Source organism: Roseibium sp. SCP15, assembly GCF_040329435.1.
In the GTDB taxonomy this organism is placed as follows: Bacteria; Pseudomonadota; Alphaproteobacteria; order Rhizobiales; family Stappiaceae; genus Roseibium.
The window spans coordinates 113126-169937 of sequence record NZ_JBDZYI010000001.1; the positions used below are offsets into that span (position 1 = coordinate 113126).

55 protein-coding genes and 2 tRNA genes (1 of these 57 only partly in view) are annotated in these 56812 nt (G+C 56.3%); 37 read left to right on the forward strand and 20 right to left on the reverse strand.

Features of this window, described 5'->3' with window-relative positions; all coding sequences use genetic code 11:
* Positions 1–179 precede the first annotated feature (179 nt).
* Positions 180–713 carry a DUF2867 domain-containing protein gene (locus ABLO27_RS00535; protein ID WP_353029830.1) on the forward strand — a complete coding sequence of 178 codons (534 nt, stop codon included), beginning with the start codon at positions 180–182 and terminating at the stop codon, positions 711–713.
* Here ABLO27_RS00535 and ABLO27_RS00540 read toward each other — a convergent pair.
* A complete protein-coding gene (locus tag ABLO27_RS00540; protein ID WP_353029831.1) occupies positions 710–1366 on the reverse strand; it encodes a cupin domain-containing protein in 657 nt (218 codons plus the stop codon). The two genes, ABLO27_RS00535 and ABLO27_RS00540, sit on opposite strands and share 4 nt — an antisense overlap.
* Before the next feature lie 248 nt (positions 1367–1614).
* On the opposite strand from ABLO27_RS00540, the gene ABLO27_RS00545 reads away from it, so the two are divergent.
* Positions 1615–3090: an ATP-binding protein gene (locus tag ABLO27_RS00545; protein ID WP_353029832.1), complete on the forward strand. Its 1476-nt coding sequence runs from the start codon at positions 1615–1617 to the stop codon at positions 3088–3090.
* 269 nt (positions 3091–3359) lie between these two features.
* Here ABLO27_RS00545 and ABLO27_RS00550 read toward each other — a convergent pair whose 3' ends face one another.
* Entirely contained in the window at positions 3360–3677 is a 318-nt protein-coding gene (locus ABLO27_RS00550) for a hypothetical protein (protein WP_353029833.1), read from the reverse strand.
* A 171-nt stretch (positions 3678–3848) separates the two neighbouring features.
* A complete protein-coding gene (locus ABLO27_RS00555) occupies positions 3849–5882 on the reverse strand; it encodes a methyl-accepting chemotaxis protein (protein ID WP_353029834.1) in 2034 nt (677 codons plus the stop codon).
* A gap of 204 nt (positions 5883–6086) precedes the next feature.
* On the opposite strand from ABLO27_RS00555, the gene hmgA reads away from it, so the two are divergent.
* The 11 genes from hmgA (at position 6087) to ABLO27_RS00610 (ending at position 17999) form a co-directional block, all read left to right on the forward strand.
* On the forward strand, positions 6087–7457 hold the full coding sequence (gene hmgA, locus ABLO27_RS00560) for a homogentisate 1,2-dioxygenase (RefSeq protein ID WP_353029835.1): 1371 nt from the start codon (positions 6087–6089) through the stop codon (positions 7455–7457).
* The gene (locus ABLO27_RS00565) at positions 7457–8335 is read left to right on the forward strand and encodes an MBL fold metallo-hydrolase (protein ID WP_353029836.1); all 879 of its coding nucleotides are present in this window, start codon (positions 7457–7459) and stop codon (positions 8333–8335) included. Before hmgA ends, ABLO27_RS00565 begins: the two co-directional genes overlap by 1 nt.
* A 6-nt stretch (positions 8336–8341) precedes the next feature.
* A complete protein-coding gene (locus tag ABLO27_RS00570; RefSeq protein ID WP_353029837.1) occupies positions 8342–9349 on the forward strand; it encodes a fumarylacetoacetate hydrolase family protein in 1008 nt (335 codons plus the stop codon).
* Positions 9350–9546: 197 nt separating this feature from the next.
* The gene (locus ABLO27_RS00575) at positions 9547–10497 is read left to right on the forward strand and encodes an MBL fold metallo-hydrolase (RefSeq protein ID WP_353029838.1); all 951 of its coding nucleotides are present in this window, start codon (positions 9547–9549) and stop codon (positions 10495–10497) included.
* Positions 10498–10583: 86 nt separating this feature from the next.
* Complete coding sequence (locus tag ABLO27_RS00580; RefSeq protein ID WP_353029839.1) at positions 10584–11168, forward strand: hypothetical protein; 585 nt, start codon at positions 10584–10586, stop codon at positions 11166–11168.
* Positions 11169–11172: 4 nt separating this feature from the next.
* The gene (locus ABLO27_RS00585; protein ID WP_353029840.1) at positions 11173–11697 is read left to right on the forward strand and encodes a DinB family protein; all 525 of its coding nucleotides are present in this window, start codon (positions 11173–11175) and stop codon (positions 11695–11697) included.
* Positions 11698–11719: 22 nt separating this feature from the next.
* Positions 11720–13333 carry an FAD-dependent oxidoreductase gene (locus ABLO27_RS00590; RefSeq protein ID WP_353029841.1) on the forward strand — a complete coding sequence of 538 codons (1614 nt, stop codon included), beginning with the start codon at positions 11720–11722 and terminating at the stop codon, positions 13331–13333.
* Positions 13330–13539 carry a DUF2783 domain-containing protein gene (locus ABLO27_RS00595; protein ID WP_353029842.1) on the forward strand — a complete coding sequence of 70 codons (210 nt, stop codon included), beginning with the start codon at positions 13330–13332 and terminating at the stop codon, positions 13537–13539. Before ABLO27_RS00590 ends, ABLO27_RS00595 begins: the two co-directional genes overlap by 4 nt.
* A 286-nt stretch (positions 13540–13825) precedes the next feature.
* A complete protein-coding gene (locus tag ABLO27_RS00600; RefSeq protein WP_353029843.1) occupies positions 13826–16267 on the forward strand; it encodes a methyl-accepting chemotaxis protein in 2442 nt (813 codons plus the stop codon).
* Between the two features lie 218 nt (positions 16268–16485).
* Positions 16486–17190 carry a hypothetical protein gene (locus ABLO27_RS00605; protein ID WP_353029844.1) on the forward strand — a complete coding sequence of 235 codons (705 nt, stop codon included), beginning with the start codon at positions 16486–16488 and terminating at the stop codon, positions 17188–17190.
* A 257-nt stretch (positions 17191–17447) separates the two neighbouring features.
* Positions 17448–17999 carry a cytochrome b gene (locus ABLO27_RS00610; protein WP_353029845.1) on the forward strand — a complete coding sequence of 184 codons (552 nt, stop codon included), beginning with the start codon at positions 17448–17450 and terminating at the stop codon, positions 17997–17999.
* 114 nt (positions 18000–18113) lie between these two features.
* Here ABLO27_RS00610 and ABLO27_RS00615 read toward each other — a convergent pair whose 3' ends face one another.
* The 4 genes from ABLO27_RS00615 to ABLO27_RS00630 form a co-directional block, all read right to left on the reverse strand.
* Positions 18114–19376: a TRAP transporter large permease gene (locus tag ABLO27_RS00615; RefSeq protein WP_353031655.1), complete on the reverse strand. Its 1263-nt coding sequence runs from the start codon at positions 19374–19376 to the stop codon at positions 18114–18116.
* A 53-nt stretch (positions 19377–19429) separates the two neighbouring features.
* The gene (locus ABLO27_RS00620; protein WP_353029846.1) at positions 19430–19981 is read right to left on the reverse strand and encodes a TRAP transporter small permease subunit; all 552 of its coding nucleotides are present in this window, start codon (positions 19979–19981) and stop codon (positions 19430–19432) included.
* Between the two features lie 68 nt (positions 19982–20049).
* Positions 20050–21072: a TRAP transporter substrate-binding protein gene (locus ABLO27_RS00625; protein ID WP_353029847.1), complete on the reverse strand. Its 1023-nt coding sequence runs from the start codon at positions 21070–21072 to the stop codon at positions 20050–20052.
* A 34-nt stretch (positions 21073–21106) separates the two neighbouring features.
* Positions 21107–21664, reverse strand: a complete 558-nt coding sequence (locus tag ABLO27_RS00630) for a gluconokinase (RefSeq protein ID WP_353029848.1) — start codon at positions 21662–21664, stop codon at positions 21107–21109.
* A gap of 132 nt (positions 21665–21796) precedes the next feature.
* On the opposite strand from ABLO27_RS00630, the gene ABLO27_RS00635 reads away from it, so the two are divergent.
* On the forward strand, positions 21797–22807 hold the full coding sequence (locus ABLO27_RS00635; RefSeq protein WP_353029849.1) for a LacI family DNA-binding transcriptional regulator: 1011 nt from the start codon (positions 21797–21799) through the stop codon (positions 22805–22807).
* A 245-nt stretch (positions 22808–23052) separates the two neighbouring features.
* Positions 23053–23670 (forward strand): hypothetical protein, encoded by a 618-nt coding sequence (locus ABLO27_RS00640; protein WP_353029850.1) that lies wholly within the window; start codon positions 23053–23055, stop codon positions 23668–23670.
* A 133-nt stretch (positions 23671–23803) separates the two neighbouring features.
* Here the strand turns inward: ABLO27_RS00640 and ABLO27_RS00645 are convergent, their stop codons facing one another.
* On the reverse strand, positions 23804–23947 hold the full coding sequence (locus ABLO27_RS00645) for a hypothetical protein (protein WP_353029851.1): 144 nt from the start codon (positions 23945–23947) through the stop codon (positions 23804–23806).
* Between ABLO27_RS00645 and ABLO27_RS00650 the strand changes: the two genes are divergently transcribed.
* Complete coding sequence (locus tag ABLO27_RS00650; RefSeq protein ID WP_353029852.1) at positions 23946–24434, forward strand: twin-arginine translocation pathway signal; 489 nt, start codon at positions 23946–23948, stop codon at positions 24432–24434. The genes ABLO27_RS00645 and ABLO27_RS00650 overlap by 2 nt on opposite strands.
* A 21-nt stretch (positions 24435–24455) precedes the next feature.
* Positions 24456–25073 carry a ferric reductase-like transmembrane domain-containing protein gene (locus tag ABLO27_RS00655; protein ID WP_353029853.1) on the forward strand — a complete coding sequence of 206 codons (618 nt, stop codon included), beginning with the start codon at positions 24456–24458 and terminating at the stop codon, positions 25071–25073.
* Between the two features lie 178 nt (positions 25074–25251).
* Here the strand turns inward: ABLO27_RS00655 and ABLO27_RS00660 are convergent.
* Positions 25252–25328 (reverse strand) — tRNA-Pro (locus tag ABLO27_RS00660).
* Positions 25329–25678: 350 nt separating this feature from the next.
* Here ABLO27_RS00660 and ABLO27_RS00665 point away from each other — a divergent pair.
* Positions 25679–25753: transfer RNA gene (locus ABLO27_RS00665), tRNA-Gln, on the forward strand.
* 438 nt (positions 25754–26191) lie between these two features.
* On the opposite strand, the gene ABLO27_RS00670 is transcribed toward ABLO27_RS00665, so the two are convergent.
* The 3 genes from ABLO27_RS00670 to ABLO27_RS00680 form a co-directional block, all read right to left on the reverse strand.
* Positions 26192–27139, reverse strand: a complete 948-nt coding sequence (locus ABLO27_RS00670) for an ornithine cyclodeaminase family protein (RefSeq protein ID WP_353029854.1) — start codon at positions 27137–27139, stop codon at positions 26192–26194.
* A gap of 483 nt (positions 27140–27622) precedes the next feature.
* Positions 27623–28063: a hypothetical protein gene (locus ABLO27_RS00675; protein ID WP_353029855.1), complete on the reverse strand. Its 441-nt coding sequence runs from the start codon at positions 28061–28063 to the stop codon at positions 27623–27625.
* A 406-nt stretch (positions 28064–28469) separates the two neighbouring features.
* Positions 28470–29156, reverse strand: a complete 687-nt coding sequence (locus ABLO27_RS00680; protein WP_353029856.1) for a helix-turn-helix transcriptional regulator — start codon at positions 29154–29156, stop codon at positions 28470–28472.
* A gap of 139 nt (positions 29157–29295) precedes the next feature.
* Here ABLO27_RS00680 and ABLO27_RS00685 point away from each other — a divergent pair, with 139 nt between their 5' ends.
* Both ABLO27_RS00685 and ABLO27_RS00690 read left to right on the forward strand, forming a co-directional pair.
* The gene (locus ABLO27_RS00685) at positions 29296–29784 is read left to right on the forward strand and encodes a RidA family protein (RefSeq protein WP_353029857.1); all 489 of its coding nucleotides are present in this window, start codon (positions 29296–29298) and stop codon (positions 29782–29784) included.
* Positions 29785–30064: 280 nt separating this feature from the next.
* A complete protein-coding gene (locus ABLO27_RS00690; protein WP_353029858.1) occupies positions 30065–30694 on the forward strand; it encodes a class I SAM-dependent methyltransferase in 630 nt (209 codons plus the stop codon).
* Between the two features lie 65 nt (positions 30695–30759).
* Here the strand turns inward: ABLO27_RS00690 and ABLO27_RS00695 are convergent, their stop codons facing one another.
* Complete coding sequence (locus ABLO27_RS00695) at positions 30760–31530, reverse strand: carbonic anhydrase (RefSeq protein ID WP_353029859.1); 771 nt, start codon at positions 31528–31530, stop codon at positions 30760–30762.
* A gap of 1082 nt (positions 31531–32612) precedes the next feature.
* On the opposite strand from ABLO27_RS00695, the gene ABLO27_RS00700 reads away from it, so the two are divergent.
* Positions 32613–32993 (forward strand): LPXTG cell wall anchor domain-containing protein, encoded by a 381-nt coding sequence (locus ABLO27_RS00700; RefSeq protein WP_353029860.1) that lies wholly within the window; start codon positions 32613–32615, stop codon positions 32991–32993.
* A gap of 70 nt (positions 32994–33063) precedes the next feature.
* On the opposite strand, the gene ABLO27_RS00705 is transcribed toward ABLO27_RS00700, so the two are convergent.
* The gene (locus ABLO27_RS00705) at positions 33064–33639 is read right to left on the reverse strand and encodes a dihydrofolate reductase family protein (RefSeq protein ID WP_353029861.1); all 576 of its coding nucleotides are present in this window, start codon (positions 33637–33639) and stop codon (positions 33064–33066) included.
* Between the two features lie 104 nt (positions 33640–33743).
* Here ABLO27_RS00705 and ABLO27_RS00710 point away from each other — a divergent pair, with 104 nt between their 5' ends.
* From ABLO27_RS00710 to ABLO27_RS00725, 4 genes are all read left to right on the forward strand, one after another.
* Entirely contained in the window at positions 33744–34079 is a 336-nt protein-coding gene (locus ABLO27_RS00710; protein WP_353029862.1) for an ArsR/SmtB family transcription factor, read from the forward strand.
* Positions 34069–34542, forward strand: coding sequence for an SRPBCC domain-containing protein (locus ABLO27_RS00715; protein ID WP_353029863.1), 474 nt, complete (start codon positions 34069–34071; stop codon positions 34540–34542). The genes ABLO27_RS00710 and ABLO27_RS00715 overlap by 11 nt, the downstream gene beginning before the upstream one ends.
* Before the next feature lie 61 nt (positions 34543–34603).
* Complete coding sequence (locus ABLO27_RS00720) at positions 34604–34951, forward strand: hypothetical protein (RefSeq protein ID WP_353029864.1); 348 nt, start codon at positions 34604–34606, stop codon at positions 34949–34951.
* A gap of 366 nt (positions 34952–35317) precedes the next feature.
* Complete coding sequence (locus tag ABLO27_RS00725) at positions 35318–36829, forward strand: ABC-F family ATP-binding cassette domain-containing protein (protein WP_353029865.1); 1512 nt, start codon at positions 35318–35320, stop codon at positions 36827–36829.
* Between the two features lie 315 nt (positions 36830–37144).
* Here ABLO27_RS00725 and ABLO27_RS00730 read toward each other — a convergent pair whose 3' ends face one another.
* Positions 37145–37651, reverse strand: a complete 507-nt coding sequence (locus tag ABLO27_RS00730) for a PilZ domain-containing protein (protein WP_353029866.1) — start codon at positions 37649–37651, stop codon at positions 37145–37147.
* Positions 37652–38118: 467 nt separating this feature from the next.
* Between ABLO27_RS00730 and cysQ the strand changes: the two genes are divergently transcribed.
* The 4 genes from cysQ (at position 38119) to ABLO27_RS00750 (ending at position 43157) form a co-directional block, all read left to right on the forward strand.
* Entirely contained in the window at positions 38119–38937 is an 819-nt protein-coding gene (cysQ, locus tag ABLO27_RS00735; RefSeq protein WP_353029867.1) for a 3'(2'),5'-bisphosphate nucleotidase CysQ, read from the forward strand.
* 71 nt (positions 38938–39008) lie between these two features.
* Positions 39009–39938, forward strand: coding sequence for a sulfate adenylyltransferase subunit CysD (gene cysD / locus ABLO27_RS00740; RefSeq protein ID WP_353029868.1), 930 nt, complete (start codon positions 39009–39011; stop codon positions 39936–39938).
* Between the two features lies 1 nt (position 39939).
* Positions 39940–41871 carry a sulfate adenylyltransferase subunit CysN gene (gene cysN, locus ABLO27_RS00745; RefSeq protein WP_353029869.1) on the forward strand — a complete coding sequence of 644 codons (1932 nt, stop codon included), beginning with the start codon at positions 39940–39942 and terminating at the stop codon, positions 41869–41871.
* A gap of 272 nt (positions 41872–42143) precedes the next feature.
* Positions 42144–43157, forward strand: coding sequence for a GDP-mannose 4,6-dehydratase (locus tag ABLO27_RS00750; protein WP_353029870.1), 1014 nt, complete (start codon positions 42144–42146; stop codon positions 43155–43157).
* A 120-nt stretch (positions 43158–43277) separates the two neighbouring features.
* Here ABLO27_RS00750 and ABLO27_RS00755 read toward each other — a convergent pair whose 3' ends face one another.
* Positions 43278–43754 carry a YbaK/EbsC family protein gene (locus ABLO27_RS00755; RefSeq protein ID WP_353029871.1) on the reverse strand — a complete coding sequence of 159 codons (477 nt, stop codon included), beginning with the start codon at positions 43752–43754 and terminating at the stop codon, positions 43278–43280.
* A gap of 240 nt (positions 43755–43994) precedes the next feature.
* On the opposite strand from ABLO27_RS00755, the gene ABLO27_RS00760 reads away from it, so the two are divergent.
* A complete protein-coding gene (locus ABLO27_RS00760; protein ID WP_353029872.1) occupies positions 43995–44183 on the forward strand; it encodes a hypothetical protein in 189 nt (62 codons plus the stop codon).
* 81 nt (positions 44184–44264) lie between these two features.
* Here ABLO27_RS00760 and ABLO27_RS00765 read toward each other — a convergent pair whose 3' ends face one another.
* Positions 44265–45434 (reverse strand): NAD(P)/FAD-dependent oxidoreductase, encoded by a 1170-nt coding sequence (locus ABLO27_RS00765; RefSeq protein ID WP_353029873.1) that lies wholly within the window; start codon positions 45432–45434, stop codon positions 44265–44267.
* Positions 45435–45555: 121 nt separating this feature from the next.
* Between ABLO27_RS00765 and mnmD the strand changes: the two genes are divergently transcribed.
* On the forward strand, positions 45556–46278 hold the full coding sequence (mnmD, locus tag ABLO27_RS00770; protein WP_353029874.1) for a tRNA (5-methylaminomethyl-2-thiouridine)(34)-methyltransferase MnmD: 723 nt from the start codon (positions 45556–45558) through the stop codon (positions 46276–46278).
* A gap of 41 nt (positions 46279–46319) precedes the next feature.
* Here mnmD and ABLO27_RS00775 read toward each other — a convergent pair whose 3' ends face one another.
* Positions 46320–47216, reverse strand: a complete 897-nt coding sequence (locus ABLO27_RS00775; RefSeq protein ID WP_353029875.1) for a LysR family transcriptional regulator — start codon at positions 47214–47216, stop codon at positions 46320–46322.
* Positions 47217–47399: 183 nt separating this feature from the next.
* Here ABLO27_RS00775 and bla point away from each other — a divergent pair, with 183 nt between their 5' ends.
* Together bla and ABLO27_RS00785 are read left to right on the forward strand one after the other, a co-directional pair.
* Complete coding sequence (gene bla, locus ABLO27_RS00780) at positions 47400–48284, forward strand: class A beta-lactamase (RefSeq protein ID WP_353029876.1); 885 nt, start codon at positions 47400–47402, stop codon at positions 48282–48284.
* Between the two features lie 86 nt (positions 48285–48370).
* Complete coding sequence (locus ABLO27_RS00785; RefSeq protein WP_353029877.1) at positions 48371–48679, forward strand: EthD family reductase; 309 nt, start codon at positions 48371–48373, stop codon at positions 48677–48679.
* Positions 48680–48807: 128 nt separating this feature from the next.
* Here the strand turns inward: ABLO27_RS00785 and ABLO27_RS00790 are convergent, their stop codons facing one another.
* Together ABLO27_RS00790 and ABLO27_RS00795 are read right to left on the reverse strand one after the other, a co-directional pair.
* Positions 48808–49761, reverse strand: a complete 954-nt coding sequence (locus ABLO27_RS00790) for a 2-hydroxyacid dehydrogenase (RefSeq protein ID WP_353029878.1) — start codon at positions 49759–49761, stop codon at positions 48808–48810.
* 92 nt (positions 49762–49853) lie between these two features.
* Entirely contained in the window at positions 49854–51836 is a 1983-nt protein-coding gene (locus tag ABLO27_RS00795) for a methyl-accepting chemotaxis protein (protein ID WP_353029879.1), read from the reverse strand.
* Positions 51837–52285: 449 nt separating this feature from the next.
* On the opposite strand from ABLO27_RS00795, the gene ABLO27_RS00800 reads away from it, so the two are divergent.
* From ABLO27_RS00800 to ABLO27_RS00815, 4 genes are all read left to right on the forward strand, one after another.
* Complete coding sequence (locus tag ABLO27_RS00800; RefSeq protein ID WP_353029880.1) at positions 52286–52786, forward strand: hypothetical protein; 501 nt, start codon at positions 52286–52288, stop codon at positions 52784–52786.
* A 220-nt stretch (positions 52787–53006) separates the two neighbouring features.
* Positions 53007–53486 (forward strand): hypothetical protein, encoded by a 480-nt coding sequence (locus tag ABLO27_RS00805; RefSeq protein WP_353029881.1) that lies wholly within the window; start codon positions 53007–53009, stop codon positions 53484–53486.
* Positions 53487–53651: 165 nt separating this feature from the next.
* Complete coding sequence (gene ettA / locus ABLO27_RS00810) at positions 53652–55301, forward strand: energy-dependent translational throttle protein EttA (protein ID WP_353029882.1); 1650 nt, start codon at positions 53652–53654, stop codon at positions 55299–55301.
* Positions 55302–55503: 202 nt separating this feature from the next.
* Positions 55504–56812, forward strand: partial view of an FUSC family protein gene (locus ABLO27_RS00815; RefSeq protein WP_353029883.1) — the 5' portion only. It continues 776 nt past the right edge of the window; only the first 1309 of its 2085 coding nucleotides appear in the window; its start codon is at positions 55504–55506; the stop codon falls past the right edge of the window.

Below are 56812 nucleotides of genomic sequence, written 5' to 3' on the forward strand. Positions count from 1 at the left end.
AACGATATCATAACCGGAATAATCAGCGATGCGAGGAGTTTAGGGACAATTTACGATTTTATTTTCCGTGCGCGTCAACTTGCTCGGGTTGCCTTTGCGACTGCGGCAATCTGCACGGCGTTTGTTGCAAAGCTGCGTCCTATAGTGACGATTATCCGACAACGTGGGCAGAGGCCGGAATGAGCAAATCAGACAGGTTGCCGAGGGAAAGTTATCTCAACAGCTACTATGCGACCGGGGATTACATGGACACGTTCTCTGTTTCTCTGGAGGGCAGGCAGGATCTGCAGGCAGCTGACATTCGTGTTTTGGCCGACCACATCCTCAATGCTGATATCGCCTGGATGAATGCCCTGTTGAGGGCGCGGGACATGGTTGTCAAACCACTTGGCATGAAAACGACCAGCGACCTGGCGCGCGAACAGTCACAAGTTCCGATGAGTGCACGGCAACCCGGCGATCGGATCGGGTTTTTCAAGATCTACAGCGTGACGGAAAACGAGATCGTGCTGGGCGAGGACGATTGGCACCAGGATTTCCGCCTGTCGATTTTCCGTAAGATCGGGCCGAAGCCGGGCGTTTTCGCATCTACCTGCTGCAAGCGCCACAATCTGTTCGGCCATCTCTACCTGGCTCTCATTTTGCCGCTGCACAAGAAGATCGCGGCGACGGTACTGGATTACGCCACCGCGCAGGATCTGGCTGCTGTTTAGGATTCCAGATGTCCGGTCTTGCGCCAGACCCGGGTGCCTTGCGCCGTTTTGATGGACTGCCGGCTTCCCGGCGGAAGCCGCAGCCAGGTTCCCTGGTCGTATCGGCCGTCCCCATCCTCGAAACTGCCTTCGATAACGAAATACTCGGCGCCTCCGGGAAACTCCTGCTCGTCGAACTGTGAGCCGCGCTCCCAGTTCAGCATGACGACTTCCTCATCCGGGCGAACGAACAGAGGAAGAATGTGCTCACCGGAGCGGCCCGCCTGCCAACCCGCTGGGTCCAGCGTGTTGACGCGGACATAAGTGTCGTCTTCAGCCTGCATCTGCCTCAACTTTACCAGGATGACTGCGCCAGGTTCGCTGGAGGGTACGTGACGGGAGCCGGGAGGATTGCGCACATACATGCCTTTGGGAAAGTCGCCGCTTTCGTCAGAAAAAACACCGTCAAGAACCAGAAACTCCTCGCCCATATCGTGGGTATGGGCGGAAAAGGCAGAGCCCGGTGCATAACGGACCAAACTGGTTGCGCGCGCTACCTCGTCGCCGTCCCGCTCCAGCATGCGTCGTTCCACACCCGCCATCGGGGAGGGGATCCAGTCAAGCGTAGCGCTGTCGACGACAGCGCGTTCTGTCAGATCGGCGTGAATTTTCATCAAGTCTATCCCTCTTGACGGGTTGTTTCTAATTAAAATGGACTATAGGACGCGTATTTGAAGAGGCGGGACATGAATTAGAAGTGATCGGCTTGTTAAGCCGGGACTGAAGCGGTGGAATGCTGGGAAAAAGCCGGATTCCGGCAAGGCCGGCTTTGCAAGTCTTCCGGAATCGTGCTGACTACCGCCCTGCACGGATTCAACGCACGGAGTTAAAGCAGCACCGCCGCTGCACTAGAAGTGATTGCATGACGGTACAGATCGATATCGGTGAAATGACAGGCGGTGCGCGGGCCGGGCTTGACTTGGAAGAGCTCCTGGCCACGCGGCTTTTGGTTCAGGGGAACTCCGGTTCCGGTAAGTCGCATCTGCTTCGCAGACTTCTGGAACAATCGGCCAGCTGGGTGCAGCAGGCCATCATCGATCCTGAAGGCGACTTCGTATCTCTGGCCGACAAGTTCGGCCACGTCGTTGTGGACGCTGTCGGAACCGAAAAAGATCTCCAGATGATTGCCGGGCGGGTGCGTCAGCACCGCGTTTCCGTCGTCCTGAACCTGGAAGGCCTTGACGCTGATCGTCAGATGAAAGCAGCGGCGACCTTTCTCGACGGGCTTTTCGATGCCGATCGGGATCTTTGGTATCCAATGATTGTCGTTGTCGACGAAGCGCAGCTCTTTGCTCCGGCTGCAGCGGGTGAAGTTACCGAAGAGGCACGCCGCCGGTCTCTCGGAGCCATGACCAATCTGATGTGCCGCGGCCGCAAAAGAGGTCTGGCGGGTGTCATCGCGACCCAGCGTCTGGCCAAGCTTGCAAAGAACGTCGCTGCAGAAGCCTCGAATTTTTTGATGGGCCGGACGTTCCTCGACATCGACATGGCTCGCGCCGCGGATCTGCTCGGAATGGAACGCCGTCAGGCGGAAAGCTTCCGCAATCTGGATCGCGGACATTTCATTGCTCTTGGTCCGGCGATGTCTCGCCGTCCGGTTCCCGTCAAGATCGGCCCGGTGGAAACAATGGGCCGCGGCGGCAGTCCGAAATTGATGCCTTTGCCGGAGCAGCCGAAGGAAGAGGCCAAGGATCTGATCTTTACCCCCGCCGAAGGCGAGGCTCCGGTGGTGCGGCAGCGCTTTGTCGAGCCGGTTGTGTCTACCGGAGATGTGCTTGATCAGCTGACAAGCGCAGAACGCGCAAGTGACGAGGCAACGCCTCAACCGGAGAGTCTGCTCGATTTCGGCGAGCGCGAAGAAAAGATCTCCGAAATCATTGCCGGCATTCTGGAAGACGAAGAAGCCGCCTTCCAGCCGATCGCTACGCTGTACCAGGATTTCCAGGTCCGTTGTCGAATTGCCAAGCTACCGGGCGGGGCTCCGGACCTGCAGGCGTTTCGTGAGAAGCTTTCAGTGGCTCGAGCCGGGGTTGAAAAGGGCGAAGTCGATGACGGTGCCTGGGCCCAGGCGGAACTGATCGCCTCGGAATTGCCGGATGACATGCGCGGTGTTTATCTGCTGCTGGCAAAAGCGGCCCTGGCAAAGGCACCATGTCCGGGAAACCTGGAAATCGCGACAGCCTATGGGACGCGCTCGCCGGGGCGTGCCAGATGGTTGCTGAGCCATATGGAAGAGCGCGGTTTTCTTGTCTGCGCCACGGATCTTCGCGGCAATCGCATCGTTACGCTGACGGATCTCGGTTGGCAAACGGCACCCGGCGACGAAGCTGCTGCCTGAAACAGCTTAACAAAAGCAGTGGTCAGCCCGAGCAGATTTTGAGAGCGGGCAGGCTGTCAATGTGAATATTCCAGCTTGCTCTTCTGGTAACGAGCATGCGCACGCCTGAAACGTTGATTCGGGAGGTGTTCAGACTTCCTGATGAAACGGCCAGAAGTTTGCGATTAGCTCGTTTCTGAAGATTGAGCTCGGGAAAACCCGGTCTGGCAGTCGGCTCTATCACTCTTAAAAGGCGAGAGGCTGATCCTTGTTCAAATGTGCGCCGGACGTCAGATCGCCGGGCGCATACGGCTGCGCACACGCATCGCTTTAGAGGTTTCAACCGGTTGCCGTGCCAGCAAGTAGTCCAGTTGCGAAAGCTCCAGGGTGATGCCATCAATCGTCCGGCTCAGGACATTTTCCATGTAACTTCCTGCCGGAGAACGGTCGCGGATCTGTTTCGCCCGGTCCCGCGCCTTTTGCAGGTAGGCAATCATGGTGCGGACCTCGTCTGGCGTTACATCGGTCGGCTGCTGTGCCGCCAGCAGGGACGGCGAAGACGACAAGGCGACGGAGTACTGCGCTTGAGCTGGATGAGCAAACTGCATTGGCAACCTCAAATGTTCATGCTTTGTTCCATTTTAGTCAAATTTGTCGATCAATCAAGTCACATGGCTTTCGGGGGCATCGGTTAAATGGTTGTTCGATTTTGCAAATGACTAAAAAAGAAAGCTCGCGCAATGGCTTGCGCGAGCTTCTTGGTTCAAGTTTTTTTTGCTTTAAGCAGCTCTCACTCTCGCAAGGAAATCGGCAATGGTCGATTGCAGCCCGTGGGCTTGTTGCGAAACGGACTGGGAAACAGACAGCACGTCGGCAGCTGAGTTGCTGGTCTCTTCAGCCGCTTGCATGACATCGCCGACACTGTTGCTCATATCGCTGGTGCAGCTCGCAGCCTGCTGAACGTTGTGGCTGATCTCGTTGGTGGCATCGCCCTGCTGTGAAATGGCAGCGGCAATCGTTGCCGTGAACTGATTGACCTCTTCCATGGTGCTGGCGATTTCCTGGATCGATCCGACAGCGTTTCGGGTCGATGACTGGATGCCGGTGATCTGCGCGGAGATCTCCTCGGTTGCCTTTGCGGTCTGGGTTGCGAGTTCCTTGACCTCGGAAGCAACGACCGCAAAGCCCTTGCCGGCTTCACCGGCGCGCGCCGCTTCAATGGTGGCGTTCAGGGCAAGCAGGTTGGTCTGTTCCGCAATCGCCTGGATCAGGCTGACAACTTCGCCGATCTTCTGAGCGGAACTGTCGAGGCTGCCGACCTTGTCGTTGGAATCATTGGCTGCCTGCGTAGCGCTGACCACGATGTCCTTGGTCTGGTCGATCTGCCGGCCGATTTCAGAGATGGACGCGGACAGCTCTTCTGCGGCCGAAGCAACCGTTTGAACACTGCCCTGGGCGACATCAGAAGACCCTGCAACGGAAGACACTTTCGTGGATGTGTCGCGTGCGATCGCATCGAGAGAGGCGGCTGTCTGCTCCATCTTCTCACTGTCGCCACTGACCTGATCCAGAACATCGTTGACGTCGGTCTCAAAAGCCTCGATGAGCGCTTCAATCTCCCGCTGACGATCAAGCTGGGACTGTTGGGAAAGCTCTGTATCGTTTTGCAGGGACCTGCGTTCGTTTTCGTTTTCAACGAAAATCTCCAGAGCGCCTGCCATCTGTCCGATCTCGTCCTTGCGGTCCGTGTAGGCGACAGGTGTTTCGACGTCACCTTCAGCAAGCTTGCGCATGCGTTCGGTCAAGGCCCGGACGGGGCCAGCGATCGTGGAGCCGAGCATCCACATCAGGAATGTGCCGGCAACCAGCAGGCCAAGTGACAGCAGCAGGCTCAGCTGCATCGTGGAATTGGCACTCGCGAGCAATTCACTTTCGTCGACAGCCAGCACAACAAACCAGTTTTGCCCAGTGCCATCCAGCTCGAAGGCCTGAATGGCTTCTGCAACACCGTTGTCCGTTGAATAGGCAAGGGTGCCTTTCATGGATTTGATCTTGCTGACCAGCGAAGGATCCGCCTGTTTGCCGAGAAGAGATGAATCGGGATGGGAGACCCACACGCCTGCTTCACTCAGCAGGCCGACATAACCGGTTTCATATGTCTGTCCGGCGCTGACTGCCTTCTGCAATCCTTCAAGGGAAACGTCGATCGTTGCTCCGCCGATACCGCGGCCGGATTTATCCAGGATCGGCGAAGAGGCTGTCGCCATCAGAACGTCGACACCGTTGATCGGATAAATATAAGGCTCGGTTACAGTGTCGTGGCCGAGATTCTTCGGCTTGTCATACCATTCTTCGGAGCCGCTATCGCCGCCGAACATCAGCGGTTCCCAGGCAACGCTGGCACCGTCATTATAGAAATATGGAATGAAGCGGCCGTTTTCGTCCGAGTAGTTGGAGCCTGCGTTGTCCGCGTCCGGTCCCGCCATGTCAGGTTCGAAGATCACTCCCCCACCCACGAAGTGCTTGTTCTGGCTGATTTGCTGCAGCATCACAGCGCTATAGGCATTGCGATCGGTGACGCCGGCATGCTGCAGTCCCTCGAGCGCATCCGAGGTCGCACGGGCGGTCAGCTGGGCTTCTGCCAGCGTCTTGCCTGCATCAAGCGCAAGTGCCTCAGCAGTTTTACGGATAAGTTCTTCACCTGACTTCTGCGATGTTCCCTGCGCCATGAAAGTTACTGCAAGGATTAGCGTCAGGAAGCCGACCAGAAATACACCACTTGAGGCAAAAAAGATTCGATTTCTAAGAGACATGCAAGGCTCCAATAGTGTGTCTGGTCGGACCTTACGTAGGTTGAGTAAAGCAAAGCTTACAGTTGCATTTGTTTTCTCTTGCCCGAGTCGGATTTTTTCAATCCGGATCCTGCATTCCGGATTCTCTTTGACGATGCCGCTTGAAGTGTGAGAAGAATTTGGTTACATATGAAACTAAATTCATCTCTGAAGCCGGAGGACGTCATGGATCAGAGAACGGAAAACACCCGGACAACAAACAATAACGGTCGGAATTCATCCGAGCTCGAGTATATGCCGGGCTTCGGCAACGACTTTGAAACCGAAACATTGCCCGGTTCCTTGCCGCAGGGAATGAACAGCCCGCAGAAATGCGCTTACGGTCTTTACGGTGAGCAGCTTTCCGGCACGGCCTTTACCGCGCCGAGCCATCAGAACGAGCGGACCTGGTGCTATCGTATCCGCCCGTCGGTCAAGCACACGCATCGTTTTCAAAAGATTGACCTGCCACACTGGAAAAGCGCGCCGAATGTCTGTGAAGACGTGATTTCGCTTGGCCAGTATCGATGGGATCCGGTTCCCCATTCCGATGAGGACCTGACCTGGCTGACCGGCATGCGCACCATGACGACCGCGGGAGACGTCAATACCCAGGTGGGCATGGCAAGCCACATCTACCTCGTCACCAGATCGATGGAAGACGAGTATTTCTTCTCAGCGGACAGCGAGCTTCTGGTTGTTCCCCAGGAAGGTATCCTGAGGTTCTGTACCGAACTCGGTATCATTGAACTGGAGCCTAAGGAAATCGCCATTCTTCCGCGTGGCCTGGTCTACAGGGTCGAAGTGGTCGAGGGACCTGCGCGCGGGTTTGTCTGCGAGAACTATGGTCAGAAATTCGAGTTGCCGGGCAGGGGGCCAATCGGTGCGAACTGCATGGCCAATCGCCGCGATTTCAAGACACCGGTTGCCCATTTCGAAGATCGGGAAGCACCGTCAACAGTGACTGTCAAATGGTGTGGTCAGTTTCACGAAACCAAGATCGGCCATTCCCCGCTCGACGTTGTTGCCTGGCACGGCAACTATGCGCCATGCAAATATGACTTGCGCACTTACTGCCCGATAGGCGCCATTCTGTTCGATCACCCCGATCCATCGATCTTCACGGTTCTGACTGCACCTTCGGGTGTGCCCGGCACGGCGAATATCGACTTCGTCCTGTTCCGCGAGCGCTGGATGGTTGCTGAGAACACCTTCCGTCCGCCTTGGTACCACAAGAACATCATGTCCGAATTGATGGGCAACATTTACGGGCAGTACGATGCCAAACCGCAGGGCTTCGTGCCTGGCGGCATGAGCCTGCACAACATGATGCTGCCGCACGGTCCGGATAACAACGCCTTCGAGGGGGCTTCCAATGCAGACCTGAAGGCGGAAAAGCTCGATAACACAATGTCCTTCATGTTCGAGACCCGGTTCCCGCAGCATCTGACTGAATTTGCTGCAAAAGATGCCCCCTTGCAGGATGACTACATTGACTGTTGGGAGTCACTTGAGAAAAAGTTCGACGGTACACCGGAAGGAACGTGGGACAAGTAATGAGCAATGCCAAAGTGCCGGACCTGAAAGATCGTCTGGTCATCCTCGGCTCCAAGGGCGGACCGGCAATCCGTCCGGGCGGGCCGTCACCGACCAGCTCGCTGATTGAGATCGGTGGCCGCCGCTGCGTCGTCGATTGCGGTCTTGGGGTGACCAGAGGGTTGGTGGACGCGGGTGTCGTTCTCAAGGAACTGGACCTGATCTTCATCACCCATATGCACTCTGATCACGTTCTGGAACTTGGCCCATTGGTTCATACTGCCTGGTGCACCGGGCTGTCACATCGGGTTCGGGTGTACGGTCCGTCGGACCTGATCGAGTACTGGGACGGCTTCCTGAGCTCGATGCGCTATGACATCGATACGCGTATTGAGGACGAGGGGCGTCCGGATTTGCGAGATCTGGTGGAAATTCATCTTCTGCAGGAGGGGGAAGTACCACTTGAAGACGAGAAACTGTCGATTGCGACTTTGCGGGTTGAACATCCGCCGGTAGTCGATTGTTTTGCCTTGAGGTTTTCTGACCAGGATTGGTCGGTCGTCTTTTCTGCCGACACGGCCTATTTCCCGCCGCTTGCAGATTTCGCCAAGGATGCCGATGTCCTCGTTCACGAGGCGATGCTCGCGCGCGGCGTCGACAGGATTGTGGAGATAACCGGCAATGGCGATCGGTTGCGTCAGCATCTTCTGGCCAGCCACACGTTGGCGCCCGATGCTGCAAAGATCGCCGAAGCCGCCGGTGTGAAGAAACTGGTGCTCAATCATCTGATCCCTGCAGACCTGCCAGGGTTCGAAAAATCTGAGTGGCTTGAAGCCACCAAAGCCTTTTCAGGCGAAACCATAATCAGCCACGACGGTATGGCGATCACAAGGAGTTAAGAACCAATGAAACTGGCAACGCTCAAGGACGGCAGCCGCGATGGTAAACTGGTGGTGGTAAATGACCGCCTGACCTACTGCACGGACGCAAGCCACATTGCCCCGACGCTTCAGGCTGCTCTGGACGATTGGGACAAGATTGCGCCGAAACTGAAGCTTCTGGCCGAAAGCCTCTCTCACGAAGCGGTTCCGACCATTCGCTTTCACGAGCACGACGCCCTGTCGCCGTTGCCGCGTGCTTATCAATGGGCGGACGGTTCTGCATACGTCAATCACGTGGAACTGGTGCGCAAGGCGCGCGGTGCCCAGATGCCGGACAGCTTCTGGACCGATCCGCTGATGTACCAGGGTGGTTCGGATACGTTCCTCGCACCTCGCGATCCGATCCGGATGCGCGAAGAGGCCTGGGGCATCGATATGGAAGGCGAGATTGCCGTTGTCACCGGTGATGTGCCGATGGGTGTCAGCCCGGAAGAGGCCCTGAAATCCATCCGTCTTGTAATGTTGGTCAACGACGTTTCTCTTCGTGGACTTATCCCGGCCGAGCTCGGCAAGGGCTTTGGCTTCTTCCAGTCAAAACCGTCTTCTGCATTTTCCCCCGTTGCAGTAACGCCTGACGAACTTGGCGATGCCTGGAAGGATGGCAAGCTGCATTTGCCGCTTCATGTGGACTTCAATGGTGCACCGTTCGGCCGGGCCGAGGCCGGTGTCGACATGACGTTCGATTTCGGTCAGCTGGTCGCCCATGCCGCCAAGACACGCGATCTCGCCGCTGGAGCCATCATCGGATCGGGAACCGTTTCCAACAAACTTGACGGCGGTCCGGGCAAACCGATCGCCGAGGGTGGTGTCGGTTATTCCTGTATTGCCGAGATCCGCATGATCGAAACCATCAATGAAGGTCAGGCCAAGACCCCGTTCATGAAGTTCGGCGACACGGTGCGCATCGAAATGATGGATGGAGACGGTCATTCGATTTTCGGTGCCATCGAGCAAACGGTTGAGAAGAACTAGGGCGAAGCTTCGGGGCGATTGAAAGCCCTGTTGCTTTCCCAAATCGCCAGTCAACCTTGCCTCGGCTCGCTTACGGCATCCGTGCCGTCGGTTGTCGAGCGAGCATGTGGGCGATCAGAGAAACGTCACGGAATGAATTGCCGGATCAGGTTCGGCGAGGACGAAGATCACGAGGCGGTTTCGCCTTAGGAGGACAAATGAGCAAACAATTCGCATCCGCCGGAGATATGACCGAAAAGGAAATCTCCTTCACCGAAATCGGTCGTGACCTTTGGGCGTTCACCGCTGAAGGCGATCCGAACTCCGGTGTCATCATCGGTGACGACAGCGTCATGATCATCGAAGCGCAAGCAACACCACGACTTGCGCAGAAGGTGATCGAGAAAGTGCGTTCGGTTACCGACAAGCCGATCTCGCATCTGGTGCTGACCCATTACCATGCCGTCCGGGTGCTTGGTGCATCCGCTTACAATGCTCAGACCGTGATCATGAGTGAGAAAGCCCGCTCCATGGTCGCCGAGCGTGGCAAGGAAGACTGGGCCAGCGAGTTCGAACGCTTTCCGCGCCTGTTTCAGGGCCATGAAAGCATCCCGGGACTGACCTGGCCGACAACCACCTTCAACGACCGGATGACCGTTTATCTGGGCAAGCGCCGGGTCGATCTCATGTTCCTTGGCCGCGCTCATACCGCGGGCGATATTGTTGCCTACGTGCCGGACGAAAACGTGATGTTCACCGGCGATATCGTCGAGTATCACTCTGCCTGCTATTGCGGCGACGGCCACTTCCAGGACTGGCCGGGCACGCTGGAGCAGATCCGCAGGTTCAATCTCGACGCCATTGCACCGGGGCGTGGAGATGCACTGGTCGGCTCAGAGATGGTCAACGCAGCGCTGGATTCCACCGCCGACTTCATCCGCTCAACCTATGACCCGGTTGCGAAAGTTGCCAAGCGTGGCGGATCACTCAAGGAAGCCTGGGACGCCTGCCGTGCCGCCTGTGATCCAAAGTTCAAGGACTATGCGATTTACGAGCACTGCCTGCCGTTCAACGTGGCCCGCGCCTACGATGAGGCCCAGGACATCGATACACCGCGCATCTGGACTGCTGAGCGTGATGCCAAGATGTGGTCAGACCTGCAGGGGTAAAGCGAAGCATTTGCTGGACGATCTCATGATTGTGACGCAATTGCATGCAGTTTCTGGTTGGTCTGGATTGTAGATTGAGGCCAACCGTGAAATCTCTGCCTAAAATCCCGATTCCTGCCATCGTCGGATGGCTATTCTCAAGCCTGCCGGCTGTGGCCTGCCAGCTTGGCCCCTATGAATATGACGATCCGTTTGCACCTGAGGCGCTTACCATTATCGCGGAGGTTACCGAGTATGACTTTGCGATTTCGGAAAGGGGAGCCTGTTTCAGAACTGGGTATGCCATCCGCGAAGTTCTATTGGGTGCTCACGTTGGCCCACTTGAAGTTGAAGTCTGTTACGAGTTTGAGGCAGATACACGCTCTTTTGAGGCACAGTCTGATGAGTGGCGGCAAAGTCAGGCCGAATTCGATCAGATTACAGGAAACTTTGAGGGGGCTTTGGTCATGGCCCTACTTACGAAGGGGAGTCCAACCAACGCGGCTCCGAGCATGTTGCCTCAATCGGAGTATCGCCCGGCGATCACATCTTGCTGGGGTGTATTTCAGTTTAATCTCGGTGACATGACAGACGAGCAGAGAGCGACCTATCTGGCAGAGATCAGGTCGGGAATTGAGGAATTCCGGTTAGGAAAAACTTCGACCGAGCAAGTAGGGGAAATACAGAAGTAAATCGATGAGCTCAGCACTGAACCACCTCCACCTCATGGCCCGCAACAATGCCTATGCCAACGGGCGCCTGTATGAGGCCTGCTGTCAGCTCAGTCAGGAGGAGTTCCAGGCTGAGAGGACCGGCTTCTTTCCATCGATCCGCGAAACGCTCAACCATAATTGGGAAGTGGACCGGTATTACCTCGATGCCTTGAAGGAACAAGGGCAGGGACTGACGGTGTTCGAAACGCCGCACCTAAAAACGGCAGAGACACTGCGAGTTGCGCAGGAAGAGTCCGATAGACAGCTGATTGCCTTCTGCGACGGACTGAACGAGTCGGATCTGGACAGGAAAGTCGCCCAGGACCGTGGACGGAACGGCCTGTTTCACGAATCGATCGCCAATACGCTGCTGCATCTTTTTCAGCACCAGATCCATCACAGAGGTCAAGTACATGCGATGCTGGCCGGAACAAAAGTGGCGCCACCGCAACTCGATGAGTTCTTTCTGGAATTCGACAGGCACAAGTCGGCGTTGAAATACTTATAAACAAGGAGCAGGGAGAGAACCTGTGACCAAATTATTCGAGGTACCGCTTTATCCCTATAAGCGCTCTACCGATCAGGATGCCTCAACACCAGTGCGGCACCCGGTTGTCGTCATAGGAGCAGGGCCCGTCGGGCTGGCCATGGCGATCGATCTCGCGCAGGCCGATATTCCCGTCGTCGTGCTGGATGACAACGACAAGGTCAGTGTCGGATCGCGGGCGATCTGCTTTTCCAAGCGTTCGCTTGAGATCTTCGATCGTCTCGGATGTGGCGACGAGATGGTGCACAAAGGTGTCGTCTGGAACGTCGGCAAGGTTTTCTTCGGTGACCGACAGGTCTACGAATTCAACCTTCTGCCGGAAGAAGGGCACAAGCGCCCGGCCTTCATCAATCTACAGCAATATTATTGCGAGCTTTATCTGGTCGAACGCATTCGCGCTCTTCAGGCGGAAGGCAAGCCGATTGAAATACGCGGCGGCAACAAAGTCGCAAACCTTGTTGAGCGGGATGATCACACAATTGTCACGGTGGAAACCACTGACGGAGCTTACAATCTCGAAGCTGATTGGCTGATCGCCTGTGACGGGGCCGGGTCGCCCACCCGGAAAATGCTGGATCTGGATTTTGTCGGCAGGGTCTTTGAAGACAACTTCCTGATCGCCGATGTGATCATGAAGGCGGACTTTCCGACCGAACGCTGGTTCTGGTTCGACCCGCCCTTCAACAAGGATCAGTCCGCGCTCTTGCACAAGCAGCCGGACGGGGTCTGGCGGATTGATCTTCAGCTTGGCTGGGACATCGACAAGGAAGAAGAAAAGAAACCGGAAAACGTCATTCCACGATTGAAGCAGATGCTCGGTGACGAGGTCGAATTCGATCTGGAATGGGTATCGATCTACACATTCCAATGCCGCCGGATGGAACAGTTCCGGCACGGTCGTGTGATCTTTGCCGGTGACAGCGCGCACCAGGTTTCGCCGTTTGGCGCGCGTGGCGCGAATTCCGGGTTCCAGGACATCGACAATCTCGGCTGGAAGCTGAAACTTGTCCTCGCTGGCAAGGCGCCCGATGCGCTGTTGGATTCCTATGCCTATGAAAGGGAACTCGGAGCAGACGAGAACATTCTGCAAAGTTCCAGGTCTACCGATTTCATCACGCCGAAATCGGAAACGAGCCGCATCTTCCGTGATGCCGTTCTGGATCTCTCGGAGCACTATGAGTTCGCACGCCCGCTAGTGAATTCCGGTCGTCTGTCGGTACCCTGCGTCTATGACGGGTCGCCGCTCAACGGACCGGACGAGGATACCTTGCCCTGGCGCACGCGCCCAGGAAGCTCGCTGGTCGATGCGCCTGTCGGCAATGGGTGGCTGCTTGATATCCATGGAGGGGAATTTCATCTCCTTGGAATTGGCTGTGACGTACCCGCCGAAAGCGAATTGCATGGTGTTCGGGTCAAGGGCATTTCCATACCGCGATCTGAAGTGGGAGCTGAATTGAAAGCGCGATATCTCGGCGGTGCAACAAAGGCTATCTACCTGATCCGGCCGGATCAGCACGTTGCGGCCCGCTGGACCAGATTGGACCAGGAAGGAATAGAGGCGGCAATGGCAACCGTGCTGGCGAAAGGGAGCTCATGATGACGACAAGCGTCAATACGAAGCCGAACCTGGACCGGCCAGATGCATTTTACGCCGATCTGCTGACCGCTCACGAAGGCCTCAGCAAGGAAGAAAGCGATGCATTCAACGCACGGCTGATCCTGTTGATGGCCAACCAGATTGGAGACCGAAAGCTCCTGAAGCAACTTCTCGAAACTGCGGCACACAAACAGTCCGGTCTTTAACCTTCTGCAACCGGCGGCGGAGCGCATTTGCTTGTTGTGGGCCGGGGGCAACAGGGGATCGAAACTCTCTCAAAAAGGGTATTTGGGAGAGTTTCAATCTCTGTTGAGGATGGGCGATTTAATTCGGGCAAAAAAAGTTGCACCGAAAATCCTCTTTATGTCTTTGCATGTTAAGTGAAAACCGGGGTCCATTTAATTCGACGTAAAAGAGCGGTTGCGTTCAAGAAAACTGTTCATCAATTGTTTATTCGCCTGCACCTTCAATTGACGAAAGTGTGGGGGAAACATGTCCAGGTTACTTACACCATTAAAGAATACTCGGTTTTCTGCAAAGGTTGGTGGCGGCTTTGCGGCGATGATTATTGTTGCTGCTGCAGTAGGGGCCGTTGGAACTGTTGCGATCCTCGGGTTGCGGTCTCAGGCGGATGTGAGTTCCATGGCGACTGCTTCCATGGCGGATTTGCAACAGGTCGCCCAAGCCCAGGAGGCGTTCCTTTCCAGGCGCAGCCCGGAATTGGCCAGTGCAGCAGGTCAGCAGATCGCGCAACTCAAGGCATCTCTTGTTTCTCTTGATCAAGCTTCGGATGCCGGACAGGGTCCCGCAGCGACCGTTGAAGCGATTGGGCTTGTCGATAAGCTGGACGGTGAATTTGCCGAAGTTGTCGCCGCAGTTGAAAACCGGCAGGCACAGGTCGAAAAGCTACTACGTTCAGCGGTCGGTCTTGAAACGCTGGCGGCGCAGATCACCGACCAGATGACCAAGACCCAAAGAGATGCGGGGGCAGCAGCCAAGAAGGCATCGGGAACACGTAACCGGGCCGACAAGGTAGGTCGCATGCTTTCCGAAATGGAAGACGTGTCTGCAGACCTTGGCGCTTTGATCGCAGCTGGAGAGGGAGCAGAACTGCCGCCATCATCGGCACAGGCAATTAGCGAAGGCGCCGCAAGACTCGCAAAGTCGAGCAAGAAGGCGGCAAAGCTGAAAGTTGCAGGTCTCGATTCGTCGGAAATGAAACAGCTTGCCGGTCTGGCGAAGACCTTGAAAGAAAAGCTGCCCGCACCTGAAGGTGAGAGGGCGGAATATGCCGCCCTGCCGGCGATGCTTGGCACGGAGGTGGCTGCGGAACTGGCCGTGCTGCATGATCGTGCCTCCGCAATGCGCAAGGTGGTCTACGCGGCCACGGACGATGCGAAGAAAATTGCGGGCAAGGCGCAGTCGAAACTCGGGATCGTTGATCTTGTGAATGTGAATGCCACGAAGTTCCTGAGAGCTTCCCTGGAAATTCGCTCGGCAACCATGGAGTTTTTCGCAGGCTTTGAATCCATGGGCGCAGACGATGTGCTCACCCGTGTCGGCATTCTTCAAAATCTGGCAAGCACTCTGAAGGCCGACAGTGCCGCCTTTCCTGAAATCACCGATGCCGTGGCTGCGATTGAACGGGAAGTCGCGGCATACGAAGCGGAATTTGCAGGCATGGTCGCCGCAAAAGAGGCGTTCGACCTCAAGCGGGAGGCTTTGATCGCAACGTCAGGCGAAGTTCGCCGGGTTATTACCGGTTTGACCGAGGCCCAGTCGGCGAGCGCTTCCGCCAGGGCGGACACTGCTCTTGGCCTGATTGCAGCAGCACTGGCTGCGGCAGTGGCTGTCGGGGGGCTTCTTGCCTTTGTCCTGTCACTGGTCATCACGAGGCCCACCCGTGTTCTGACCGAAGCCATGGGGCGACTGGCCGAAGGCGACACCGAGGTTGTCATTCCTTCCACGGATCAGCGCGATGAAATCGGTGACATGAGCCGTACCGTTCAGGTGTTTCAGGAAAATGCCCGTGAACGGGTTCGGCTTGAAGAAGAAGCAAGTCTGCATCAGCAGGAGCAGAACACGCGTCAGAATGAGGTGGAACGTCTGATCGGGAATTTCCGCGAGGAAATTCAGGAACTTCTTGGGGCCTTGGACGAAACGGCAGCGGGCATGACGGGCACGGCTAGTGCGCTGGGCGGGATTGCCGAAAACAGCGCGGAACAAGCCGGAGACACATCGCGAGCAAGTGAAGACGCCAGCATGAGCGTTGAAAATGTGGCCGGCGCAGCAGAAGAGTTATCCGCCTCGATTGCGGAAATCGGGGAACAGGTTCGCAGGTCTTCCGATATTGTCACATCCGCAACTGGGGCGGTGCACGAAACCAACGGCAAGGTACAAGGATTGGCGGAGGCAGCTTCAAAAATCGGCGAAGTTGTGAACCTGATCCAGGCGATTGCCGAACAGACCAATCTGCTCGCTCTCAACGCCACGATTGAGGCCGCGCGCGCGGGGGAAGCCGGCAAGGGGTTTGCTGTGGTGGCTGCGGAAGTCAAGGAACTGGCCAATCAGACGTCCAGGGCGACGGAAGAAATCTCCTCGCAGATCCAGACAATTCAGGAATCAACCGGCGAGGCTGTAACCGCTATCGGAGCCATCTCCGATACGATGGAAGAGGTCAATGGATACACGCAAGGGATCTCTGCCGCTATTTCACAACAAGGCGCAGCCACAAATGAAATTTCGGGCAACGTTCAATGCGCAGCTCAAAGCACTCTCGCCGTGAAGTCCAACATGTCCCGCCTTGCGGAGGCCGTGGAGGAAACAAAGGATGCGTCCGGAAACGTTATGAGCGCCTCAGGCGATCTCAGTGAGCGCAGCGAAGCGTTGAAACAAGGTGTCGAGACCTTCCTCAATCGCGTTGCAGCAGCGTAACAGCTTCAAATACTTACGGAAAAGGCGGCCTTGGTCGCCTTTTTGTGATCTGCGTCATAAGTGAGGAAGTGGATCCTGATAGCTTCAGCTCTGGGTAGAAAATCTTGAGCACAAGCCATTGATTGGCAAAAAAGGAGCTATCGACGATGTCCTGGCAACATGAAGCGCCACCGCATTGGTCACGTTTTTTGTCACTCGTCAAAACACGATGCCCGGTAATGCCACAAACCGGAATGACGCAGATGCAAAGAGACCGGCAATCTGCGGCCGACGCCTATTCGGTTCTGGGAACGCTTCTGTCCGCGTTGGGGCATTCGTTGCCTGGAGAGCTGGACAATGCAGTCACTCTGCTGACGAATGAAGACCGTCTTGCCGCCTTGCAATCCATTGCACAGGCCGAAGCGGTTTCCGCTCTGGCAGGGTCTGCAACCGGCGGGCTGATTGTCGGGAACGGGATCGAGCTGCTACGCGGCGCCTATCAGTCTTTGAACCGGTCGGACCAAATGGTCGGTTACCTCTTGGGAATGACTGCCTACACGACGACCCTGTCACGCCTTTGTATCAGCGCGATGCGGGATCAAGTCCCCTATATGCGCAGGCCCGAACCGCGCGTGCCCGAATACATCTTGAGGCTCGGTGACCTTTTTTCGGCCTGGCGCCGGGAAGCTTACGACCTCGGATACGAAGCTGCCTGGTCTGTGGTTCAGGAAATGGATGCAGTCACACCGGCCAACGACCGGCGCGGTCATTATTCCAAGCAAGCGCTGCTCTATATCTTCTTGCAAACCGGGTTCACAGGTCAGCATCAGGACATGGACTGGCGCGCGCGTCAGCAGTGCGAAGATATCATTCTCAGACGAATACTGGCGACCAATCTGCTTGAACAGCGACAGACTCTCGCGCGTTGGGCACGATCAAGGTAGCGGCTCGGATTCCACGCTGCGCAGGAAAGAAAACGAACGCGCAGACAGACGTGTAACCGGGAATTTGTAACAGACTGTATCGTGGCCCGAACCGGAGACATTTCCTGACAAATGCTGATTTGCAACAGTTTGACCGATTGAATATTCGAAAATTCATAACTTTCCGGGGACGAGGCCGGTGAAGTTTTTCAGGCGCGTTGGCCAAGAGCGGGAGCCGAAGCGTCTTGAAGGTAATTCAAACTTCATGTGAGGGTCTCATGACCAAAGCGAAGAATCTCCTGACATACGATGCGGTATCCCGCATCAATCACTGGATCATGGCGATTGCGATGATCGGAATGCTCGGTTTCGGCATGTTTCTTGAAAACGCCGAGCTGGAGCGCTCGACGCTCTTTCCCCTGATCCAGTTGCACAAGGCTCTCGGCGTTCTTGTTCTGATTTATGGTGCCTGGCGTGTTGGCTATCGGCTCATTCAGGGGTTTCCGCCTCCGATCGGCGACGCTCCAGCCTGGCAGGAAGTTGCTGCGAAAGCGGTTCACTGGATTTTGCTGGCGAGCATCATTGTGCTGCCGCTGTCCGGTCTGATCATGTCGCTGTCGGGCGGCCACGCGGTCAGTATCTTCAATATCGTGACCATCCCGGCACCGGGCGAATTTCCATCGATCAATGAAGCGGCAAGTGCCGTTCACAGCATCGGTGGAAAGGTGCTGCTGGCAGCGGTGATAGTTCACATTGCCGGCACCTTGAAGCACCGGATCATGGATCGCGATGCTACCCTGTCGCGCATGGTTTCCGGCCGGGCCGGATAAACACATCCAAACGCTGTGTCAGCCAACAAAAAACCACCGGCAGGATTGCCGGTGGTTTTTCAGTTTGGATAGCTCTGGCAAAGAGGATCTCTCTCCAGGCTTGGGCCTGTTTGCCTACCGTCCCGTGATCCAGGGAGCGAAGATCAGGATCGCAACCGCCAGGATCTGCATGGCAATGAAAGGCAGGAGCGATCGGAAGATCGTTGCCAGCGTGATACCGGGAGGAGCCACACTCTTCAGATAGAAGGCCGCCGGACCGAACGGCGGCGACAGGAACGAGACCTGCATGTTCATGCAGAACAGGACGCCGAACCACACAGGATCATAGCCGAGTTCCTTGATGATCGGCACGAAGATCGGCATGGTCAGGAGCGCGATGCCGACCCAGTCCAGGAACATGCCCAGAACGAACAGGATCAGCATCATGAAGAGCAGAATGATCGTCGGGTTCTCGGAAATGCCGGAAATGAGCGCGGACACGAACTTGATGCCGCCCATCAAATTGAAGACGCCGACAAGCGCGCTCGCCCCGATACCGATCCAGACAATCATCCCAACAGTCTGAAGCGTTTGAAGGGCTGCTCCCTTGAGCAGTTCAAACGTGAACTCGCCGCGCACCACGGTTGACAGCAATACACCCGCAACGCCAACGGCGGAAGCTTCCGTAACGCTGGCGATCCCTCCATAAATTGATCCCAGGACACCCGCGACAACCGTCAGCGGCAGGATCAGTCCCTTGAGCAGCCGGAGTTTCTCGGCGTTGGAGGGCTGTTCGCCTTCCGGGATTGGAGCAATCGCCGGATTGAGATAGGCGCGAACCAGAACGTAGGTGACGTAAAAGCCCGCCAGCATGAGTCCTGGTACGAACGCGGCCGTGAACAGGTCACCAACGGAAACGTTGGCTGTCAGTCCATAGATGATCAGAACGATGGACGGCGGTACCATAGTGCCCAGTGCACCACCGGCACAGACGACACCAATCGCCAGATGCTTGTCATAACCCAGCCGCAGCATCTGCGGCAGGGCGACTAGGCCGAGCAGCACCACTTCGCCGCCGATAATCCCGCTCATCGCAGCTAGAATGACCGCAACGATGATGGTCTGGATGGCAACTCCGCCACGTAGACGCCCACCAATCAGCTTCATTGCGTCGAACAGGTCGCGGGCAATGCCGGAGCGGTCCAGAATGGCTGCCATCAGCACGAACATGGGCACCGAGACAAAGACGAACGACGAGACGAAGGAGTAAACGCGACTGGTGATCAGCGGCACAACCATGGGGCCGAACCAGCCAAGAGCAAAGATCAGTGCAACCAGCAGTGTGACAAAGGCAAGCGGGATGCCGGAGACCAGGAGCCCCAACAGCATGACGAACATCAAGAAAGTACCGCCCTCGATGCCGAGGGACTGGAAAGACCCGAACAAATCAGTCACTTGCGACCCCTCGCATAATTAAAGGCGAGGACCAGAAACTGGACGGCCATGACGGAAAGAATGATGAGCAGAAAGACCTTGATGGTGCCGGGAAATACGGGGTCCCAGGCGCTGCCGGACCGTTCCAGCCTGAAGGAGCCGTCAGGTCGGAATGCGGCCCGCTGAACCATCAGCCAGGCAGCCCAGGCGAAGGTGCCGCTTGCCAGGGCGCAGATCAGCGAGATGACGATGTCAAACACCCTCCGGACAGGGGCCGGCAAAGCGTCATAGATCAGAACAACCCGGATGTGCCGGTTTCGGGCCGTGCAATAAAGTCCGCCATAGATGAAGGCGGCACCGCACAGGAAAATCGTGGTTTCATGCGCCCAGATCGTGGGTGCGTTGAAGAGATAACGCAGCAGAACTTCGTTCAGAAGAACCAGCATCGAAATTACAATTCCGGCTGCGAACAACAGACCGCCGCGATCGATCCATCGGCCGATCAGTCCGGCTTCCGGGATTGGGCCCGGGTCTTCTTCCCTTTGCGGCCCCTCGGTTTTTTCCGGCACGTCAACTTCCCCCGCTGTTTATGAAAACGGGCGCCGATGGCGCCCGTTTAGATGGTGCTTGAGGCAGATTACTGCATCAAGCCGTTTTCTTTCAGGTAGCTGGTCAGAACGTCATAGACGCGCTGTGCGTTAGCGGAACGCTCTGCGACCTTGGACCATTCGCCAGTGGCGATTGTGCGGAACTTGGCGCGCTCATCCGCCGGCCAGTCCGTTACGGTCACCTTGCCGCCTGCCTTTGCTTCTTCGACAGCCTTCAGGTCGCGCGCTGCAAGAGCAGCAACCTGTGAAGCGGCGAATTCGACGACGCTTTGTTCAAGGATTGTCTGAAGGTCGGCGGGCAGGGCATCCCACTTGGACTTGTTCATGGAGATTTCCACCAGCGGCATGGAGTGGAAGCCCGGATAGACCGGGTTCGGAGCCACATCATGCATGCCCTGTGCATGGTTGGTGGAAAAGACCGTGTAGTCGGCAGCGTCGATCACGCCCTTGTCGAGTGCGGTGAAGACTTCGGAACCCGGAAGGTTGACCGGTGCCGCACCGGCTGCAGCAAATACCTGCTGTACCAGGCCTTCAGGTGCACGCATTTTCAGGCCTTTCAGGTCGTCAACGCCGTTAAGCGGCACCTTGGAGACGAAAGCTTCCAGGCCCGGTGTGGTGGCGCCGATGAAATGCAGGCCATACGGCTCCAGCAGCTCGTTCATCAGTTCCTTGCCGCCACCTGTCGCCATGAAGGCAAACATTTCGTCCGGCGACGACCAGGCACCGACCGGATTGGCGATCAGGCCGAAGGCCGGGTCCTTGCCTGCAAAATAAGACGTGTCGGTGATGTGACCGTCCAGAATGCCGGCTGCGATGGCGTCCTGCGTTTCGGTGTGCGCCACGATGGATTCCACCGGCAGAAGTTCGATCTGAACACGGCCACCGGTCTTTTCCTTCACAGCTTCGGTCCAGCCTTGCTGCAGCTCGAAATTCGGGTTGCCTGCCGGGTCGGAAGACTGGAAGCGGAACGAGAATTCCTGAGCGGCTGCAGAAGCAACCAGTGCAGTGGCCGCAACGGCTGCCAAGGCTGTTTTCGTCAATGTCTTAAGCATGAATACCTCCCTTTCATATCATCATCGCATTGGTTCATGAGGCGATGGTTTCAACAGGCGGCGGGGCTTGCCGCAGTTCTTTCAAGGCGCGCTCGGCCAGTTGGTCGACGGGCGATGAAATCTCGAGTGCGAAGCCGTCTTCATCGTCATTCAGCGGCTCCAGGATCGCCAGCTGGCTGTCCAGCAGCGTTTCCCCGACGAAATGTCCCTTCCGGTTGGCAAGGCGCTCCTTGATCAGAGGTCGCGAACCGGTCAGGTGGATGAAGCGGCAGGACTTGAGGGAGGCACGAAGCCGGTCCCGGTAAGTCCGTTTCAGGCTGGAGCAGGCAACGATAGCTCCGCCGGTGCAGTAAATCTGAAGGCGCGCGGCCAGGCTGACCGCATCGAGCCACGGCAGGCGGTCCGCATCGGTGAGGGCTTCGCCTGCCGACATCTTGCGCTTGTTTTCCGGGCTGTGGAAGTCATCTGCCTCGACCATGCCGACGTCCAGGCTCCTTGACAGACGATCTGCAAGCGCGCTTTTCCCCGCGCCGCATACGCCCATCACGATGATGGTCGTCTTCCCGTCATCTGATGGCATGGAGTCTTGCATCTGTGTCCTCAAGCAGGTTTCGAAGTGATGTCAATCAAAATGATAGCGCTAACATTTGTCAATAAGAATCTTATGGTGTAGTATTGCGAGTAACGGAAATTGTCGTTTAACTATCTGTAATGGCTGGGTAATTTGAAAGTCACAATTGCTGATGTTGCCCGGGAGGCGGGTGTTAGCGCTATGACTGTGTCGCGGGCATTGCGAAACCCGGACAAAGTTTCCTCCAAAACATTGAACAAGATAAAGGCCGTTGTCGACCGGCTGGGCTACGTGCCGGATCCGGCCGCAAGTGCCCTGGCCGCGGGCAAGACCAACGTCGTCGGCGTGATCGTGCCGTCAGTTACGAACAACGTGTTTTCCGACGTAATGCGCGGGATCTACGAAGAAGCGGAAGGGTCCAAATGGCAGATCCAGCTCGGCAACTCGCGCTATTCTCCGATTGAGGAAGAAAACCTCGTCCGCACCTTCCTGAGCCAGAAACCGGCCGGGCTGATTCTCTCCGGTCTCGATCAGTCGGAGACGACCGAAAACCTGCTCAGGTCGGCCGACTGCAGGATCGTGCAGATCATGGAGTGCGGTCCTGATCCCTATGACATGATGATCGGTTTTTCCCATGTGGAAGCGTCCATGGCTGCCACCAGGCATCTACTGGAAGCCGGTTACCGCAGGCCGGGCTACATCGCAGCCCGGCTCGACCCGCGCAGTCAGCGACGCTTGCAGGGGTTTCAGAAAGTGGCCGAGGAGGCGGGCGTCTTTTCAGCGAGCCGGATCGTGACGACGCCAAGGCCGTCGACCGTGACCCTGGGCGGTGAACTGGTTGCAGACCTTCTTTCGAAAGCGCCCGAGACGGACGCGATCCTCTGCAACAATGACGACCTTGCCCTGGGGGCGTTGTTCGAATGCCAGCGGCGCGGTCTCAGGATCCCGGAAGAATTCGGAATTTGCGGCTTCAACGACCTTGAGATGATGGCAGCGGCCAACCCGTCAATCACGTCCGTGCGCACCTTCCGTCTTGATATGGGGCGCGAGGCCATGCGCTGGATGAGCAGCGCGTTATCAGGCAGTGAGCCAGACGGACCTGCCATCGATCTGGGCTACCGGGTCATCCCTCGCCAGAGCACGGCGCTGGGGACCAGGGGATAAGTTTCTGAACTAAAACGGCTCGAAGGGATGCCGCTGGACTGGTGTCTCGTGATGACCATTGGAGACCTGGGCGAGACGCCCGCTTGCTTCCCGTTACCTGATAAGGTGTTTGCAGCTGATCTGCAGGCAGACGTGATTGCGCTGAGGCAATCAAGGGTAGAAAAAGATCGAGTTTATATATTAAAAGTTAGGAAGTCTTCACGAGTTTTTCCTAGTCTGGCGCCGCATTTCCTCAGGAGGCGCAATTGACAAAGACATTTGGAAAACGTGGTGTTGGGGCCGCCGACCGCCGAGCACCTTCCGGATACTCCGCTTATTCTCAATCAACTCGAGTGCCTGCGAGCCCTCAGGGGCCGGTGTCGCAGGCAGCTGCGGCCGGGGCAGAAGATGTGCTGGAAGAAAAGGAAGGCGGAAAGTTCAAGTCCTTCGCAATTGCCAGCATCACAGGGTTTACCTTCAGCATTATTGCGATGGGGATATTCCTGGAATCGAATGCTCCCGGCTTCTTCGCCGGCAGGTTCTTTCTCAATATCGTGAGCGGAATTGCGTTTCTGAGCTTCGCCCCGATCGTGTTGATCGCTTCCCGCATTCTGGCAGATGTCATGCGCCTGCTGCGCGTGCCAAGGGGCTATTCGGACGTCCTTATCGGGGTTCTGGTCGGGTCCATAATGTTCCTGCCTTCGATAACCGACAACGGCCCGATCGACTGGAAAGCGCTGGCCTTTGTTATTGGCGGTGCAATTGGCGGTCTGACCTATTGGCGCTCTCGCGGTTTCCCGGGTCTGAAGCGGAAGTACTCAACGGCAGCCGAGAAGGGCTATGGCGTGCTCAACCGGACGAAGTTCGAGAATTTACAGGGATAGTGGTTGGTCTGGCCGGGTCTCGTTGAGGCGGGCACTCCCGGGCGAAAAACATGGGCTGGGCGGTCGCTGGTGGGGCCATTCGCGAATACCCGTCATCGGAGCATGACGGGATTGCAGGCGCGCAGCAGGATGATCACGCAACCGTGAGAAAGGTTTTCAGGTCCATCGCCTCCGCATGCTCGGAAATGGCCGCAAACGCGCTATAATCCGGTATCGGGAACACCCGGGCTTTATCTGCCGACCGGGCATTCCCGTGCCCGACAGGAGAACTCGCCATGACGACCGACCTCATCACCCGCCGAACCCTTATCGCTGCCGGCGGTGCTTTTGCGGTGGCCGGGGTTACCGGGTTCATTGTCCCTGCTCAGGCAAAGGGCCTGACGCCAACGCGTTCGATGCGGGGCGGATCCAACAACTATCGTCCCGGCGCGCCCATCGTCGACCGGATCGGCGGTGGTGGCTTCTGGATGAGTGGCACGGTGCGTCGCGCGGGGGACGGTGCTCCGCTCGCCGGTCAGCGCATCCAGATCTGGGCGCACACGACCGAAGGCTATGAGCGTGATCCGCAAAGCCACGGGGCCACTCTCACCGATGCAAACGGCGTGTTCCGCCTGGAAATGCCGCAAATCGTTCCCGCATTCGGTCAGCCGCATGGGCATCTTGCCTATGACAGCGGCGATTTTGAAACCGTTTTTCTGCGTCCTGTCATGAAGAGCTCCAGGGATACCAGCCTGGAAGCGCATTTCGTCCTTCAGCCTGTCTGATCTGAGTTGGGGTCCAGGGGCATGAACCGGGTGCGCTCGACCCTGATCTGGGCGGCCCTTGCGATCGTGGTTGCCGTGCCGCTTGCGGCGGCGGCAGCAAGTCCGCTGCTTCAATGGCGCGACCCGGTCTATATCGCCGCCGGCTTTGCCGGAATTGTCGCGATGGCTCTCCTGCTGTTTCAGCCGTTGCTGGCGGGTGGTTACCTGCCGGGCTTGCCCTCAATCAAGGGCAGGCGGGTGCATCGCTGGATTGGCGGCTGTCTGGTCGCAGCAGTTGTGTTCCATGTCGTGGCACTCTGGATCACCAGCCCGCCGGATGTGGTTGACGTTTTGCTGTTCAGGTCGCCGACGCCGTTCTCCGTCTGGGGCGTGGTCGCCATGTGGGCGGTTTTCGCCGCGGCGCTTCTGGCTGCTTTTCGCCGCCGTCTGCACTGGCGTCATCGCACGTGGCGCCTTGCCCACACATCCCTTGCTCTGGTCATCGTCGTTGGAAGCGTGGTTCACGCCCTGCTGATTGAAGGCAGCATGGAAACAGCTTCAAAAGTGGCGCTCTGCCTGCTGGTTCTGGCCGCGACCGTGAAAGTGCTGGCGGATCTCAAGGTGTGGGACGTCAGGCCCGGAAGAAGAGCTGAAAGATAAGGCGCAACTGGGCGCGTCGCAGCCGAAGAGGTCCATTGCCGCGAAGATATGGAAGCCGGCTCCGATCCAGCCTCGAGACAAACCGGGAGAAGGGGACGGCGGACGGACCAATCCGGCACCCGCAAAAGGTCTTCGCGCTTCAAGCGCGATCTGAATCAGCTTTTTGGTGAAGAAGAAATGGTCGGAGTGAGAGGATTCGAACCTCCGACCCCCTCGTCCCGAACGAGGTGCGCTACCAGGCTGCGCTACACTCCGACTATATGTTTGGGTTCAAGCCTAAACCCATCGGGAACAACGGGGCAAGCCCGCGCTGCGTGGAGGGTCATTTAGCAAAGCTGATCTGTTCCCGCAAGAGAATTACCTCGGCGATCGGCATTTTTTTAAAACTGTGAATAAGGTCAGGCAGATAGCAGGGGGAGGGGCTGTGAGAACGACCGATTTCGCAGTCTCCGGCGAGGTTGCCACGAAGAATGAAACCCGGGAAATCGCCGATTTTTCATCGCGCGATATGCAACTGGGGAAAACTGGTGTCCGGGATCAAAAGAATGGGGCAGGAGAGGCTTGCGCTTCTGAAACGAGATCGCTATACAGCGTTCCCACGGCATTGGGGTGTAGCCAAGCGGTAAGGCAGCGGTTTTTGGTACCGCCATGCGCTGGTTCGAATCCAGCCACCCCAGCCAATTTTCTTGATTCCCGAAAATTTGTGTGTTTGACCGGCACCGACATCGTGTCGATCCACAAAGCTGTTCGAATGGCCATTGGCCGTTGACGGATTATCGTGGGTTCCAGGCCGGTTCTGATCCAGACTTAAAGTATGCAATTCTTTTGCCGAGCAAGCCAAGAGATGGTCTGCTGGAGTTGATAAAGTTCGCAGAAATGACGGCGATCTGGCCCGAGGAACAGGCCTTTGTTTCGTATCCCGGAGAAGTATTGCGGCAGTCTGCTGATCAAGCTGCCTGAATGCGATAAATCAGTCTTCGCGGGCGGACTCGCATAATGTGGAATATGAAACCTTCTGAATGCATTGGTCGCCGCGCTTAATGTTAAACGCGCAGAATGTCCGGTGTGAGCCCAAAGCGGTCAACGAATTCTACGGAGGAGCGTCTATTTTCCTATCTTCACAATCTTCGTATGTCGACAGCTCGACGAAGCGCGAGGACCGCTGTTGCGTAATCTCCCAGTGAAATGCCTCTGAAAGCGAAGGCTGCCGGTGTTTCATGTGCACGGTCATCGACTTCCCCTGACACAAGTTCCGTCAAATCGCCGGTTATCTGCTGGTATGGCAGCATCGGCTTGTCACTTTCAATTTCCTGTGTTCGGTCATCAACAATAACAGTTTTGAAAGCGGTCATGCTGTTTGGGGACCACGGAATGCAGGCATCTGTAATCGCAGCGAAGGCAGTCGGCTTAAGCCATCGGGCATCTAAGAACGGTTCAATCGAGTAGTCCAATGTTATTGATGTCACCACCAGATCGGCATCACGCAAAACATCCTTCGCATTAGTGGCTGTTTCAGCTTGGAGGCCCATGTCGCGAGCACAACTACAGAGCTTGTCAGCATTTGCTTTGCCGCGCCCAAACACGCGAATTCTTTTCAGGGGAAATAACTCTGAAAATGCAAGTAGATGGGAGTGAGCTTGCACGCCTGCGCCTACAAAAGCCACCGTCTCGGCACTAGGGTCTGCAAGTCTACGCGCCACCACCATTGACAGTGCTGCTGTTCTGATTGCGGTTATCCAGTTCGCCCCCAATACAGCTCTGAGAAGCCCGGTTTGCGCGTCCATAACCATGATAGCGCCGTTAATCGCGGGGAGCCCTCTCGCCGGATTTTCAGGGCACACAGTCACCTGTTTCGTCACAATGAACCCATCATCTCCCACTGCCAAAGTAGACATTGCATACCGTCCATCCCCAGGCAAGATGGCTGTCTTGGGAGACGTATGAAGCTTTCCGTTTGCCTTGGCGATCAGGGCGGCTTCAATGGCTTCGGTAACTTCAGAAGGTTGGATGCCTAAAGCTTCCAAATCCTTGTCAGAAAGATAAACCGGTTTGCTTTCGGAAGTCATATCGTCATCTCTCGGCTTTGCAATCTGGCATTCTGACCGCGCACGATACCTTGGGCTCTCTCTTCTTTTCGGTTGATGTTCCCAAGATCAATAAAACTGAAGCAACAAATTCTTGGCTTCACTGCACGACAAGGAAATACTGCTCCGCTAACTTGAAATGGTTATCCAAACCGAATGACCGAAGAGTCCGCACTGCCGACTTATGGTTTTGTGAAGTGAAGCACATTTTTTTCGTAAAAGTTGCCAGCTTGACCTATGCCTGTTGCTATCAGTCTTCCGGAGTTCAGCAGAATTCTCCCGTTTTGGGCAAGCTGGCAACTTTCGGAAAGAATAGTGAATAAGTTGCCACCTTGAATTTGCGCGCCAGATTTCAACATTAATCTCAATAAACGGCGGAAACCCGCCCAAAATCGCATAATCCCTCTTAATCCCGGAACTACCCTAAATGCCAAGTGATCTTGCGCGTTGCAGCGCCAGAGCTCTTCAGTTTGAAATTCCCGGAGTAAAGCCCGGGACTGGGGTATAGATTGAATTTGGTTCAGCCTCGGAGCAACCAGAAGCATCGACATCGAATTCAATATAGCTTGAGACGTTTGTCGTTAGTAACAGCATACGCGTCTGGACGACCTGGAAGAATATTACTCCACCAATGGGGTCAATTTTAGGGACGCCATCAATGTCAGGGGGAGATGCCAGTATCGCCTCGCAGGCGGCTTCGAAGTCAAATAGCTCAGGGTCTTGAGATTGCTCGGCACCGGGGCGAAAGACTGCAAGAAAGTGGGGACGACTGCTTTGCGAAACATAGTATCCAAAGAGGCCGAACTTCTGGTTACCAATCTCGTAGCTGGTATGAGGGGCTTGAGCATTGACCGCGTTCACGTGAAGACCAATTACGAAAAGCAAAACGGCAACAAGTCGGTTCATTTAGTCGAATCCCACTGATCTGAATTTGTGCAGAGTTGCTATTTTGATTTTGTTTTTCAAGAGATGGCTCAAATCCGTTAGATCTCAGTTCTGGCACAAACCCACTGAAGATGTGGGGCTCCCCCGGCTCACTGTGACGAAGTTCGCCGACATACAGCCAATGATTGCATTGCCCACAGTGCGCTCAAATCGTTTGTGAAGTTCGGTGCCCAATTTTTCGCTAAAGTTGCCACTTTGAACTTGCGCACCTCGATTCAGTGATCGTCACAAGAAACGTCTGAAACTCGCCCAAAACAGCTTGATCCCACTAAATCCCAGAATCTACCCTATATGCCAAGTGTCCTGGCGCGTTGCACATAGTCCAGTTGTGCGCCTACCAACCCCACACGACACCCCCAATCCCCACTCACTCACACTGCTTCTCCCGGTCAAAATACTCGCGCAGCAGCCCGACGCGTTTGGGGCGGAAGGACTCGTTCAGGAAGTCGATCGACTTGATCCGGTCGAGGCGGAACATGCGGAAGTCTTCGCGCAGGCAACACCAGGTGATGAGGGCCTGAACGGCGTTGAAGAAATAGATGCTGAGCGGCCAGACCTTTCGGCTTGAGAAGCGCTCGCTGAGATCCAGATAGCCAAGCTGGACCGCCTGCTCATTCCAGATCGCCTCTCTCAGTCCGGGAATGTCCACTTCGGAGGAGGGGGCGTTCCGCAGGATGTGGCTGCCGACGGTCGCGTGCCGCAGCCGCGGGCGCATGTTTTCCGGCAGCGTCGCTTCCAGCTTCACCATGGCGTTCTGAGCGGCATAGGCAAATTCCGAGTTGCCGAGCTTGGAAACGGTGTGCAGGCCAAGGGCCAGTGCCTCCACCTCATCGGCTTCGAAATGCATCGGCGGCAGCGAAGGGTCCTCCGTCAGCGTGTAGCCAAAACCCGCTTCGCCATCGATGACGGCACCGGAAGAGCGCAGGCTTTGAATGTCGCGGTAGATGCTGCGTTCCGAAATCTCCATTTCCGCAGCCAGCCGTGATGCGGTCACGGGCGAGGGCAGCCGTCGCATGACTTGCATCAGGCGAAGAAGGCGATCAGAGCGGCTCACGGAACACCTCCGGTTTCATCGTGCCTTGGCCAGAACACTTTGAGCATAGTCATGCTGACAGGTTTTGTCAGGAGGCAATTGCTATCCAGACAAGGCGAGGAGCTAACCCGGCTCCGGATCCAAGGCCAAGGAGCCCGGCATGCCACGCCTAACAACCATTCTCTCGATTCTAGGAAGTCTCATCATGTCCCCAGCGTTTCCAGCATTAGCCGAAGCAGGCGAAACCGCAGATAAGCTCACCATTGTGAACCCGGAAAAGCTCCATGACCCATCGGTTCATGGTTACAGCACTTCGGTGGTCGCACCCGCGGGTACCCGGGTCGCCTATATTTCCGGGCAGGGCGGCGCGGATGCGAGCGGCGCTTTTTCGCCCGACTTTGCCGATCAGGTAGAACAAGCCTATGCGAACCTGAAAACGGTTCTGGATGCCCTTGGTGCCAGGCCGGATCAGGTCGCAAAGCTGACCGTCTTCGTGGTCGATCATGATCCCTCGAAGCTTGGCGTTTTGACCCGGAATGTGACGGCCATGTTCGGCGATGCATTGCCGGCACAGACGCTGGTTCCTGTACCGAAACTGGCAATTGACCCGATGCTGTTTGAGGTGGAGGCGGTGGTTGTTTTGCCATAGCCCGAACCTGTGCGACGCTCGCTTCAGGCGGGTTGAGGGGCCGCGTTTCCACCAGCTCTGCCAGGGGCAGTGGTGGTGGAAATGGTCCATACGAGATGTGAAACCGAAGCCTGGCGAAGGTCCTGATGGCAGGGTGATTATCTTGTCAGTTTGCGTTGCTGTTGAACTTGTTGCACAGCAGCGATCCGGGCATGGTAAGTGATTATCAGGCAAGACGTTTCGGCTCGGACCAGGTCACATCAATCGGTCTGGCGGGCAATGCGCGAAGGGACAAGAGCAAATGAGTTCTGAAGACGTGCCGGATTCAGATGCGAAAGACGACCGGACCCTGAAGTTCTATTCAGAGGAAGCACCGGTCTATACCGCAAGCGGAAAAGGCGGCGTCAGCCGGCATCTGACCGGGTTTCTTCAGCGCCTGCCTGAGGGGGCGAAGGTTCTGGAACTTGGATGCGGTGGCGGCCGTGATGCCGAGGCGATGATCGCGGCCGGGTTCGACGTGGAGCCGACGGACGGAACCCCGGAAATTGCCGCCAGAGCCGGGGAGCGGCTGGGACGGCCGGTGCGGGTGATGCGTTTTGACGAATTGTCCGCTGAGCAGTCCTATGATGCCGTTTGGGCGAATGCGTCGCTTCTGCATGTCCCGCGCGGCGCTTTGCCGGATGTGCTGGCGCGAGTTCGAACGGCCTTGAAGCCTGGAGGACTTCACTTTGCCAGCTTCAAGGGCGGCGGCTGTGAGGGGCGTGATGCTTTCGGCCGGTACTTCAACTATCTGTCGCGCGAAGATCTTGTCGAGTGCTATCGGCGCTCCGGCGACTGGGAAACCGTGTCGATTGTCGAATATCTCGGCGGTGGCTACCAGTCAGCTGCCGAAGGCCCCTGGATTGCGATCACGGCAAGGCGGCCGGACTGAGGCAGGCTCCCGGATCCCGGGAACCCGTATCTGTCGTCGTCGGCAATGCAGCTGCCTGGACGGCCTTACAGAAACTCGACCTTTCCGGTCGAAATGTCATAGAGTCCGGCCGCTGTCCCAACTTCACCGGAACTGTGCATTCCCGAAAGGATCGGTGTCGCGGTCGCGGCTTTTTCCGCGTTCAGTTTCGCGTTCTGCTGGATGGCTGCGGTCAACAGGTCCGGCGGGTTTTGGGGCATGACATCATAAACGGCAGGCCGGATGGCATTGACCAGACTTGGGATGTGCCCGCCCGGAAGTTCCCGGGACTGAATGGACTTGATCGTTGCATCCACCGCCCCGCAGGAGGAATGACCCAGGACGACGATGGTTTTGACGCCGAGCACCGCAGCGCCGTATTCCAGGCTCGCCAGTCCGTCTTCGTTGATGAAGTTGCCGGCCACCCGCACGACGAATATGTCGCCGGGTCCCTGATCGAAAATAAGCTCAGGCACGACACGCGAATCCGAGCAGGCGACAACGGCGGCGAACGGTTGTTGCCCGAGAGACCTCAGGGTCCGGCCGTGAGAATGGTCTGTGTAGATCGGCTCGTTGGCGACATAGCGTGCGTTGCCGTCCTTCAGGCGCTGCAACGCCTCGTCCGCGGAAGCGGGGCTGGGCTCCTCAGTCTGAGCGGACGCGGTCGCCGAAAAGGACGCCGTTGCAGTGAGGGCCAGGCCGCCTGCAACAAGACCCCTTCGGCTGATAGTATTCCTTGAACAATCCTTGCACATGGTCGCCTCTTCGGTGGTTCGCCGGAGCGTGTCAAAAATGCTTCCGGCACTGTTGGCCTTCATCCGGACTTTTGCTGCGTGGGGACGTGTCGAAGCGTTAGAGCGCTTTCGGTCTGTTGAATGTCATCCAGATTATGCGCGCAAGCATGCCGGGCCGCACCAATGCCGCGAATTGATTTTTGAAAATCAGGATGGCCTGGAGACGAGGGGAGTTGCTGCGCTGCAGTAAATTCAAGAGTCAAAAGTCAAGCTTTCTGAATAAGGGCTAGAGAATTCAGAAAGATAATCAAACTTTGCACATCTTTTCAACAGGGGTGATCGTATTTGTTGAAAGAATCATTTCTATGTAGACGCAGCGTAAAGAATTATGAATACTAAATTCACTGCCGGACGTTACTTGATTTCGTCTTAACGGATAGGGGTCTTGGGGCGGTGAAAGCAGTAACCCATGCCCGTGGTGGCAAGCATCGTTCCTATGGATTGGTGTGTGCCGATTGCCCGGGAGTTTCATGGGATGTACCGCGAGTGGACAAGTGCCGCGAACGGTGCCCCGGTGATCTGATAACAGCGGGTTATCTGTATGTCGGCACGTCTTACGGAACCTACGGGTTGCGTGGCCGTGGACCGGGCCTCCTCCACTGGAGACCACGGTCACAGTTAAAAGTGAAGAATGGCATTGCAGCGGATCTCTAGGGTTTCGGCGTAATTTCAAAATCTTCCTTTAACGCAGGGGGGCGCTGGCTACGGCCGGCGTCCTTTCCTTTTGCGGGGCTGTTTTCCGTTGGCTGGAGCCATTGAAAACAGACATGTTGCCCCGTCCTCCAGAAGACAACTTCCTTCATCGGTCTGCCCAACCGGAACAGCATCACCTGTCAAGGGCAGGCCCGCTATCCTCAGGCGGGACGCCGCTCACTGGCAGGTGCTAGTTGTGCCTTCCTCTGTCGTCGTGGTCTGCGGAGGCGGAAGCCTTCTGCTTATTTCGTGATTTTTTCGACACCCCGCCATTGAACCTTTCCCAGCAATTGACTACCTACAATTAAATACGATCGTATTTAATTGTTCAAAATCGAAGCTGCCTGATCAAGTTCGCGCAATGGATGTTCGAACGGATTTGGGTCCGGCAGCCAAAAGGTAAGGGAAACTTGATGACGGTTGGGCCAGAGAAATTCTTCTTCCTGGTGGCAGGTTTATGCGCCCTCGCGGGAATGGTGCTCGGGGGTTCTGTTCTCGAAGGAGCATACGAGCTTCAGGTGGTGCATGTGCACTTGCTCCTGTTTGGGTGGCTATCGAACGTAGCTTACGGGCTATATTTCCAGTGCAATCCGGCATTGTCGCGAACGAAGGTCGCCTGGGCTCAGTTCGGATCCGCTGTTGCCGGAACGATTGGACTGAGCGTCGGCTTTGTTTTCTACGGTGAGGACAGCATGACCTGGCTCATTTGGGTCGGCGCTGATTTCGCAATGCTGTCCGCTGCCCTGTTTCTGGTTTCCGTACTGAGAAGCTTCAAGACGCCACGTGCTGCTTGAGACCCGGTGGTTTGCTCACCTCAATGTGCAGACCGATTATCCATGACCAAAGTTGGGGAGGCGCGCGGGATCAGCGCCTCCTGTAAATCGTCATCCCCACACCGCTCTCGGTGCGATCGGTTTCGATCAGTTCCAGGCTTCTTTCCGCCGTTCCGGTTTCAAACAACCGTTTTCCGTGTCCGGCAATGACAGGGAATGTCCAGAGCCGGAACTCGTCGACGAGGTCATGCGTCAGGAGTGTCCGGATCAGGTCAGCACTGCCATGGACCTGGATGAGCGGTCCGTCCTGCCGCTTCAGATCGGTGATTTTGGCCGGGACATTGCCACTGACAAGGTGCGAATTGGACCAGGTGAGATCCGGTTTGCCGCGCGAGACGACATACTTCCGGGCTTTAGCCATCATGCCTGCGGGTTCTCCCTCCGCCTTGGTCCAATGGGCTGCAAACAGATCGTAGGTCTTCCTGCCGAACAGCATGTCATAGGCCGATGCCATTGCCACACGGCCGACCTGCGCCATCACCTCGTCCCAATACGGCATTGCCCAGCCTCCTTTGTCGAAGTCACCTGACCGGTCTTCATCCGGCATGCTCGGGGCCTGCATAACTCCGTCGAGCGTTTGAAATGTCAGAACTGCCAGATTTCTCATGGTTTTAAACTCCCTGGTTTTCGAACGTGGACCTGCAGAAAGCGGGTTAACGGGTATGGAATCGTATGTTACTATAAGGTTATCTAACCATATGGTGAAATAAAGTGTCTACTGATAATTTGAGCCTGACCTTGTCTGCCCTTGCCCATCCGGCGCGGCGCTCCATTCTGGCGCGCCTGTCGACTGGAGACATGACTGTTGCGGAGCTGGGTGAACCGTTCGACATGACCGGGCCGGCGGTTACAAAACATTTGAATGTGCTGGAGAGGGCAGGGCTGATCGAACGCTTGCGTGATGCACAGAGACGGCCCTGCAGGCTTCGGCCGGGCCCGCTCAAGGACGTTTTCGACCTTGTTCAACCCTATCGGGAGTTCTGGGACGAGAGCTTCGACCGGTTGGATGAGCTCCTCGCGGAACAGGAAGCGGAAAATGACAACTGAGGCCAGGTCCAACACGACGCAGGACCTCCACGAGCTTGTCTTCTCACGTGCCTTCGCCGCGCCTCCTGCAACCGTGTTTCGTGCCTGGACGGATCCCGATCAACTCGTGCGTTGGTGGGGCCCAAGGGATTTCGTCCTGACCATTCAGGCGATGGAGGTGAAGGTCGGCGGCATCTGGGAATATGTCCTGCATGGCCCGGACGGCACCGACTATCCGAACAGGGCAATTTTCGAGGTTGTTGAGCCGCCAAGGCGACTTGAGTTCTTCAACTCCGGCGGTCATGTCAGCGATCGTCACCTGACCTGCCGGATGATTGTCACCTTCGAGGACAGAAAAACGCAAACCCTGGTGACATTGCGCATGCAGTTCGAGACCGAAGCGGCACTGGAACGTGCAAGGTCGCGCGGGGCAGAACAAGGCGGCCGGCAGAGTTTCGAGCGACTGGTTGAATGGCTTGCGTGAATGAGGCAAGGGAAGCGCAGACGTCTCGCCTGGTCTCTTTCGAAAACAGCACGAACAGAAGATGCACCAGCGCAAACGAGGTGATGTAGTCGTCCAACGAGTAGATGTTGACGGTCAGGTGATAAATCCACTGGCAGATGATCGGTGTCAGGCCGCCGGTGATGGTCAGGGCAGCATTGCGGCCTATCGCGCCACCGGTGCAGTGCGTTGCAAACGGAAACATTTCCGTAATTGCGGTGGTCAGGATCGAGGCGACCGGCGCCTGTGCGATCCCGTAAATGATGTGAGCAATGAGGACTTTCACGACCTCGCCGGTCTCGATCAGATAGAAGATCGGGTAGCTCAAAAAATGAGCAGGATTGCACCACCTGCCATCACAGGCCGCCTCCCGGCCTTGTTAGAAATGTAGCCGCAGACAGGTATGAGACGGGTCGCAACGAACGGGCGGAAGACGATCGCCTGATTGGCTTCTCCTGCCAGCTACAACTGTCGAAATGGTATCGGCGGGAGGGTCGCCCAACAAAAGGGGTGGAAGCCGGTTTCCGGCGGGCCCGATATTTCGGGTTGACCGTTCACCTGCCTCCCACTAGATTTTTGGCCGTCCAACGCAAGAAGAAAGGAGGGCCCGATGAATTTTACGCGCTACCGCGTCCGCGGTCCCGTCTTCGCCCCGCAAACGCGTTTGTGGGGCTGATCGAAGGACCCATCCGTCACGACGATCTGCCCTGAATGCAGCCGTTTAGGCTGAGCATTTTTGGACTGGACTACGTGACTCATGACTTTGATCAACCTGCGCAACGTTGGCGTAACCCTTAGCGAACCGCTTTTTTCCGACATCAACCTGACCATCGCCAAGGGCGAACGGATCGGTCTTGTGGCTGCAAATGGCAGCGGCAAATCCACCTTGCTTCGCGCAATCGCCGGAGAGGGTGAACCCACACACGGTGAAATAACGACCTCCCGCGGTCTGCGGATCGGTCTGGTTTGCCAGAATGTTCCGCCGGAACTATTGGCACTTTCCTTGTATGACGCCGTCTTGTGCGCTCTGGACGACGATCAGGCTGCTAACGAAAGCTGGCGCGTCGACATTGTCCTTGAAGACCTTCAGGTCCCCGCAGATCTGTGGCAAAGACCGCTTCAGGCCTTGTCCGGCGGGTGGCAGCGCGTCGCGCTCCTTGCCCGAACCTGGATTTGCGAGCCGGATGCCTTGTTGATGGACGAACCAACCAACCATCTGGACCTTGGCCGTATCGGCATTCTTCAAAACTGGCTTGAAACGATCGCGCGGGGCACACCTTTGCTGGTCGCCAGCCATGACAGGGCTTTTCTGGACGCGGTCACGGACAGGACCTTTTTTCTGAGACCCAAGGACTCGCAGCACTTTTCGCTTGCCTACAGCAGGGCGCGCCAATCGCTTGAGGAACGGGATGCTGCCACAGCGCGTCAGTTTGACAGGGAGATCAGCAAGGCCAATCAACTTCGGCGGCAGGCAGCAAAGCTGAAAAACATCGGCATCAATTCCGGGTCCGATTTGCTGTTGAGTAAAACCAAGCAATTGAAGGAACGGGCTGAAAGGATCGAGGAAACCGCGAGACCCGCGTTCAACGGAAAGTCGTCGGGCAAGATCCGTTTGGCCAATTCGGGAACGCATGCCAAGGCATTGGTCGCAGTGGACGAGACGGACATCGCGATTCCGGCGGGACGAACCTTGTTCCGCATCGGGCGACTTTGGATCAATCGGGGAGATCGGGTGGTTGTGCTCGGCGCAAATGGCACAGGCAAGACCCAGTTGCTCAACCGTGTGATCAGGGCACTGAAAGCCGAGGACCCGAGCATTCGTATTGCTCCGTCAGTTGTCCCCGGCGTGTCTGACCAGGCCCTTTCTCAGTTGGATCGATTTTCCACTCCCATGGATGCGGTCACGCAATACAGCGATGTGGGTGACCGCAATGCCAGGGCGTTGCTTGCATCCAGCGGGATCATGATCGGCATTCAGGAGAAGAACGTGTCGGCTCTGTCCGGCGGACAGCGCAGCCGCCTTGCCATGCTGCTGCTGCGCCTCGCGCAGCCGAATTTCTACATCTTGGACGAACCGACAAACCACCTCGATATCGAAGGTCAGGAAGCCCTGGAGCATGAGCTGCTTGAACACGACATATCCGCTTTGCTGGTAAGTCATGACAGAGCTTTCGTCCGCAATGTCGCTACAAGGTTCTGGCTCATTGACGACAAACGTCTTGTTGAAGTCGATGACCCGGAAACCTTTTTCGACAGTCAGATGCACTAGTTTCCTCGGGGGCCGCTTCAGGAGCCTTCAGCTCTTTGCAAGCAGGCCTCCGATTCCCATGCTGACCCATGGAGGCACAAATCTTTGCCGGGCGGCCATCAATTTCCAAACCGGCGGGCAGGGCATTGCCGCCGGTCTTCTGCGGCGGCAGCATCTATCCGGTAAGTTCTCAAACTTCTCATCGAAGCAATGTTGCGCACAGTTGTCGATAATGTTGGAAGGGCTACGCAGTTCGCCAGCACCATTGCCTCCGCGCCATCACTGGGTGGTGCTTACGGAAATGCGCTAGTCCTGATGAGAGGTGGCTAACCGCTCTCAGCGACGCTTGCCGAAGGTTGGCTTTCCGCCGCCGGTTTTGCGTGGGCGGCTTAGTGGTTGACCCGGCTCGACTGCTGCACGCGTATCATCGCGTCTGCGATTGAAGAAGTTGCTGGTGTTGTCGATGAACTCGTCATCGGCCTTCTTCAAAGCCTCTTCGGATGTTTTCAAGGATTGAGAACGAAGTTGCGCAACATGCCGTTTGTCGCTGATGAATTCGACGCCGCAGCGCAGACCTTCTTCCCAGCGGCGCTCGCAGCTGACTTCGTAGTCTTCGAGGTCAATGTAAAGCTCGAATTCCTTCGGCAACATGTAGGCCTGTTCGAACTCAAGCATTGCCCCACCTTGAGAAATATTCCTGACCAGGCAGGGAATAGACCTCAAGCCATTCTGAAAAACCATCTTGCCCTTTTTGAAGACGCGGGCGCGCCTCTCACGTTCGACAAACTCGCGTTCTTTTTCTTGTTCCGCACCGGGATGCGATGCTGGTTTGACGTCCGACATTCTGGTCTCACATCCAATTGTGCCTCGAAAGGCAAACTTGCTCCATGACGCAGACCTTACCAAGGAATGCCTTGCCAATCCGTGAATCAGAACAAGGACTCGTAGTCGGATTTACAAATTCAGCGAAATTGAATCGAGTTGACGCGAAGGTTAGGTGGCTTGAGGCGAAGCATAATCGACAGATTTTGCCAACAGGAACAATAAATTAACGCATAAATTGTATTGATGTATGATGCAATCTACCCTGCATGCTGACGTTCTCGAACTTGTCCGGGTTGTTTTGCGCACTTGAGCTGCGGAACAAAAGCCCCTATGCCGACCTGAGATGGCCCGAAGCTTTTTCTTTTCCGAAGCATTCGTGGAACGACATTCCTTGAATTGATACACATTGTTCCTTTTATTTACGGGCAAGCCAGACAAGCGAAAAAGACGCAATTTCCGGTGAAATTGTGCAAGTTGAGGCGTTGATGACAGAAGACCAGATATCCTTTTTGAACCGGCTCGCGGTCCGAGCTGGCGAGGAAATCTTGAAGATTTATGCAGAGCCGTTTGAAGTTGAGAACAAGGCGGATGGTTCTCCTGTTACCAAGGCTGATGCTGCTGCGGAAAAGATCATTCTGGCAGGGTTGGCCGAAATGTTTGCGGACATTCCGGTTGTTGCGGAGGAATCCGTGGAGGCCGGCGATCTGCCTGCGGTCGGTAATCGTTACTTCCTGGTGGATCCGCTGGATGGGACCAAGGAGTTCCTGAAGAAGAACGGGGAGTTCACGGTCAACATCGCGCTCATCGAGAATGGCGTGCCGGTTTTTGGTGTCGTGTCCGCACCGGCGCTGGGCGAAATCTTCTGGGGCGGTGAGAACGGCGCTTTCAAGGCCAGGATCGAGAACGGGGATCTTGCGGATGTCCAGCAGATCTCGGTTCGCACGCCACCGGAGAAGGGGTTGAGCGTTCTTGCCAGCAGGTCACACCTGTCGGCGGAGACATCTGCGCTTATCGACCGGTTGAACGTGGCCGAGCGGGTGTCGGTTGGCTCTTCCCTGAAACTTTGTTGGGTCGCAGCAGGCAAGGCCGATCTGTACCCGCGTCTGGCGCCGACCATGCAGTGGGACATTGCGGCAGGCGATGCGGTTGTGCGCGCGGCCGGCGGCCGTGTGGTTTTGGCCGGAAACGGTGCGGACTTCGTCTATCGGGTTCCGGAAAACGCCACCAAGGATGACCTGCGCAACCCCTATTTCATTGCGGCGGGCTGCAAGTCACTGCTGGCCGATGTTGCCCCGGCTGCCTGACCCTCTGCGGCTGACAGGTTCTGCAATTCAATTCAGTATGGCCGGGTGACCGGTCCAACGGAAAAGCGACTATGAACATGCAATCTTACGGGATCACGCCCGAGCGCCTCAGCAACCTGAAGCGGTTGGAAGCGGAAAGCATCCATATCATCCGCGAAGTTGCGGCCGAGTTCTCCAATCCGGTGATGCTCTATTCCATCGGCAAGGATTCCGGCGTCATGCTGCATCTGGCGATGAAAGCCTTTTATCCGTCAAAGCCGCCGTTTCCTCTGCTTCACGTGGACACGACCTGGAAGTTTCGGGACATGATCCAGTTCCGGGACGAGACCGCCAAGCGTCTCGGTCTCGATCTTCTGGTCCATACCAACCCGGAAGGGCTTGAGAAGAACGTCGGGCCTTTCTCGCATGGCTCCTCGGTGCACACCCACATCATGAAGACCGAGGCCCTCAAGCAGGCGCTGAACAAGTACGGATTTGATGCTGCCTTTGGCGGTGCGCGCCGGGATGAGGAAAAGTCTCGCGCAAAGGAGCGGGTCTTTTCCTTCAGAAATGCCAATCACGGCTGGGATCCCAAGAACCAGCGCCCGGAACTGTGGAACCTCTACAATGCCCGGGTTGCCAAGGGTGAGAGCATCCGTGCTTTCCCGCTTTCCAACTGGACCGAGCTCGATATCTGGCAGTACATTCTGACTGAAAACATCCCGATGGTTCCCCTCTATTTTGCCGCCAAGCGGCCCGTCGTTCAGCGCGACGGCATGCTGATCATGGTGGATGATGATCGAATGAAACTGCAGCCTGGAGAGACCATCGAGGAAAAGATGGTGCGGTTCCGCACGCTCGGCTGCTATCCGCTGACCGGTGCCATTGAATCCGATGCCGACACACTCCCCGCCATTGTCCGCGAAATGCTGATCGCCCGCACGTCCGAGCGTCAGGGCCGTCTGATCGACAAGGACGAAAGCGCATCGATGGAGAAGAAGAAGCGGGAAGGGTATTTCTAAGATGACAAACGTAGACGTACAGGAAGCTGCCGAAACAGCTGTCACCGATTATATCCTTGCGCAGGAATCCAAGGACCAGCTTCGGTTCCTGACCTGCGGTTCCGTGGACGACGGCAAGTCGACGCTGATCGGCCGTCTGCTCTACGACACCAAGCTGATTTTCGAAGACCAGCTGGCCGCTCTGGAGCGGGACTCAAAGAAGCACGGGACCGTCGGCGAAGAGATAGATCTTGCCCTGCTGGTGGATGGTCTGGAAGCCGAGCGCGAACAGGGCATCACAATTGACGTTGCCTATCGCTTCTTTGCAACGGAAAAGCGAAAGTTCATTGTCGCCGATACACCTGGCCACGAGCAATACACCCGCAACATGGCCACCGGCGCTTCGACGGCGGATCTGGCGGTGCTGCTGGTGGACGCCCGCAACGGCCTGATGGTGCAGACGCGTCGGCATGCGTTCATTGCGTCGCTTCTGGGCATCCGTCATGTGGTTCTGGCGATCAACAAGATCGACCTTGTCGGATATTCCGAGGAACGCTTTGAGGAAATCCGCAAGGAGTTCGAGACCTTCGCCAACGGCTTTGACTTCGAATCCCTGCAGGCCATTCCCATGTCCGCCCGTTATGGTGACAACGTCACCGGCAAGAGCGAGAAAATGGATTGGTATTCCGGTCCGACGCTTCTGGAACATCTGGAAACGGTTGAAGTTGGAGAACATGTCCTGGAAGCGCCGTTCCGCTTCCCCGTTCAATGGGTCAACCGTCCGAACCTGGACTTCCGTGGATACTCCGGAACCATTGCCAGCGGCCGTGTTGCGGTGGGCGATGAACTGGTTGTCGCCGGTCCGGCGAAGGTGTCCAAGGTCAAGAACATCATCGGCGCCGGCGGAGAGGTTCAGGACGCACGTGCGGGCGAAGCGGTCACGATCACGCTGGAAGACGAGATCGACATCTCGCGAGGCGACCTTCTGTCGTCTACGGCGCACCGGCCCGATGTTGCAGATCAGTTTGCCGCCCATGTGATCTGGATGTCCGACGAGCCCTTGTTGCCCGGTCGTCCCTACCTGTTGAAGATCGGCACCCGTACGGTCACTGCAACGGTCTCGGAGATCAAGCACAAGATCAACGTCAACACGTTCGAGCACATTGCCGGTAAGACGCTGGAACTCAACGAGATCGCTTTCTGTAATTTTGCCCTGTCGTCCTCCGTGCCGTTCGATCCCTATGAGGCCAATCACACGACGGGATCGTTCATTCTGATCGACCGCATGTCCAACGCCACCGTTGGTGCCGGAATGATCTGGTTCGCGCTTCGGCGGGCGAGTAACATTCACTGGCAGGCGCTGGAAGTCGACAAGCAGGCACGCTCGGAAAAGCTCGGTCAGAAGCCGGCGGTTCTGTGGTTCACCGGCCTGTCGGGGTCCGGCAAGTCAACCATTGCCTCGATCGTGGAGAAAAAGCTGCATATCGAGGGGCGGCACACTTACACGCTTGACGGTGACAATGTCCGTCATGGCCTCAACAAGGATCTTGGCTTTACCGATGCCGACCGGGTGGAAAACATCCGCCGTGTCGGCGAGGTCTCCAAGCTCTTTGTCGATGCGGGCCTGATCACGCTGGTCTCATTCATCTCTCCCTTCAAGTCCGAGCGCCGGCTGGCACGGGATCTGATGGAGGACGGCGAGTTTATCGAGGTCTTTGTCGATACGCCGATCGAAGAATGCCGCAAGCGTGACCCGAAAGGGCTCTACGAGAAGGCGGACCGGGGCGAGATCAAGAACTTCACCGGGATCGACAGCCCCTATGAAGCTCCGGAAAACCCGGAAATACATATCCGCAATGTCGATCGAAGCCCGGAAGACGTCGCCGAGGAGATTATCTCCTATCTTCGCGATCGCGGCTTCCTGAGTAGTTTTTCTCACGGAGAGGGTATCTAGTCTCTTCGCGGTCAGATATTCGGCGACCTGCCGTGGGCCGGCAGCTGGCGGTATCCTGAAAATGCAATCGTATCCAGGAAGGCTCGGAGTTCATTCGAATTCCGAGCCTTCCTGTTTTGGTCAGACGGTTCGTATCAGCGACTATCCGCAATTGTGAAAGAGTTGGCTCGGCTTCTTGCCCCAAAAACCGACTTTGTCATTGCCCGGTCACAAGAAGCACCTTAAGACCGCTTTCACATATGTGCTCATCAGCGAGAAGGCCTCGAAGAATAATGAAAACCGTTCTGGTGACTGGCTCGGCAGGGTTTATCGGCTATTTTCTTTGCACTCGCTTGCTTCAGGATGGCTTCAGGGTCATCGGTCTTGATGCCATGACCGACTATTATGACGTCAGACTGAAAGAGAGGCGGCAGCAGATGTTGCTGCAGCATGAGCATTTCAAGGCTGTGAATGACCGCATCGAGACGGCCGATCTGCTCATGTCCATGTTCAAGTCCGAGAAGCCGGACTTCGTCATTCACCTGGCCGCCCAGGCTGGCGTGCGCTACTCCATCGAGGCGCCGAGAACCTACCTGGAAAGCAACATTTGCGGCACGTTCGAGTTGCTGGAAGCAGCCAGAGCCTTTCCGCCGGAGCATATGCTGCTGGCATCGACGTCTTCTGCGTACGGTGCCAATACGGTCATGCCGTACACCGAAACGGACAAGGCCGACCATCAGGTTTCGTTTTATGCTGCGACGAAGAAAGCCACCGAGTCGATGGCGCATTCCTATGCGCACCTGTACGACCTGCCGATCACGATGTTCCGGTTTTTCACGGTCTATGGTCCATGGGCACGTCCGGATATGGCGCATTTCAAATTTGCCAAGGCCATTCTCGAAGGCAGGCCGATCGATGTCTACAATTACGGCGACATGAAGCGCGACTTCACCTATGTGGAAGACCTGGTGGAGGGGATCCGACTTCTCATGGATGCGGTTCCGGTTCGGCCTGCGGAGGGAGAAGACGTCCCAGACGGTGACAGCCTGTCACCGGTTGCACCATGGCGTGTCGTCAACATCGGAAACTCCACCAGTGTACAGCTCACCGAGTTCATTGATGCGATCGAAGAGGCTATCGGCAAAAAGGCGGAACGGAACCTGATGCCAATGCAGCCCGGTGATGTTTCCGCGACCTGGGCCAACGCGGACCTGCTGCAAAACCTGACCGGTTACCGGCCGAAGACTTCGGTCAAGGAAGGGGTGACCAGGTTCGTGAACTGGTATCGCGAGTACTACCAGGTCTAGAGCGGGCCAACTGTTGCCCCAGAGCGTTTCGTGAGAAACGTGAGACAATGAACATCACATATCGCGTTGAATTCTTTGATTTCAGGTCACGAAAGGTGGTTCGGTTTTTTCACGAATGCCCTAACCTAGAACCTGCGGTGGCTGACAGACATCGACCCATTCGGCAGCTGTGATGTCGGCCATTTGCTGAGGCGACACCTTGACCGCGGCATTGGTTGCCCCAGCCGCAGGAATGACGATATCGAAGTCCTTGAGTGAAATATCACAATAGACCGGCAGCGGCTGAGCCAGGCCGAACGGACAGACGCCGCCAACAGGGTGACCCGTCAGCTGCTCGACATCTTCGCGGCCTAACATTTTGACCTTGCCGCCAAAGGCAGCTTTTGCCTTCTTGTTGTCCAATCGGGCGTCGCCGCGGGCAACCACCAGAAAAATCCTTTCCTTCACCTGAAATGAGAGTGTCTTGGCGATCTGACCAGGCTCTACCCCATGAGCTTCAGCTGCCAGGTCGACCGTGGCGCTGCTGTTCTGGGTCACGATGACTTCCAGTTCGGGGGCGGCGCTTGCCAGATGGTCGCGTACACTTTCAAGGCTCATGCGAAAATTTCTCTCTGTCTGGTTGGGTGGGGAAGTATTGGCATTTTTCTCAGGATGAAACAATCAACAGCCGGCAAAACAAACTGTGCATATGATTGAAACGTTCCTAGTGAATTTTAATAAAGCATTCATAGTAATCTTAAATGGGTTTTAACCAGGGGTCCTTTAAACGCTAAGTTCGGCATAAAGTGGAAATCAGTTCCTCTTTTTCGCCACGCTAGTTGTTTAAGGATAGACGATATGGCCAAGGCCATGACTGCCGTTAAAGAAGTTTGCCCTCCGAAGGGGGAGGAGGACGAACGGGCCGTCGTGATTGTTCATCAGAGTGGGAGAATGAACGTGCCTTTCATGCTGGCGAAAAACCTCCTGTTCTGGGGGTCGATTTCGCTGACTTTTTATGGGCTTTATTTGGTGGTTTCCGCGCTTTAGCAAATTGCTCGTTGAGCTTTTTACCCCTTGCTTTCACCCTGAACGAGCGGACCGGGCCAAATGCTGACCAGTGTCAGCACGTCATTTGCCCAGATTATCAGCGTCCAGCCGATTGATGCCGAAATGGTGATCCGGCCGGAATGTGTCCGGCAGATCGAAGTCCGGCTTTTCCCCAGTGATTTCCGCAACAAGGCAGTCAGCAATCTGGTGTGCGATGCCAAAGGAAATCTTGAAACCTCCCGTTGCTGCATAGACGGCGTCAAATCCGGGCAACTTGCCAATCAAAGGGTCTCGTTTGTTGCAGCGCGGTCTGATGCCGGCCCAGTCTGCAATCAGTTCACGTCCCTTCAGTTGAGGACAGAAGGCGGTTGCCCTTTGTAGCAGCTCTTGCGTGCGTGCAGGCGAGGGCGTGGTGTCTGAAAACTCGCGATCGGCGGTACTGCCCACGGCTACAGATCCGTTGGCATGGGGAACCACATAAAGACCGTCGCAGTAGATCGCCGGCCGGTCTTCAAGTCCCTTGCCGTCAAGGATCAGCGCCTGTCCTTTTTCACCACGACCGATCATCTCTCCGGTAAAATGTTCGATGAGGTCAAATGCTGAAAATCCACCCGACAGCACGAGCCGGCTGGCCGTTATGGGAGTGTGTTCGCCGGCAAGGCGAACCGACACGCTGGTCTCGTCAAAATCCGTAACAGCAGCGCCTTCGATCAGCGTTCCTTGGGTTCTGACAAATGCCGCGAGAGCCGCCAGATAGGAGCGCGGAGACGCTCGCGCAGCCAGTGTTTCATAGACAAGGCCAAAAGGAGCCGCGGCAGGATCAAGCCAATCGGCGCGACTGCCGGCAGCTTCCACGACATAGGAGAAGCCGGTTTCCTCAGGGAGCCAGCGGAGTTTGCTTTCCTCGGCCCGTTCCTGGTGATGTTCAAGCTTGTCCTTGGTGGTCAGTGGCAGGATGCGGCCGCAGCGCCGATAGCCACAACTCAGACCGGTATCGTGTTCCAGCTGCCGAATGCTTTCTTCAAGGCTGAACAGAGCTTGAAACTGAAACTCCTTCTTCGGGTTCCAGCGGGCCGGCATATGCGGCATCAGTGCGCCCAGCAATCCGCCGCTCGAACCCGCCCCGACATACCGAGCTTCAAGCACAACCACACGCAAGCCTTGTTTGATGGCTCTGCGGGCGATCGACAGGCCAAAGACACCAGCTCCTGCGATTGCAAGGTCATAGGGTTCGGCGGATATGGACGCCATCAGGAAAACAGTCCTTGTGATTGATTGCACGAGTGGTCTGGCCTATGAGGACGCAGAAACTTGGCAACGGTTTTGGGTTCGGACCCTATATCCCAGTCGTACAAAGAGCAAAACGAGTAAAATGGCCACACACGCGCCAGATCTGGAATGGCTTCCGGGCGATGTTCCCAAAGCCGAGGGCTTCGACGACACCTACTTTTCAAAAGCAGGTGGATTGCTGGAGACAAGACACGTATTTCTCGCGGGCAACAAATTGCCGGAGCGGTTTCAAGGACGTGCGTCCTTCGCCATTGCCGAACTCGGTTTTGGGACAGGACTGAATTTCCTGACGACTCTGGCTGCGCTCAGGGAAGTCCCGGCAGCGCCTCGGCTTCTATTTGTATCCTTTGAGCTCTTTCCCATGTCGAAAGATCAACTCACCCGGGCGTTGGGCGCCTTTCCGGAAATTGATGCCTTTGCGGCTGCACTTGCGAATGTCTGGAAGCCTGAGTCGGGATGGAACCGTTGGCGCGTTGGGGACGCCGAGCTGCTGCTCGGAATTGGTGATGCCAGACAGTTGATCGGCGAACTGGCATCCCCGGAAGCCGGCAAGCCCGAGGGGACGGTCCAAATTCCGGCAGTGGATGCCTGGTTTTTTGACGGCTTCAGTCCTGCGAAGAACCCGGAACTGTGGGACGAGGAACTGCTTCGCAAAGCTGCGGACCTCACATCCGACGACGGGACACTGGCAACTTACACAGCCGCCGGCTGGGTTCGGCGCAATCTCCAGGCAGCAGGCTTCAAGGTGGAAAAGGTCAGTGGCTTTGCGGGCAAGCGTGAAATGGTGATCGGTAGAAAAGGCTAGGCACGCTTGAAGAGAGCAGAGCCGGACTGTTCTCGTGTTCGCTAGAGGAGCAGATCGGAAGCCGAACCTGGGGCACCAAACATTTCCTCCATCCACAGGCGAAACTTCTGCATGGCCGAAGTCTCTTGCCGGGACTTCAGCCATGTCAGCCAGTAACTGCCGGTAAGAACTTCCAGCGCAAAAGGCCGCACCAAGCGCCCGGACGCCAGGTCGCGTTGAAACATGCACGTCGGCACGAGCGCGACACCTGCATCCTGAGCGACGGCTTCGACCATGGTGAGAGAGGAATCGAACATCCAGCCTCGAGCCCGTGGCGGAGGTAGAGAGACTGCCTGAAACCACATTGCCCATTCATCCATGCGGTAAGACCGAAGCAGAGGCTGCTCGACAAGATCCGCGGGGGTGTTCAGCTTCTCTGCCCTAGCGGGGGAGCACACGGGAGACAAGGGAGCGTCCGTCAGCTTCACGGCATTCGTGCCATGCCACGCGCCGTCTCCGAACCGGATGAAATAGTCCAATCCGTCAGCCAGTATGTCTGCTCTGTTGTTGTTCGTCTTGAGACGCAAATCCACTTGGGGGTGAGTGTCTGAAAATTGTTGGATGTTGGGAAGCAGCCAACCGGTGGCGAACGTGCCAACGGCGCCTACAGTCAGAACCTCCCTGAAATTGCCGTCTTCAAATCGGCTGAGCGTTGCGCTCATCCGCCGGAACGCATCTGTCAGGATAGGCAGCAGCGCGTGTCCCTCATCGGTCAGGGCCACACCGCGGGGAAGGCGTTCAAACAGGGAAACTCCCAAAACCTCTTCAAGGGCTTTGACCTGATGGCTGACGGCTGTCTGCGAGACGTGCAACTCAAGGCCCGCCCGGGTGAAACTCAACAACCTCGCGGAAGCTTCAAACGCCCTGAGGGCATTGAGAGGCAATTGGGAAATTTCCATTCAATCCTCGCCAGGTGCTTTCTGCTAGTGAGATAAGGCCAAGTTTTTCTCATGGCTAACCTCATTATTGATCGTTTGTGTAATGAAGATGGCAAAGGCAAAGTCGCCGTGCTTCATCGGCCCCAGCGCGGGGGCTTGCTGGCCAGCCGGGGAAGCAACTGGTTTCAAACATGGAGAATTTGTATGTTCGCTCTTTCCTGGCGCTCCGCCCTCATCAGCTTTGTTCTGCCCTTTGCCACGCTGAGTTCACCTCATGCAGCCGACTTCGATCCGGTCCCTCTGAACTCCAAGGTTCAGGAGGTCGAAATCCGGCTGTCGGCTCGGGTCGGAGTTAGCGTAATCGACACAGGATCGGGAAAGGTCTGGAGTTACCAGGGCGATCAGCGCTTTCCGACGAACAGCACCTTCAAGGCCTTCTTGTGTGCTGCATTTCTGGATGCAGGCGATGCGGGCCGGACGGATCCGGACAGAGCCGTGACGATCCGCCAGAAAGATCTGGTCACCTATTCACCGGTGACGGAAAAAAGGGTGGGGGGCAAAAGTTTCACCGTCAGGGAACTGTGCGAGGTCACCGTAACCACGAGCGACAATGCAGCGGCCAACCTCGTCATGCAGGATATCGGCGGCCCTGAGGCTCTGAACGCTTTTTTGCGCCGGATCGGAGACGAAAAGACGCGTGCTGATCGTTGGGAGCCGGAGTCCAATACCGGATATCCGGGCGACGACAGGGACACAACCACGCCGGATGCGGCGGCTGAGACTTTGAAGAAACTGGTGCTTGGCACCGCGCTGACATCGCAGTCGAGAGACCAGCTGACGGAATGGCTGATCGGAAACAAAGTCGGCAACGCAACGCTTCGCGCCGGTTTGCCCGAGGGATGGAAAATAGCGGACAAGACCGGGGCAGGCGGAAACGGATCTCGCAACAATATTGCGGTCATCTGGCCGGAAAATCGGGAGCCGGTGGTGATCGCCATCTATATCACGCAAACAGAAGCGCCCTTTAAGGCACGCAATCGGGCGATAGCGGAAATCGGCGCAGCACTTGCGGAAAGTGTCAAACCCTGAACAACCGACTAAGTTGACTCTTTTCTTCTGCTCCGATGGGATGCTTTCCATCGGAGCAGAAAAGCCCGGATCATCAGGAGAAAGTCATGTCGATCTCACTTCAGGTCCTTTATCCCATAAACCCGGATACCACGTTCGACCAGGAATACTACAAAGGAACCCATATGAAGCTTGTACGGGATCACCTGGGGGCCTTCATGGTTTCTGCTCAGGCTTCGAAAGGACTTGCAGGTGGACCGGATGCGCCACCTGCGTTTTATGCGATTGCGACCATGATTTTCGAAAATCAGGAGAAATTCGATCAGGCCATGGCAGCTGCCGGACCCGTGCTTGCAGACATTCCGAACTATACAAACACGAAGCCGCAAATGCTCATCGGTGAAGTTCTGGACTAACGGACCTTTCGGCAAAATCCTTGAAACAAGGAACACTGTCTATCGCGTTCAGCTCTTTGAATTCATACAGCGATAGTAGATCCAGTCTTTTCACGAATTGCGTTGTTTCATTTACCGTCAGCCGTCGACTATTTCATTTCCGGTACAGGCGTAACGGCCTTTCCGGTTTCGAACCAGCTCTTCAGATTGTCGACGACGAGCTGTCCCATCGCATTTCGGGTCGCCTGGGAAGCTGATCCGACGTGAGGAAGCAGGGTAACGCGTGGGAGCTGCATCAGCTTCTCCGGCACGTGAGGTTCATGTTCGAACACGTCCAGGCCGGCTCCGAAAATTGTACGGTTTTCAAGAGCGTCGATCAGCGCTGTTTCATCGACAACAGACCCCCGCCCGATATTGATCACGACGCCGGTAGGTCCAAGCGCTTCAAGCACCTCTGCATTGACGGCGTGTTCCGTCTCTGCGCCACCCGGTGCGACGACCATCAATGTGTCACAAGCGGCTGCCAGACCTGTCAAGGTGGCGTGATAAGGGTAGGCAACACCGTCTTGCTTGTGGCGGCCGTGATAACAGATCTCCAGGCCGAAGGCTTCCGCGCGCTTTGCGATTGCCTTGCCGATGCGGCCGAGACCGAAAATGCCGAGTTTGCGCCCGCGCAGCGTCGCGGGTGTCAGCGGGTAGGGGGCCTTGTTTTCCCATTTGCCCGCTCTGAGCCAGTTCTCTGCCTGACCGAATTCGCGGATTGTCATGATCATGAGGCCGACGGCCGTGTCGGCGACCTCGTCGGTCAAGACGTCCGGCGTGTGTGTGACGATCACATCGGCGGCAAGGCAGTCATCGGTATTGATGTGGTCATAACCGACACCGAAACTCGAGATGATTTGTGCATTCGGGATTTTTCGAAGGAAGGCAGTGTCGACGGCAATGCCTGTCAGCGCGACGCCCTTGATCCTGTCACCGATTTCGTCCAGCAGTGCTTCCGGATCGTCAGTCTCGTACAGCTTGTGCACGGTAAAGAGAGTGTCCAGTTGCTCCTGGACGTTTGGCAACATCGGGCGTGGCATAAGAATGTCGATGGAATTCATGGAACTATCCGGAAAATCTTGAGAGCTGACAACTGGCTGGAGGGTCACCCTACAGGACGTCAGGCAATTTCGTCAGCCCTCAATTGTTCCGGTTAGATCCGCTCCAGGCCGACCTTGCTGTCCTCTGCCCACATCAACCTGTAGGAAACCCAACCTTCTCCCGGGACATTGAGTTCGATATCCCCATCCAGATCCCGGCCGCTGTTGGTAATGCAGCAACCCGTGTCGGACAGGTTCAGCAATTCGACAATGAAGTCTCCATTCTGGTCACGGCCGCTGACCATCTGGTTCACCTCTGTCCTCGGGTTGGAGCGGCGTTCGGTTTCATCCAGGGAGGCCTGAATGATTGCCGGAATTTCCTCGCGCATGTGCTGCGCGGCGAAGGCCATGGAGCTGGTCTTCTCGCTCATTGCGTTGGAGAAGGTGAGGGACTCTTGGGCAATATGCGCAACTTCCGACATGCCTTCAGACATCCTGCCGACCGCCTGACCGGACTCATTGACGATTTTGCCGAAGTTTTCCGTCGTTACTCTTTGCTCCTCTGTCGCTGAGGCCACGGAGGCGGCCATCTCGCTGAGGCGGCTGATGCTTTCAATAATTCTGTCGATTGAAGAAACAGCGGCGCCCGTTTTGCTTTGGATGGTGACGACCTGCTCGGAAATCTGCTCTGTCGACCGGTTGGTCTGTTCAGCTAGCTCCTTCACTTCCGCCGCAACCACGGCAAACCCGCGACCGGCATCTCCCGCGCGCGCGGCCTCAATCGTCGCATTCAGCGCAAGCAGGTTGGTTTTCTCGGCTATGTCGCTGATGACGGATACGAACTGGCCGATGCTCTCTGCTGCCGCGGCGAGCTCACCAATTGTCTCGTGCGATGAAGACGAAAGCGTAACGGCCTCTGTTGTCAGGACGTGTGTCTTTTCAGTCTTTTCCGCGACTTCGCTGATGGCGGCCAGCAGACCTTCGGAAAGGTTTCCGGCTTCTTCCGAACGTTGATGTGTCTCCTGCGCCTGGGTCAGCATTTCGTTGATGCCGTCATTGGCGCGTTCCAGCGCTGCGCGCATGCGCGTTGTCTGATCCTTAACATCGTCGGCGCTTTCGGCAATGGTCGAGATACCTTCTTCGGTCTTGTCCTTGACCTCGGTTGCCATCACGGACAGCGTTTCGCGGCGTTGATTGATGTTCTCCCGCTCAACTTCCTTGCGTTCGTTTTCCAGATTGCGCATCTGGATCAGCTTTTCCTTGAAATTGTTGAAGGCGCTGGCGAGATCGCCAATTTCGTCATTGCCTTTGACATCGACTGTTGCTGTCAGATCGTTGTGAGCAAGCTGATCAAGTGCCGAAACGACCTTTCGAAGTGGCCGCGTTACCGTGATGCGTGCAATCAACGTCGAAACCAGAATTCCGAACAGAGTCGAGACGATGGCAGCGATAATCAGAACCTGAACGGTTTCCTGTTCGTGATGTTCCGCTGTCTTGGTCGCGTTCAGCGTGAAGGTCTCGATCTTGTGAAGAAGCTCAATCAGTTCGCTGTTGAGCTGTTTCTCTTCTTCCTCGATTGTCGCCAGCAGCGCAACCGCCTTCTCGGTTTCGTTGTTGTTGGCATATTCGATGATCTCGATAGCGTGATCATCATATGTCTTGTGCTCCACCTCAATTCTCTTGAGTGCATCCAGCACATGCAGGATTTCCGCGCGCGTTTCCTCGTCATAGGCATGCTTCAACGCTTCTTCGGCAATGCGTTCGCCTTCGAGAATTTCCTGATCGACGATCGACGCGTATTCCTTGAATTTTTTCTCCGACAGCGTTCTCTGCTGTTCCAGGTCACCATCTGCGAGACTGTTCAGGCGCAAGATACGCTCGAAAAGCACGGACTGTTCCAACTGATGAGTGGTGATCCGGCTGAGAACCTCGGTGAGCGGAATGTCGGACTCGGCGATCGTTTCGATCTCCTTGCCGATCTTGTTCAGTTGCGAGACGCTAAAAACCGATTGCGCAACCATCACTGTGCTTAAAACCAGAACGATAGCAATTACTTTAGCCGCAACAGAAAAACGGATGTTGCTGGAGACGGTCATGTCGGGCCCCTACCAAAATGAAACCAGTGGTAGAATTCTATGTATTCGTAAAGAAATAATTACGTGCGTGATCCAATAAACACAAAGTCTAGTGAAATTTATATTGATCGGTATTTGTGCTGTAGATGGAGAAAGTTGCCGCTTAGTAAGTATTGTATATTTTTACAATGAGTTTTTAATCGGTGGTTTTTTGGATGAGGTCCGCGGACGTAAATCGGTTTTGATTCGCCAAAAAGTTGAAGAGACCCGCCCGCTGATAGTCCGGCCCGCTGAGCCTTCAGCTGCAAAAAGCTGAAATTCCGGGTCGCCGATACCTTCACTTGCTTCCCCCACTTGATGGTACCTTGTGCAAGCAGGGTTCCTCTTTTCGAGTTGAGGCGGGCAAAGTTGCTTGCTCACCAGACTTTGTGCAGCGATTGTAGGTTTCGGTGGAAGGGAGCGGTGACACTATGGCGATGAGGGAAGACCGCAAAACGCTTGAATTGCTCGCAGCAATCGCCAAGGTCGTGGAAGTTCCGGTGCCTGCAAGTGCTTCCGCTTTGGCCTCAATGACCAGGCCAGAGGCCGTTCGTATCATCGAAAACAGATATTCTGACTTCAAGCTGCGCAATGACAACGAGACACTGACCTCGCCGGAGTTGGAAGCCACACTCAAAGGCAATACGATCTACGGCGCTCCCTATAACAACGACCCATATGTGCTTTCCTTTCATCCAGGCGGTGAGGGGCACATGAAGGTTCGTGGCAGAGAGCCGGAAGTCGGAACCTGGTGGATCAATTCCGACGACACAATTCATTCCAAGTGGGAAGAGGCGGCCTCGGGCAAGGACATCGCCGTTCGGTACTACAGAACAGCGAACCCGTTCATCCTCCTGCATGAAGCCGCAAACCGCGAGCTGCCTCCTGTCGAGTGCCGCATGTGTATCGTGCAGCCTGGACTGGCGTTTTGAAGGGTTCCCTCAGTTGCTCCACAGGACATGCGCTCTTGTGTGACGTACGTGATCACCGTCGGTTGGGTCTGAAGGTTCTCGCCTCTGAGTTCGTGTTTCAAAGGGAAGGTCATAGGTGGCTGGATCTGAGAGTAATACTTATGCGTGTTGACAGATTGGGTGTCCCGGACACAATCAGGCCCTGATTAATCTTGAACTTCTGAGAGGCTGGTCAAACCGAATGTACGGCAAAGGGCTCTTCGTTACTGTTGCTTCGTTCGTGATCATGTACGCGGCGGCGAGTGATATCGGACATGCAGCAGAAATAGAAAAGGCGGAGTTCTTTGTCGAACTATCTGACGATGCGTCCGCTCCTGTTTACCTGGACACGAATGTTGTGCCTCTCAAGCCGGATCAGACTTGTTTCGGGTGGCGGATTAAACTTTCAAGTGACGAAACTCTGGTTCATGTAAGAGAGGTCCTGACTCTTCCCGAAGCTCCGGAATACTGGTCGGATGAAGACAACGTCTACGGGACAATTGAGGTCTCAAGTGATAGAAAAGCGGCAACGACCACCCGCTTCATTCCGGTCGTAGACGGATGGGTTGAACATTCCTGGTGCGTTTCTGAGGGGGATCCCACGGGTCAGTGTTCGCTTGATGTGACGATTGACGATTTGGCGACTGAACGGTTCGAATTTCAGATTGTCACTGTCGAGTAGGTCTTCAGACTTCCATGTCCCTTCGATCTGCCGTTGCATTCATGAGACGACGGCGTGTACTGCCTGCTGAAATCCCCCATTGCCCCGGACGTCACTTTCCCCTAAAAGACCCCGCAGAATTCCAAAGATTCCCAATAGCGTTTTCAAGTGGAGAAGCGGAGCCCCATGGCGCGCCAGTTCATCTATCACATGCACGGCCTCTCCAAGGCCTATAACGACAAGAAAGTCCTCGACAACATCCACCTGTCTTTCTACCCGGACGCCAAGATCGGTATCCTGGGCCCGAACGGTGCTGGTAAGTCGACGCTTTTGAAGATCATGGCCGGCCTCGACAAGGAGTATACCGGTGAGGCCTGGGCTGCCGAAGGCGCCAAGGTTGGCTATCTGCCGCAGGAGCCGAAGCTGGACGAAACCAAGACCGTGATGGAAAACGTCATGGAAGGTGTTGCCCACAAGCAGGCGAAGATCGACCGCTACAACGAACTGATGATGAACTACTCGGACGAGACCGCCGAGGAAGCAGCTCATCTTCAGGATGAGATCGATGCCAAGGATCTGTGGAACCTGGAAAGTCAGGTGGAAATGGCGATGGAAGCTCTGCGGTGCCCGCCGTCCGACGCTTCGGTCGAAAATCTCTCCGGTGGTGAGCGCCGCCGCGTTGCGCTCTGCCAGCTGCTTCTGTCGGAGCCGGACCTGCTTCTGCTCGACGAACCGACCAACCACCTGGACGCTGAAACCGTTCACTGGCTGGAGCGTCACCTGCGTGAGTTCAAGGGTTCCGTCCTGATCATCACCCACGATCGCTACTTCCTCGACAACGTCACCGGCTGGATCCTCGAGCTCGACCGCGGGCAGGGCATTCCTTACGAAGGCAACTACTCGGTCTATCTGGAGAAGAAGACCAAGCGAATGGAGCAGGAAGGCCGCGAAAACATGGCCCGCTCCAAGGCAATTGCCCGCGAGCGCGAATGGATGGGAATGTCGCCGAAAGGCCGTCAGACCAAGTCCAAAGCCCGTATCCGTGCCTTTGAAGACCTGTTGAGCGCCCAGGAAGAGCGCCAGCCGTCCATCGAACAGATCCTCATCCCGGTCGGTGAGCGCCTTGGTGCCAACGTCATTGAGGTCGATGGTGTTTCCAAGGGATTCGAGGATCGTCTCCTGATCGACAACCTGTCCTTCAAGCTGCCGCGCGGTGGCATTGTTGGCGTTATCGGCCCGAACGGTGCCGGCAAGTCGACCCTCTTCAAGATGTTGACCGGTCAGGAAAAGCCGGACAACGGCGCCGTCAATATCGGCGACAGCGTGCATCTTGGTTATGTTGACCAGTCTCGTGATGCACTGAACCCGAACAACACGGTCTGGGAAGAGATTTCCGGCGGTGCCGAAGTGATCTACCTTGACGACAAGGAAATCAACTCACGCGCCTACTGCTCGTCCTTCAACTTCAAGGGCCCTGCTCAGCAGGCGAAGGTTGGTGATCTCTCCGGTGGTCAGCGTAACCGTGTTCACCTGGCAAAGGTCCTGAAGAAGGGCGCCAACGTGCTGCTGCTCGATGAGCCGACCAACGACCTCGACACCGAGACCCTGGCAGCACTCGAAGACGCTCTGGAAAACTACGCCGGCTGCGCCGTGGTTATCTCTCACGATCGTATGTTCCTCGACCGTCTGGCAACGCACATGCTCGCCTTTGAAGGTGATAGCCACGTTGAGTGGTTCGAAGGCAACTTCGAAGACTACGAAAAGGACAAGGTCCGCCGTCTCGGTGCCCATGCCGCCGACCCGCGCCGGATCAAGTACAAGCCGCTGACCCGTTGATCGGTGAGCTTTGCAAAATGAAATTCAGAAAAGGCGGCCCCCGGGTCGCCTTTTTTTTTGGTTTGGTCTGCCAAGTCTTTACGAACGCTGTCTTCTGATTGCATTCTGGGACGGTTTTCCCGGGCAGGGTGAGCTTGCGCTGCTTCGGAGGCCATTGAAGGTTTGACTGCAATCGTTTGGAAAGGCTGGTTCAGGTTAGCCGATGCTTCAGCTGGTAATGCGATCTCTGACCGGTCTTCAACGCTACGACCCGGGTGCCTTGCGCCTGGTGCGTGGGGTCGACATGACGCTGACCATTGTTGCCTCCGTGCTTCTGACACTGCAACTCGCCCGTTTTTTTCAGCCTGCGGCTTCCGGTTTCGACCTGGCAGTGATTGCCGCCGGTGCAGGTTCCGGTGTCCTGGTTTTCACGCCTGTCTCGACCAGGAGACAGGAAGCATCCGATATTCTCTGGCTTGGCGCCATATTGACGGTCAGTTTCGCAATCGGTGCGGGCGTCATCGCCTTGTTTCGGGAAACCGCCATTCCGGTTCTTCAGGTCCTGTGGATCGCGGTAATCGCCATCGGTTTCGGCATGGACGGTCTCGGCCCGTTCTGGCTGCGTGCCGGACGTCTGTTGGCAATCTTCTGGATCTTTGTCGTCGTCGCCAGCAAACCCGTCGCACCTGGCCTCTGGTTGCCCGCCATGGGCGTCCTCGGGACAGCAACAGCTTTTGTATTCCGAATTCTTCTGTGGCGGCCATCTCCCGAAAAGACCTTCGTGCGCGTGGAAAGGACCAATCGCAAGGTCATGGCAGAATATCTGCTACAGGCAGCCTCGGGCGGTATCTCCGGCTTCAGTTCGCGCAAGATGAATCTGTCGCAACTGACCGTTCTGCGTGCTGAACTGGAAACCTGCGCCCAGCTTGTTGATCCGAAAAGCGGTCTGAAGGTCTTGTCACCGGAAGCGGCCGCCATGATCCAGCTGGCGCTTGAGGTGGTCCGAGGCGCTGTTGCTGCCTTGTCGGACCAATGCCGCGCCGACCTGACAGAAGGCGCATTCTATCGCGAGACCGTCCGGAACCTGACTGACAGCCTCGAGACGGGTGAACAGATTTCGGCAAAGCCGGTATTGGAGACCGTTTGGTCTCGCCCGCTCGCGGATCTGTCAGGCGATGATCAGTTCCATCTGCTCCGCATAGTGCAAGCCTTTCAGCGGCTGTGGCTGCTGGCCCAGGCGACCGAAAGCGTTCCGTCCGGTCAGAGAGGCTTCGGTGGTTCCGCATCTTCGCGTTGGTGGAAGAAGATCTCCTGGGAGCTCGCTCTGCAGGCAAGTGCGGCTGCCGCAGTCTGCTATGGGCTTGGTGCCTATTTCGGGCTGAGCCACATCTATTGGATTACGGTTACGGTTGTCGTGGTCATGTGCGCCAGTCTTGGGGCGACCGTCAAGAAGACGGTGCTGCGAACCGTGGGGACAGCCGTCGGGGTTTTCATTGCGCTGGCAGTCGAGCCCGTTCTGGCCGAATTGCCCG

Bases quoted from the DNA above. Each gene is read 5' to 3' on its own strand.
- ABLO27_RS00790 (WP_353029878.1), bottom strand. From the start codon at position 49,761: ATGAATTCCATCGACATTCTTATGCCACGCCCGATGTTGCCAAACGTC.
- ABLO27_RS00615 (WP_353031655.1), bottom strand. From the start codon at position 19,376: ATGTTCGTCATGCTGTTGGGGCTCCTGGTCTCCGGCATCCCGCTTGCC.
- ABLO27_RS00655 (WP_353029853.1), top strand. From the start codon at position 24,456: ATGAACCGGGTGCGCTCGACCCTGATCTGGGCGGCCCTTGCGATCGTG.
- ABLO27_RS00795 (WP_353029879.1), bottom strand. From the start codon at position 51,836: ATGACCGTCTCCAGCAACATCCGTTTTTCTGTTGCGGCTAAAGTAATT.
- cysN (WP_353029869.1), top strand. From the start codon at position 39,940: ATGACAAACGTAGACGTACAGGAAGCTGCCGAAACAGCTGTCACCGAT.
- ABLO27_RS00570 (WP_353029837.1), top strand. From the start codon at position 8,342: ATGAAACTGGCAACGCTCAAGGACGGCAGCCGCGATGGTAAACTGGTG.
- ABLO27_RS00595 (WP_353029842.1), top strand. From the start codon at position 13,330: ATGATGACGACAAGCGTCAATACGAAGCCGAACCTGGACCGGCCAGAT.
- ABLO27_RS00645 (WP_353029851.1), bottom strand. From the start codon at position 23,947: ATGGCGAGTTCTCCTGTCGGGCACGGGAATGCCCGGTCGGCAGATAAA.
- ABLO27_RS00800 (WP_353029880.1), top strand. From the start codon at position 52,286: ATGGCGATGAGGGAAGACCGCAAAACGCTTGAATTGCTCGCAGCAATC.
- ABLO27_RS00555 (WP_353029834.1), bottom strand. From the start codon at position 5,882: ATGTCTCTTAGAAATCGAATCTTTTTTGCCTCAAGTGGTGTATTTCTG.
- ABLO27_RS00540 (WP_353029831.1), bottom strand. From the start codon at position 1,366: ATGAAAATTCACGCCGATCTGACAGAACGCGCTGTCGTCGACAGCGCT.
- ABLO27_RS00575 (WP_353029838.1), top strand. From the start codon at position 9,547: ATGAGCAAACAATTCGCATCCGCCGGAGATATGACCGAAAAGGAAATC.
- ABLO27_RS00785 (WP_353029877.1), top strand. From the start codon at position 48,371: ATGTCGATCTCACTTCAGGTCCTTTATCCCATAAACCCGGATACCACG.
- ABLO27_RS00535 (WP_353029830.1), top strand. From the start codon at position 180: ATGAGCAAATCAGACAGGTTGCCGAGGGAAAGTTATCTCAACAGCTAC.
- mnmD (WP_353029874.1), top strand. From the start codon at position 45,556: ATGGCCACACACGCGCCAGATCTGGAATGGCTTCCGGGCGATGTTCCC.
- ABLO27_RS00630 (WP_353029848.1), bottom strand. From the start codon at position 21,664: ATGCAAGACTCCATGCCATCAGATGACGGGAAGACGACCATCATCGTG.
- ABLO27_RS00670 (WP_353029854.1), bottom strand. From the start codon at position 27,139: ATGACTTCCGAAAGCAAACCGGTTTATCTTTCTGACAAGGATTTGGAA.
- ABLO27_RS00625 (WP_353029847.1), bottom strand. From the start codon at position 21,072: ATGCTTAAGACATTGACGAAAACAGCCTTGGCAGCCGTTGCGGCCACT.
- ABLO27_RS00610 (WP_353029845.1), top strand. From the start codon at position 17,448: ATGACCAAAGCGAAGAATCTCCTGACATACGATGCGGTATCCCGCATC.
- cysQ (WP_353029867.1), top strand. From the start codon at position 38,119: ATGACAGAAGACCAGATATCCTTTTTGAACCGGCTCGCGGTCCGAGCT.
- ABLO27_RS00750 (WP_353029870.1), top strand. From the start codon at position 42,144: ATGAAAACCGTTCTGGTGACTGGCTCGGCAGGGTTTATCGGCTATTTT.
- ABLO27_RS00690 (WP_353029858.1), top strand. From the start codon at position 30,065: ATGAGTTCTGAAGACGTGCCGGATTCAGATGCGAAAGACGACCGGACC.
- ABLO27_RS00685 (WP_353029857.1), top strand. From the start codon at position 29,296: ATGCCACGCCTAACAACCATTCTCTCGATTCTAGGAAGTCTCATCATG.
- ABLO27_RS00700 (WP_353029860.1), top strand. From the start codon at position 32,613: ATGACGGTTGGGCCAGAGAAATTCTTCTTCCTGGTGGCAGGTTTATGC.
- ABLO27_RS00545 (WP_353029832.1), top strand. From the start codon at position 1,615: ATGACGGTACAGATCGATATCGGTGAAATGACAGGCGGTGCGCGGGCC.
- ABLO27_RS00755 (WP_353029871.1), bottom strand. From the start codon at position 43,754: ATGAGCCTTGAAAGTGTACGCGACCATCTGGCAAGCGCCGCCCCCGAA.
- ABLO27_RS00650 (WP_353029852.1), top strand. From the start codon at position 23,946: ATGACGACCGACCTCATCACCCGCCGAACCCTTATCGCTGCCGGCGGT.
- ABLO27_RS00730 (WP_353029866.1), bottom strand. From the start codon at position 37,651: ATGTCGGACGTCAAACCAGCATCGCATCCCGGTGCGGAACAAGAAAAA.
- ABLO27_RS00675 (WP_353029855.1), bottom strand. From the start codon at position 28,063: ATGAACCGACTTGTTGCCGTTTTGCTTTTCGTAATTGGTCTTCACGTG.
- ABLO27_RS00725 (WP_353029865.1), top strand. From the start codon at position 35,318: ATGACTTTGATCAACCTGCGCAACGTTGGCGTAACCCTTAGCGAACCG.
- ABLO27_RS00775 (WP_353029875.1), bottom strand. From the start codon at position 47,216: ATGGAAATTTCCCAATTGCCTCTCAATGCCCTCAGGGCGTTTGAAGCT.
- hmgA (WP_353029835.1), top strand. From the start codon at position 6,087: ATGGATCAGAGAACGGAAAACACCCGGACAACAAACAATAACGGTCGG.
- cysD (WP_353029868.1), top strand. From the start codon at position 39,009: ATGAACATGCAATCTTACGGGATCACGCCCGAGCGCCTCAGCAACCTG.
- ABLO27_RS00550 (WP_353029833.1), bottom strand. From the start codon at position 3,677: ATGCAGTTTGCTCATCCAGCTCAAGCGCAGTACTCCGTCGCCTTGTCG.
- ABLO27_RS00805 (WP_353029881.1), top strand. From the start codon at position 53,007: ATGTACGGCAAAGGGCTCTTCGTTACTGTTGCTTCGTTCGTGATCATG.
- ABLO27_RS00695 (WP_353029859.1), bottom strand. From the start codon at position 31,530: ATGAAGGCCAACAGTGCCGGAAGCATTTTTGACACGCTCCGGCGAACC.
- ABLO27_RS00565 (WP_353029836.1), top strand. From the start codon at position 7,457: ATGAGCAATGCCAAAGTGCCGGACCTGAAAGATCGTCTGGTCATCCTC.
- ABLO27_RS00600 (WP_353029843.1), top strand. From the start codon at position 13,826: ATGTCCAGGTTACTTACACCATTAAAGAATACTCGGTTTTCTGCAAAG.
- ABLO27_RS00705 (WP_353029861.1), bottom strand. From the start codon at position 33,639: ATGAGAAATCTGGCAGTTCTGACATTTCAAACGCTCGACGGAGTTATG.
- ABLO27_RS00605 (WP_353029844.1), top strand. From the start codon at position 16,486: ATGCCACAAACCGGAATGACGCAGATGCAAAGAGACCGGCAATCTGCG.
- ABLO27_RS00760 (WP_353029872.1), top strand. From the start codon at position 43,995: ATGGCCAAGGCCATGACTGCCGTTAAAGAAGTTTGCCCTCCGAAGGGG.
- ABLO27_RS00720 (WP_353029864.1), top strand. From the start codon at position 34,604: ATGCACCAGCGCAAACGAGGTGATGTAGTCGTCCAACGAGTAGATGTT.
- ABLO27_RS00715 (WP_353029863.1), top strand. From the start codon at position 34,069: ATGACAACTGAGGCCAGGTCCAACACGACGCAGGACCTCCACGAGCTT.
- bla (WP_353029876.1), top strand. From the start codon at position 47,400: ATGTTCGCTCTTTCCTGGCGCTCCGCCCTCATCAGCTTTGTTCTGCCC.
- ettA (WP_353029882.1), top strand. From the start codon at position 53,652: ATGGCGCGCCAGTTCATCTATCACATGCACGGCCTCTCCAAGGCCTAT.
- ABLO27_RS00765 (WP_353029873.1), bottom strand. From the start codon at position 45,434: ATGGCGTCCATATCCGCCGAACCCTATGACCTTGCAATCGCAGGAGCT.
- ABLO27_RS00585 (WP_353029840.1), top strand. From the start codon at position 11,173: ATGAGCTCAGCACTGAACCACCTCCACCTCATGGCCCGCAACAATGCC.